Genomic DNA, 57,671 nt, shown 5'->3' with positions numbered 1-57,671 from the left:
GCCACAGTCCCAACAGTCTCGGCTCACCTCGATACGCTCATCCTCTTCTGATGCAAGGACTGCGTCGGACAGCGACGTCGAAAGCGGCCGGTCCGGTCCGACCTCGAGGGTGACTGTAGAGCCGCATGCGGGGCAGTCCATAGGCATCCTGAGGAGCCCTCACCTGTTGAAGATAGTGGACCTACCGCCGTGTCACCCGTGTCGACGACTGCTCGGTGCGTCAGTCCGTGACGATGTGCGCCCCGAGGTCGCGCGTCCAGTATGTCGCGAGCCCGCCGGGACTACAGCGAGCGCACAGTTGCAATGGGCCTTCCAGATGCCCCAATTCGACCCGGAACCGGGTGAGCGCCGCGAGCGTGTCGACGACCAGCCCACAGCCGTCACAGACGACGTGATCGCGCTCGTCGGGATCCGGCTCCATCTGAATCGCGCAGTCGACACAGATCGGGTGAGTGACCCGCTCGTCCTGTCCCCAGGTATGGGCCTCGCCAGTTTCGGTGCCGGGCGGGGCATCGCAAAACGCACAGCCGACGAGGGTCTGCTGCATCACTCGTCCTCCCCGTCGGAGTCGCGGCCGGCCGCCCAGCCACGGTGGAAGACGGCCAGCTGTGTCGTCGAGTCGAACGTGGTGCCGCTCGGCTCATGAACCAGAACATGGTCTTCAGGAACCGGAGTGACGACGGCCGCGTCGACGAGGTCGTTGACCAGTCGCTGGGCCGTCGCGTCGTCGATGTCCGCCGTGTCAACCCGGGCGGCGTCACGGTCCTGGGCGAGCAGTTCTTTCTCGAACTGTTCGTAGTCGCGACTCGTGTCATCGTGCGGATCGGGGCCGGGCATGGTGAGTCACGCAGCGCACGCTGTTGCGCGCTGCACGCCTCCTGGCGCAGATAAACAGTCAGGGCCGACAGTATCAGTCCGGTCGCGGGTCGCGATAGCCGATGACGGCGACGTCGTCGATGAACAGGACGCCCTTCATGAAGTCGAGCTTGGTCAGGCTGTGCTGGTAGAGGTTATGCCGCCCGAGATAGTTCACCGGCACTACCAGACAGCCGAACTCGATCTTCGGCCGCCCGTCCTTCTGGGTGCGGTACCCCTTCTGGAACTTGAGAAGGTCGTCGCTGACGTTCTTCCGCTCGCTCTTCTCGACCTCGATGGCGATGCGGGCGTCGGTGTCGTAGAGGTCGACGCTGTAGTTAAACCCCTGATGCGACCAGAGCTTGCAGTTCGGGTTGTAGCCGCCGGCGGCGTCCCCTTCGTACTCGTACTGCGAGAGGCCGTCGGCGATGGCGGCATCGAACCCGCCGACCTCCGTGTGTTTCGTCGACCCGTCGAAGACGCTTGCTGGGACGGCCTCGACGGCTTCCCGAATCGACGCCAACGAATCATCCGGAAACGTCTCGGACGAGGTTTGGGTGCGGCGCGCGCTCAGTTTGGTGACCTCCTCGACGACGACCATACTCGCACTCGACGAACAGTGCCCCGATAAAACCCGTCGCGACGGCCCTTCGAGCGAACCGGCCGCCAGGATACACTCACTCGAGGGACAGGGCGGTGGGTGGGGGCGAGGGAGTGGATCCAGCCCCAGAGTTAACCAACACTGTGTCGGTATCGGTTCGGAATGTTGGTTAAGTCTAGCCGCTACGGTGTCTGGAGCTCTCGAACTGGCTTCACGACGAAGGTGTCTGGCTCGCTGGCTGCTCTCTCACCTGACCGCTCCGCCGGCGTCGAGGGCGACTGCGTGAGCTGGGTGATGAGTTCGTCGCGAACGGTTCGTCGAGGGACGGTGGTCTCGTGCCAGCCCAGTCGGTCGTCGAAGTGCCGCTTCTGGAACTGCTCGCCGACGTCGTCGGCGGCGACGTACTGCGTCCGCGTCGACCGCCCGACCTGCCGGGAAATGAAGACGGCGCCCACAGCCTCGTGCGTGAGTTCGACGAGGGCACACTCCACAAGGGCGACGACCGACGCGTGATTCCGGTCGGTCGGAACCGCCATCTCGAGGTCCGCCCACGGCGCCTCATCGTCGGGGGTAGTTCCTGCGTGATCTGCTGCTCGTGTCTTCCTGCGTTGTTCCGAAGCCATCGTCTATCGGGGGCACGTGATGCGCCCCGCCACCCCATCGTGGGGGCGACAGACACCACCGAAACGCACCCCGTCAACCTATGCGCTACATCTGATACTTCTGTAGTTCCGCTACCCCTGTGATGGCCCCTCGGCCTGAGAGAGCCGGCGGCCTTCGCACATTGCATATCGCATCTTTCTTTGGACGAAAACCGCGATATGCAAGACAAAATAACGGACTCAAATTGCAGAAGAACCCCGTCGGGCCGATTTGAGAGCGTAGAAAGTACCTCGACATATTCGAGGATCGCTCTGGAAGTCCAAAATTTGCTCGACGGGCGGGTGATGAAGGTAAAATCGGGAGTATCTGAATTGCTTCGGGTCGCTGCTCTATCTGTTCTGGACATCTTGAAGCTCATCAAATCTCCACTTCGACCCGCGAACCACACCCTATTTGCCTGATTCTGGCCGTCTAAGCCGGCTAAAAATTGCCCGACGGGAACTGAGAACGATTCATTTTGGATTGCAGATAACCCCTCGTAAAACCGAGGTATTGGGCTGTTTGCAAGCTCTTAAGCGGGTGAAACTACCCCGCTGAATCCAGAGGAGTGTCGGAAACAATTGGAACCTTAATTCAGCGATCTCCACGCAGTAGCAGCCGTAGTGATCACCTCTAATGCATCTTGACTTCCGTTTGCGTCTCCTTTTTCAAAATCCTCCTCAGTCTGCCCCATCTGGTTGGTAACATGCGCGAAGCAAACCACCGGACGTTCTCGAACGGCCGCGAACGTATACAGTGCTGCAGCTTCCATTTCGACGGCAAGGATTCCTTCTGACCGAGCACGTTCGATTGCGGCCTCCGTTTCCCGGAATGGAGCGTCAGTTGTCCACGTTGCTCCCGTATACACGGGACGAGACACTGTTTCACACGCCTCTTCGACCGAAGTACGAAGCTCGTCATCGAGAGTCGCATAGCGACTCGTCGAACAGTAGTGGTGACTCGTTCCTTCGTCGCGGAGCGCGCGGTCGATGAGAACGAAGTAGGGCGGATCGTCCTTTGGCACAATCTGCCCTGAGGAGGTTACGCTAATGAGAAATTGGCAGCCGGCGGCGAACAGTTGCTCCGCAAGTAGCACAGCGAACGACGCTCCAACGGCGCATCCCACGATGCCGAATTCCTCATCATTTCGTTCGAACCGATAGAGGTCGGTGTGGTAGCCCGGCCACGCTTCATCTTTGTGTGCTTCGTCGGTGGCCGTCAGCTCGCGGACGATATCTCCATCTGGATCGAGGATACAGATGTCCGGGACTGAGCGTTCTGGGAGATCCTTCTGCCGTCGAGCGTTCTCCAGCAGTGCTTCCGGCGAGAATACAGATGATTCGTCGAATTCTTTCGCCTCGAAGAGCGGAGACGAGCCCGGATCGGCCGAGTCAGTCATGTAGTTCGTGTTCACGGAACCCGGGCAAGGATATTGTGGTCACTCAGGCAGGGTCCCGACTACCGCTGAGATTGCAGCTGTCGATGGGTCTGTGCTCTCGAAGACTTGCTCGTCGGAGATGCCCAAGAAGAACTCCTGCTCACCCTCAACGTATTCAAGTATCGTGTCCGCCAACGCCTCAGAGTCCCGGTGAACCATCCGCTGGAAGTAGGATCCTTCTCGCTGGAGATTCGATTGAACGTACTCGGAACGTGTGTTCAACACGAGTGCAACGAGAGTCCCGCTAGGAGCGAGTACGCGAGTCGCTTCCGCAAGGACTGCACCGATATCGGGAATGAATTCGAGTGTCGAGACGGAGACGACAGCATCAACGGACGCAGTTGCGATAGGGAGCGCGGTCGCATCTCCGAGAACGAACGGTGCAGTAACTCGATCCTGTGCTGCCTGGATCATCGCCTCCGAGCGATCCACTCCGATCATTTCGTGATCGGGAAACCGTTCTTCGAGCGAGCCGATGCCGCAGCCAACGTCCAAAATCCGGTCGTCCGTATCGACGTGCCGTTTCACGTATGCGGCCTCGCGGTCCATGACAGCCGTCCCAAACTCGCTCTCACAGAATCGAATGAAGCTCTCGACGTCGCTCATGTCCTCGCCTCTTCGAGAACGCGTCCGAGTTGATCTTTGACGTACTGGACGTCTTCGCTCGTCGTATCACGGCCCAGTGAGAACCGAACCGCGCCGAATGCCAGGTTGGTATCGATGGCCATCTCCATCAGAACCCGCGAGGGGGACCGATCACCGGAGTGGCACGCAGACCCGCTCGACACAGCGATGTCGTGGTCAGCGAATGCCTGAACGAGATCAGCCCCTGACAATTCAGGGAACCCCATCATCGCATAGCCCGGAAGTCGTCGGTCAGGGTGACCGACGAGGGTTGCATCGGTTTCGGTCTGGAGTGTGGCGACTAGTTCATCACGGAGTTCACCCAGTCGTTCTCTCCGTTCCACCATGTCGTCCACAGCGAGTTCAGCAGCTTTCCCCATTCCGACGATCCCTGGGACGTTCTCGGTTCCGCTGCGGAGGCCACGTTCTTGACCGCCGCCGTGAATTATCGGCTCCAGTTCGACGCCGTCACGGACATACAACGCACCCACGCCCTTTGGTCCGTAGAACTTGTGCGCACTGAGGCTCGCCAAGTCGAGTCCGAGCTCATCGACGTCGATTGGAATCTTCCCGGCTGACTGGACCGTGTCCGAATGGAACAGGACATCGTGCTCGTCGGTGATTTCACCGATAGCTTCCAGCGGCTGGATGACCCCAGTTTCGTTGTTGGCGTGCATAACGGAGACGATGGCTGTGTCCGGTTGAATCGCATCGGCGATGTCTGTAGGATCGACACGGCCGTCTCGCCCCGGAGTCACCCGCGTTACGTCGATACCGTGGTCTTCCAGCCAAGTGGCCGTCTCGACCACCGCTGAGTGTTCGATCGTCGTGGTGACGACGTGTTGCCCGTCAGCCGCCTCGACCGCCCCTTTGAGCGCGAGGTTGTCGGCTTCGCTGCCTCCGCCCGTGAACACGATGTTCCGAGCACTCGTGCCGAGGAGATCGGCGACTGCTGTTCGTGCGTTGCGGACCGCGTCAGCCTCGGCAGTCGCATAGACCGCCGATGGATTGCAGTAGTGCTCTTCGAGATACGGCTGCATCGCGGCGATGACCTTCTCGTGTGGTTCCGTCGTCGCGGCGTGGTCCAAGTAGATCATTAGTAGTGGTTAAGACGCAACATCAGTTCTTGAGCGCTTCAATCTAAAACTGAGGCGACTCTCTGCCATAATTCGTTGGCTGGGTTCCCTCTCTGGGAGAATCAGCACCGCGACTCAAGCCATCCTGTAACGGAGTTTCCGTATGAACCTCGAAATTATCCTGAGGACAGTGGTCTACTCGGCTACTCTTGATTTTGTTTCCACGCGTCCAACCCGCCTTCAAGGGCTTTTGCGTCCTCTCCCTGTTCCTGAAGCTGACGTGCTGTTTCGGTCGAAGCGACTCCCGCGTCACAGACCATAACCAATTCCTCATCGCTCGGAAGATCGTCCAGCGCCGCTAATGCCTCTTCGACATCACCCGAGAGAAGAGCCTCTCTAATTGGTCGATTCTCACTTCCGCTAATGTGCTCCTCTTCGTAGTCCGCTTCTGACCGGATATCGACCACACAGACATCCTCATTATTCTCCAACTTTTCTCGAAGCGTTTCGGGGTCAATCGATGTCATCTACGAAATGTAGCCTCTTAAGAGATAAGATGGTGGTGACTTCGGTTAATAGGCGAATGACGGCTGTACTACTCGTCTACCGATTCTACGGTGAACACGAATCGTATGAGGCGTTCTAAGACATCCCCATCGGGTAGCAAATGTTCACCCCGGTGATTTGGGAGACTAGTCGGCAGCGTGTTCGGCCTGTTGCATCTTAGCTACGCCCAGTGGGTCAGCTGTCGATGTCGCAGTGACCAATCGCAAGAACTGGCCCGCGTTTGTGAGGAGTTTGTTCTCGGCCTTCCGAAGGTGTTCTTCGAAGGTCGAACGAGCGACGGCTGTCTGTTCGGCCAGTTCTCGGAGGGAAGTCTTCCGCGGTTGTTCGTAGTAGCCGCGTTCCAGTGCGAATTGGAGTGCCGCTAGCTGTCGGTCAGTGAGGTCCTCGAACAGTTCACTCGCTGGAGCCAGCATGCTGTGGGGGATCTGCGTCTCCGAAATCGAGGTCTTCGAGAGCAGTTCGATCTGCCTGTCGGATCGCAGATCACCGAGTAACTCCCGGATGTCTTCACCATCGAATGCGACTACCGTGTAGTGTTCCCAGCCTTGGCGGTAGATCGTCGGTGACTGATACAGACAGTTGTGCTCCTCAAACCGGTCGATGATGGACTCTTCCAGTGAACAGAGACACGACTGCGTGACGACGTGATACCCGTCTTCGTCCTCCGATTCGTGGAGGACAGTCCCTAACTGACCGATCTCATCGAGTAGCTCGTCAGTCGGCGTTGCCTCAGAGCTAATCTCGAGCACTTGGCAGTCGCTCAACGGCCACTCACGTATCGTCAAATCCGGGTAGCGCTCTGAGATTTCTCGGTACGGACACTCGTGTTTGACCCGTATCGAGGCCTCGTACAGACTCATACGACCAACTTTGGGCTGGTCAGAATTAACGGTGCCGGTCATGTCCGGCAGCGCCTATATGCAAATATACCCTCTATTCAGGAATACCGATGCAGGAGATCACGCCGGAAGAACTCAGCGAACAATTGCGAAATGGTGATGACGAGCCGCTTATCCTCGATATTCGGCACGAAGCGGATTTCGAGGACTGGCATATCCCGGGCAGCATCAACGTCGATGTCTACGACCAATTAACAGACGACCCTGAACAGACCAAGGAAGCCCTCTCAGACCTTCCCCGTGACGAGCGGGTCGTCACTGTCTGTGCCGCTGGTGTCGTCTCTCAAACCGCGACAGAAGTCCTCCAGGAGCTGGACTACGATGCTGTGACGCTCACCGATGGAATGAACGGCTGGAGCCGTGTCCACCGCCACGCGGAGGTGCCCGCTGATATCGATGGCACGCTCATTCAGGTCGCACGCCCGGGAAAGGGCTGCCTCTCGCACGTTCTCGTTTCACACGGTGAAGCAGCCGTCTTCGACCCGTCACACTATCTCGACGAATACGAGACGATCCTCGACGAGTACGACGTCGAACTCGTCGGGGTCTTCGACACGCACGCCCACGCCGACCACGTCTCGGGTGCGGCAGAACTCGCCGACCGGCACGGCGTCCCCTACTATCTCCACTCGAGGGATGCACTCGCCATCGACGCGACGCCAGTCGAGGATGGAGAGACCGTCTCAGTCGGCAGTCTCGACATCGAGGTCATTCACACGCCGGGACACAGCGAGGGGAGCGTCTCATTCGACATCGAGGGCGCCGCCCTAATCACGGGCGATACGCTCTTCCACGAGAGCGTGGGCCGCGTCGAACTCGGTGTCGAAGCGGGAATTGAAGACTCCGACGTAAAGCAGAACGCGGCGACGCTCTACGAGAGCCTCCAGCGATTATTGGACCGTCCAGACGACGCACTGGTCCTGCCAGCACACGACCCTGGCTCGCCCGAACCACCGGTGACCGCGACCCTTGCGGAGGTCAAGGAACGGAACGACGACCTCGGCCGCGACCGAGAGGAGTTCGTCCGCGAACTCGCAGCTGACATCCCGGATCACCCGCCGAACTTCGAGCGCGTCAAGCGGACGAACGTCGGACAAGAATCGGTCCCTGCCGACGAACTGGCCGAGTTGGAACTGGGCCCCAACAACTGCGCTGCTGAATGAACCCATGAGTACGGGAACTGAAATCAAACAAGGAATCCGCGAGCACCTCGGACAGTTCTCACTCCACGTCCTGCTGGTGTTCGCCACCGGCCTGACCATCGGGTCTGAACGGACCGTCGTCCCTGTGCTGGGCGAAGAGGTACTCGGCGTCGAGTCGTTCCTCGTGATCGGCTCGTTCGTCGTCTCGTTCGGGATCGTGAAGTCGATCCTCAATCTCTACGCTGGCAAATGGGGTGAGGAGTACGGCCGCAAGCCAGTACTCGTCGCGGGGTGGGCAACGGCACTCCCCCTGCCGATCATCCTCATCTTCGCTCCGAGTTGGGGCTGGATCACCGTCGGGAACATCTTACTGGGCATCAACCAAGCGTTGACGTGGAGTATGGCGATCAACGCGAAGATCGACCTCGCAGGACCCGAGCAGCGTGGCCTTGCGGTCGGCATCGACGAGTCGTTCGGCTATACTGGCGTTGCCGTCGGGGCATGGCTCACAGGGGTTATTGCCGGTCAGTGGAGCCTCCGGCCCGAGCCGTTCTACTTCCTGGCTGTCGTGGTCGTGCTGGCGTTCCTCATCTCCATCTTCCTGATTAAGGAAACCGTCCAGTACGCCCAAGCCGAAGGTGACGACGACCACCACGACGCGAACCTGCCGTTCAACGAGGTGGTGAAGCGCGCGACCTACGGTGACAAGACGCTGTTCGCTGCGGCGCAAGCTGGCCACATCGAGAACTTCGTGGATACGCTGTTCTGGATTGCCGTCCCGCTATATCTGGTAAGCCAGGGTCTTGGTATCGCGGCTGTCGGTGTCGTCGTCGGTGTCCACAGCGCGATGTACTTCCTCCAGATTGCGACTGGTGGACTTGCTGACCGTATTGGTCGCCGCCCGCCCGTCATCTGGGGGATGTTCCTCGCAGGTGCCGGCGTCCTTGGAATGGTACTCGTCGAAGGGTATCTCGCGTGGGCAGTCTTGGCCGGGATCTCCGGTCTCGGTATGGCGTTGCTGTATCCGAACCTGATGACTGTGCCAAGCGACGCCGCCCACCCGACGTGGCGGTCTGCAGGGATGGGCGTCTACCGGATGTGGCGTGACTCCGGCTATGCCGTCGGAGCCATCCTAATCGGGCTCTCGATGGAGTTCATCAACGCAGAGGCCGCATTCTATATGACAGCACTCCTGATGTTCGTGTCTGGTGCAGTCGTGTACGTCTGGATGGAAGAGACCCACCCTGAGTTCGGGACTCACGAGCCACCTTCACCTGCTCCTGCGGAAGCGGCCTCAACTATCTCTCAAGACTAGTTCGGCAATTCGAACTTTTGTGTTCACTGCCTGTAGCCGCTTTTCGATCTAATTTAGATCAGCTTGGATCAGACGCTCTGCTAAGTATGCGGCCTGTACGTACTCAGCATAACTGTTGGATTATCCCACTAACTAACGATCCAACAAACGCAGGGAAGTCTATGATTCAGAATTGCTCAGCGGGACCAGCTGATTCCTCCTCGACCTGCTCATACATCTCATCCGGGAACGGGAGACTGCCCCAGATCGAGTAGGGGCACTGGTCCTGGCCGATGCAGTAGCGCTGCAGATCGTCATTGTCGCAGTTCATCGGCAACGGCGTGTCGCCGTCGATCGTGTTCGAGAATTCGTAGCGAACCTGGTACTCGGTCTTCTGCTCGTCGTACCACGGCCACCGGGAGAAGACGTCCTTGAGGTCCGCGACGATCTCGTCGAGGCTGCTGTCTTGGTACTGCGGGAGCCACATCACCATCCGCGCGAAGTTGTAGAGATCCTTCCGAACCGGCTTCTTCTCGTGTAGCCGCTCCTCCATATTCGCCATACAGGGGAGTTCGAAGAGGTCCTCGATCTCCCGGACCTCGATCTGTTCGGCGCCGGTTCCGGCTCGTCCGATTCGGTACGTATTGACGCGCCCGTCGCGGTCGATGGTGACGGCCGAGTGGGACTCGTGGTCGGCCAGCGTCTTCGCGAGACTGCTTGGACTCGAGATCCAGTCCGTTACAGAGGATTCCCACTCGTCCTCGGCGTCGTACGCCGTAACCGCTCGGTAGAGCTCCTTCGCCGTGTGGAACTCGCCCGTTTGCGCCACGTCGTCGGGGGCGTCACTCAGGGCCCGCCGGAGGACGCGGATCGTCCGTTCTCCACGGTCCCAGTTCCGCCAGATTCGCTCGTGATGGCCGGTCTCGAGGAAGCGATCGATCCGCTCCGTGATCGCCGATTCGTTCGTTGTCACCCACGTCAGCTGGTCGTCGGAGAGCCCGTCTTCTTGCACCCGCAGGAGCTTCTTGAACGCCCGCTCAGCGTAGTCCCGATACTTGCTGTCGAAATCACCGACCGGGACGTACAGGTTGTTGTCCTTCACTCGCGTCAGTATCTCCCCGCCATCGTCACTCCCCGTCGATGACTCGCCCTCCGCTCGAACGAGACATTTGCGTGACGCCGCCGCCATCGGGATTTCGAGGTACAGGCCATCCCCGAACTCCGGCATCTCCGTGATGCCTGTACAGACCCGACCCGGATGCGGGCCCTCCTCACCTGGCTCCTTGCTGTACAGTACGTCGGCGATGTCCTGTTGGAGCGACCCATCGCCGTGGGCGCGGATGAGGGAGGCGAGATTGTTGACGTACAGCTCCCGGATGTCGTAGAGCACCTGGATGTTCCGGGGCGACGCGTGCTCGAACTTCGGGTGCTCTTTCACACAGATCGCACTCAACGTGGCGAGCACGGCGAGCGTCCCCGGCTCGTCGACAAACGGCTCCTCGGTGGCGTCGGCACGAACCTGCTCTTTGAACGCCGCCGTCCCGAACCGCTCGACGTCGTTCACGAGGTCCTCGGGTTGGTCCTCGCCGTCGACGATGTATCGATTGTAGCCACGTGTAAACAGCTGGTTGATGCGGGTCTCACCGTACTCCAGCGGGAGTGCCGCAACTCGATACGCTATGTCCTCGTCGTCGGTGGGCGTACTCGGACTCATTCGTCGATCACCTCGGGTGTCGCCGACCGAACGTCGAACGCCGGGCTCTCGATTGGTTGAACGATGCTACAGACATCGGCGTGCAGCGAGTAGGGCAGGCGAGCGACACGTCGGCGGTCGGCCGTCACGACGGGATCGATCGGGATGTCGTACGTCTCGAGGAGGAGGTCGTTCAACACCTCGCGGCTCTGCACGTCGTATCGGTGCGCCGGGTCGGTATCCAGCAGGTAGACGTGGACACCCTGCCCGCTGTAGACGACCATCGTTTCCTCGGCGTCGAAATCGTCCTCGAAGATATCGCGCACCTCGAACCCGTACTCGATGGCGCGGTCGACGTCTTCGAAGGCGTACGGATACCCCTCGGGAGCGGCGTCGAGGATACCCGCAGCGTCGAGGAGCGCATCGTCGTCGCGGTCGTCGACGTCTGCCGAGACCATCTCGCCCGCTCGGTCTCGGGCGATCTCTTTCGCGTCGATGTCGACGAGGAGGACCCAGGGTCGTTCCCAGTGATCCAGCGCGTAGTAGACGGCGTCGGGCCGTGGGTCGGGTTGCTCCAGCACCTCCGGATCAGCAAGCGCGAACTCGCTCCGCCCCAGCGGGTCGTTGCGAGCGGGGTGGCGAATGAACTCGACGACGTCCTCGAAGTCGTCGAACTCGGGCGTCGTTCGGTCCCCTGACGCATCTGTTTGCCACGTATCCCGCCGGATGAAGTCCTTGGCCGGCACCTCGTCTTTACGAACCGGGTGGGACTCGCGGAAGGCGACGGCGTACTGTTTCGGGCCGGTCGCCGTGATGAATTCCGGCAGGTCATCCAGATAGCGGGGGAACTCCTCGGCGTAGTAGGCGTAAATCTCCTCGCGGGTCGCCTGTCGCCAGGTCATTGTTCCTCCGGCGGGAGACGGCGCCGTTCATGGCGCAGCTGTCTCCCCCAGTTAGCTGATTGTCGGCCCTCTACGAGTCCTCGCGTTCCAAGCACTTCGCGCCCTCGAGCATCAGCCCCTTCCAAGTGTAACCGCGTTCGTCCTTGAGTTCGCTGAGGCGCTCGTGCTGGTCGTCGCTTACTGTGAACCGGACTTCTTTCCCCATACATACGTGAGTTTACCGTGTTCTTTTTGTGTGTTACGGTACTACTGTTCACCGTCGGATGGCCGCCGAACGAACCGTCACGAAGACGCTTGAGGCGACGACAGTCCCGCCGACGGCACACAAACAGCGTCAGCTTGAGGACACTGTAGCGACGTACCGCGACGCACTCCATACTGCCTTCGAGAGCGGGGCGGACACGCAATCGGCGGTCAACGACATCGTCACCGACTACGACCTTACCTCCTACGCCAAGGACGCGCTCAAACAGTACGTTCCTCAGCTTCGGGAGACCTTCGACGCTGAGGAACTGGATGAGGATCACCCAGTTCGATTCACCAACCGCGGTTTCCGTCTCGATCATTCGCCAAGCCGTGAGTACGAGTTCTGCTGGCGGGTCCCGCAAGCGGGCCGTGGCAACGCCTTTTGGATCCCGTTGCGGATTAATCCCGCACAGGAATCGCTCTGGTTTGACGTGCTCGATGGTGAGGTCTCTGTCGGCGAATTCCGGTTGATCCAAAATCGGAGTACGTGGACCCTCCATGTTTCCGTCGAGTACACCGTCGACGATCCCGAGCCAGACGAAGATCCGACCTTCGTCGGATTCGATATCGGTGAAAGTGCGTTGATCACGGGCTGTGCCCTGCAACGCGAAACGCCGACGAAGCCACTGTTGATCGACGGTGGCCGGGCCCGACACCTCCGCAAGGAGATGTATACTACGCTGCAACGCCTCCAAGAACGTGGTGCCGCCGACTGGCGAATCGAGGAACGATTCGGCTACCACCAGAATGCACTCACGGATATCGTCGAAAAGGCTTCGCGGGAGGCTGTCGAATACGCCCGCCAGTTCGACGACCCAGTAATCGTCCTCGAGGATCTGTCGTACATCCGTGAGAACTTGGATTACGGCGCGTATATGAACCGGCGGCTGCACACGTGGGCCTTCGCTCAGCTGCAAGGTCGAATCGAGGACAAGGCACTCGAGGCAGGGATTCCGGTTGAGCACGTCCGGCCGGACTATACCTCGCAGATTTGCCATGCGTGCGGCCACGTCGGTCGCCGTGACGAACAGGCTGAGTTCCGTTGTACAAACGACGAATGCCACATCACCACGTTCCAAGCCGATATCAACGCCGCGGCGAACATCGCTCGCCGCGTTGATCCGTGGGGTGAGAGCGTTCCTTGGAAATCGGAGCGCGATGACACGCCACGGAATGGGAGCCCCTGTGACAGGGCCGCGGAACGCCGAGAGGCGAGTCGGGAACCCCGACAAATGACTCTCTCGGAGTACGGTTCCGAAACCTCTGAGATCGAATTTTCCCTTGTAGGAAGCTCCGTCCGTTAGGGCGAGTGAGGATGTCACTGGTTGAGTTCTTGATCGAGATTCTTGAACCCTCGAACGGTGGTCAGGCCCGCAGCATCGAAGTCGTCGACGGCGTCTCTGATGGTCGCGAACGACCGTGCCGCCCGCCCGCTGACCCGCTCGTCGATCCGATCCGCGTCGGCAAGGCTCTCCAGGACATCGAGCGTCGTCTCGCGATTGTCGAAGGCCCAAATCGCGTCTGCGTCCACCGCGCTGAGTTTGTCGTAATCCTCGACCGGGGCGTGCCGGTTGTTACTCGCGAGCTCTGCTTCGCCGGCCCAGACGACATCGCCGTCCGCGTCGAAGCCGGCCACGTCCAGTACGGTGCCGTCGTCGGTTTCGTAGTACGGTTCCACGCGAACGACGTCCTCCCGCTGCTGGAGCCAGAGCTCGAGGAGCCGAACGCCAACCTTGTGTGGCGTTTTCTCGCCGAGATCGCCCGCTCCTGGTCCCGCCTTCAATTCTCTCCCGAGGAGGTCTCGACCGTCCGGGAGGACGGTGTAGTACTTGCGCCCCGCCGCGGAGTCCGCTTCCAGGAGGTCCTGTTCCGTGAGCTGCTCCATATGGAGGTCGTCGTATTCGTCCCGAAGCTGGCTCATCCTGTCCAGTAGCGTGTACTCGTCGTCCTCTCGGTTCATCACGTCGAGGACCCGATTCAGGAACCGAACGTCGTCACGGCTGAGCCCGCGTTGTCGGAGTTCGTCATCGGGGACGGGTACGCTGCTTTCCTGGACGGGCGTTGCCCCGTTCTCCGGCTGCGGTGCTTGGTCACCAGCTGGTTCCTCGTCCGTCTCGGTGGCCTGCCCGAACAGGGGGCTCATTGCTGCCTTGTCTGCATCTGGGTCGCTGTCCGTCTCGGACTGGGTGGTCGATATCGATGCGTCCTCGGTCGTCGATTCACTGATGAACGCGGATTGCGTCGGTTCCGTTCCTGAGTCGCCGTCGGCAGCTGAGCCCGTCGTCTCACCCCCCGAACTCCCCCAGCCAGTCTCCTCCGGAGTAGTGTTCGACTCAGTCGGCTCTGTCAGCCCGTACTGGGCCTGTGTCCGTTCGACCATCCGTGGCCGGGACACGGACTCGAAATGGTCTTCCTGGGGGTCTGTGAGCGGCTGGTCGCTTTCTGGATGCCCCGGCGCAATCGGGAGCGGCTTCAGCGAAAACGGCGGCGGCCCAGTCTCGCCGAACGACGGGCTCGGGAGTTGGGCGATCCACTCGCCACTTGGGAGCGTGTTGATTCGGTTGCGGAGTTCGGTGGGGCTGAGGTCCTCGTGGGCGAGCGACTCCGCGAGGTCGCGTTCGATCGAGATGTTGCCAATGAGCTTCGTCTTGATGTTGTTCAGCACCTCGTCGTAGGCCCGCTCGTTCCGGTTCCGCACCTGTTCAGGGAACTGCATCACGAGCCCCATACTCAGCCCGAACGATCGGCCCTGCGGCAGTAGCTGCTCGGAGACGAGCTTCGTCGACGCGACCGGCGCCGCCTCCTCGATGATGAGGTTCGTGAGCTTCTCGTAGTCGGTCTGGCCGTCGCGTCGGCGCACCTGCACGGCGTCCCAGAGGTTGCTCAACAGCAGGAGTGTGATCGCTCGCTGTGCCTCCGGTCGGAGGTCACCGAGGTCGAAGATGATGGTAGCGTCTTCATCGAGGAACTCGCGGAAGTCGAAGCGGTTGTCGACGTACTCGCCGGCGTCGTTCTGCTCGGGGACGTGGCTGAAGATCCGCCGGAGATGCGCGTCCTCTTTGAGCTTGTCGAGGCGGTTCCCGACGGCATCCATCGACACTTGGAACTGGTGGTTGTCCTTCGCGAAGTGGCGCGTCAGTGATTCCTCGATGTTCTGGTTGTCCGCCGAGACCGGGGGAATCGTCTGGTCGCGCTGCATCCGGAGCGCGGCGGCGAAGAGGTCGTCCAGCCCGAACACGTCGCTCCCGTACTCCTCGTCGAACAGCGCCTTGATCAGGTAGCTGAGGATCTCGTTCGCGACGAACGCCTGCCCGTATTGCTCGCGGCCCATAATCATCCGGAGGATGTCGTGGAAGTGGTCGACCTTGTCCTGAATCGCGTCCTCACGGTTGCGACCCGCTTCGAGCGCAGGGCGGATGTCGAAGAACGAGAACGCGGGAATGGTCTCCGGGACGCGGAAGTGGTAGACGTCGTCGAGGCCCCCAAATCGTTCGTAGTGGCAGCGCAGGTAGTTCTCACACATTCCGTCCCCCTTCGGGTCGACGAGGACGACGGGGCCACCAGTCGACTCGCGAAGCGAGAGGGCGTCGTTGATGATGGCCTTCGACTTCCCGCCACCCGTCGACGCGAACCGCCCGTAATGCGTCGGCAACAGGTCCGGCGGGATCCGGATGGGGTCCGGTCGTGGCTCACCGTTTTCGTCGAGTGCGTAGCCGATGGCCATCCCGTCCTGGAACTGCTGGATCAGATCCGGATTGGGCCACGGGAGCGGATTCCGACTCTGCTGTTCGGCTCTGGTTCCCCGCGTCCCCTCAACGGTCAACTGTTCGGAGGAGGGGACGAGGACGAAGTTCGCGAGCTCCGTCCCGCTGAGGACCAGCTCGGGGCGGGTCTTCCCTCGTCCCGTCGTCAACTCGCGATTGAGGAGGCGCTGGAGAGCGGCCCGTGCCTTCTTCTCCTTCGTCTTCTCACGGAAGCCGCTGTCCCGGAGGCGTTGCCCCTCGACCTCGTAGAACGGACCATCAAGCGGGTCGAACACGGGGAGGAGCGAGTCCATCCGGCCATCGAGATCGTCGCGGGTGTCGTCGGTGGGGACGCCGACGGCCCGGATGTTGACCGTGAACGACCGTTTGGCGTTCTTCGCATCGATGTACTCGATCCGCTTCTCGACGGCCTCGCTGAGCTGCCGGTCGTCCTGGTCGCTCCGTTGCTCCTCGACCTCGAGCAACGACCCGACGACCTCCTGGAAGAACGTGTCGCGGCCGTCGACGAGGTCCTCTTTCCGCACCTCCGCGTCGGACTGCCAGCTGGCACGACGTTGGAAGACGACCTGGAACGCGGTCGGCGCTGTCGCCTCCATCAGGTGGTCGATCAGCGACGCCAGCGCCGCGCCGGGTTCGTCGACGGACGAGAGGTCGCCGTCAGTTTCCTCTGCTGTGAACGGCGTCAGCGAGGTCATCCAGTCCTGCTTCCGTGACGCGGAGCCACACCACCGGACACCGAGCGGCGAGACAGCATCCTGTGCCGGGCGAGCCAGAATCGTTCCCGCCGGTGTCATCGTCGGCTTCTCGATGGCCCGTCGCTCTTCCTCGTCGTCTGGAAGTGCATCGGGCGGCGCTAGTTCGAGGGCTGCGTCTCCAACAGTCACGTGATGATCGGGGACGCTCGTGGCTGCTGTACCGCCGTCGACAACGGGGTACGCTTCGGCTGACTCGGAGTCCGCTGATTCCTCGTCGACGATGTCGTACTGTTCTGCCGGGCCAAACTCGTACTGCAGCCGCCCGGCTTCGTAGTGTTCGACGAATTCCTGCGGTGTGAGCTCGACTGGCTGAATGAGCCGGGCGGCGACGTCGACCTCGACGCGCTCGATGTCGAACGTGGCCGGATAGATGGAGCGGAGGCGCTTCTCGAGCGTATCGAGATGGGCATCGGCCCCGTAGAAGAACTCTACCGGGTCGTCCGGGCCATCACTGATCGCGAGGAACTCGAATCGGGGTGGTGTCTCACTGTGGAGTGGGTTCAGCTTCGCCCCGAGGCCCGACGAGCCGGGCGTGGTCAGTTTGTGGAGGCTGTCGAGGACTCGGGGGATGCTCTCCGGGTCAAGCCGCTCGGATGTCGGCGTGACGCGCAGGTACTCAGCCATCGTTGGTGTCCTCCGTTGACCCGCCGTCTGGCTCAGCTTCGACGGCGTCTGATTCCTCGTTCAGTTCGCTCGTTTCGTTCGTTCCGTTCGTTGCTCGGTGTTCGAGCTCTTCCTGGAACTCCTCCAACTCACTGTCGACGGCGTCGTCGCCGGCGCCGGGCAGTGTGGAACGGACCTGTGAGGTTGGGTCGAAGTCGATGACCTGCTTCTCCTTGGGCATCGCTTTGACCTGGATGCCGCGCCACTCGCCGTCGACGCCCACGAGTGCCTCGGAGAAGCCGGCGTCCTCGTTGCCCGGCACGGCGTCCTGGACGAACCGCATCTGCGCGTAGTTCAGCCCGAACTCGTCGGCCCACTCCTCGTCCATCCCGTCGAGGCGGTGGAACTGCTTGACTGCACACTGATCCAGGATCGCCTCGGATTCGGCGTGCTCGAAGAACTCGTCGACGGTCTGCGTGACCAGCCGGATCGAGAGGTCGTGGTGGCGGTGGTGACGGAACACCGTTTCAAGAAACGCCAGACTCGCGGCGTCCTGCATGATGTACCGCGCCTCGTCGATGTAGAACACGACCTCCTTCTCCGAGACTTTCGCCCGCTCGTAGACGAGCGAGATGAGCAACTGCATCGTCAGCGCCGTGCTGCTGTCGACGCTGCCCTCCTGCTGGGCGAGATCGAGGTAGATAACCTTCTCGTCCCGAATGTCGAAGTCGGACTCTTGGCCGAGGTTGGCGTGCCGACCGTCGTCCTCGAAGGGGCGGAGCTGGTCGAGTAGCCACGTCGCGTCTTCCTTGATCTTCCCCGCCTCCTCGTCGGACCGGACGACGAACTCCTCGGGGTCGTCAACCATGTCCTCGAAGACGTCCATCATATCCTGAATCGTCGGGCTCGGGTTGCCGTGCGTCGAGATGTCGTCGGTAATCCCGTTTCGCTTGTACGCCCGCTTGAGCCCGAGTTCGAGTGTCGTCCGGCGGTCGCCCAGCGAGATGCCGCGGAGGGCGAAGAAGTTGGTGAGGAAGCTCATCGCGTCGTCGAGCTTCTCGTTGAACGGGCTCGCGTCCTCGCCCATCGCCCGCTGGACGTGCTCGGGTGTCTCCCGAATCTCCAAGGGGTTCAAGCCGAGCGTCCCGCCGACCGTGATGCGTTTGGCGTCAAGCGCTTCGGCGACCCCCGCCCAGTTGTTCAGCGGCTCGAGGATGATGCCGATCCGGTCCTTGCTCTGCTCGATGGAGCGGATGAAGTTCTGCTTCGAACTGAACGACTTCCCCGACCCCGTGTCGCCGACGGTGAACATCGCGTAGCCGTTGTCCCGCGCGAACGGGTCGATGACGACCGGACTCTGGTTGTCCTTGTGAATCCCGAACTCGACGCCACCCTCCTCGAGGATCGTCGCGTTGTGCGGCGAGGACAGCAAGGCGCCGACGGCGCCGCCGAGCGCAATCGATGTCCGGCCGAATTCGTTGTCGCCGATGGGCGCGGCGGACTGGAGGGCGAGATCCTGCCGACAGATCGCTGTCTTCGGCGTGAGGTTCGCCGGGTCGTCGCGGAGTGCGCTCTTGACCTTCTGGACGGCGTCGCGGAGGTCCTCCTTCTCGTCGGCTCTGACCGTGATGCACATCCCCTGGTCGAAGACGTTCGCGCCGTTCTCGACGGCCTTGTACGTCGCTGCGGCCTCGTTGGCACGTTCCTGCAGGTAGGCACTCCGGACGCTCTGTTCGAGGTCAGCGTCCACCTGGAGGTCGTCAGCGATATCCTGCAGTTCGTTCCGGGCCCGCTCCTGGTTCTTCGGCGTAATGTGGGCTGTCAGATCGAACTGCACGTCCGTCATCTCGAAGAGTTCGGAGAGGTAGCCGTCGTTGGGGTAGTCCGGGTAGTCAGCGATGTACAGCGTCGTCGTCCACTGCTCGCCGACCCGTGCCGCGCGCGTCTCCCACTCGATTGCTGCCGGCGCTGTCACCGTCTTGTGTGACTCGGCAATATCGTCGAGGAGCTGGCGTTCGGCCGCGCCCTGTTCGATGGTCTCCTCGTCGAGCAGATCCGAGAACTCGACCTCTTCCTGGTCGTCTTCGGTGTACCAGTCCCAGAGGAGTTTTCCGCCGATACCGACCAGTACCGCGAGCAGGATGTAGAGGGCCGCCCCTTCAGCTGAGGTCGGATTCATGAGCCACTCTGTGAGCTGGCCGACGGCGCCGCTGCCCATCTGGAGGACGAGGTTACGCATCGTGGGCATCCTCCCGGCGCGAGTGGCCGATGATGGGTTGTTCGCGAACGACGCGCTCGGCTTCGTCGTACTCGTGTTCGCGGCCGTTCCAGAAGTCCATATTCAACACGAAGAGTTCGACCGTGCTGAGCCGCCGAGCGGACCACCCTGAGGCCTGCTGGATGAACTCCGACCGCACGTCGTTGACTCGGCTGTCGAGCTTCTCGAACATCTGTGCGCGGCGCTCGACGTCGGTGAGGTCCTCGCGGCGGGTTACGAACGGGTTGAACAGGAACCCGATGACGGGGAACTGCGTCAGCTTCTCGGCCGGTGTCCCCTCGTCTCGGAAGCGGTCATAGACCTCCAGCGGGGTAACTTGGACGCCGATGTAGTACCGCATCTGCTGGATGCCTCGTTCGCGCATCTCCTTCGGCCGCGTCTCCCGATACTCCTCGAGGAGTTCCCGGAAGATCGGGTTCTCTTTGACGTCCTCGTCGTTCAGGCGGTTTTCGATGTTCTCCGTAATCTGTTCGACCGGGAACGAGCGGGTCGTCGCGTGGAGTTTGAGCTTCGAGTCCAGTTCCTTGTTGGCAAACTCTTCGCCGGCGTCCTGGAGCTGTGCCCAGTCGTCGGACATCGCGAAGTCCATGTTGCCGGGGTCGATCTCGATGAACGCCTCCATCGTGCCGTCGGCGCGCTGGATCGCGCCAGCCCCCGGCCACGCCCGTTCGATGTTCGTGAGGTCCTGCGTCCGCTCGTCGGGCTTGAACGGCGTGTAGTTCGCGAGCCCGCCCTCGTTGCGCTCTGTCTCGTTGGTACTACTGTCGGCCTCCTCCGGGGCACTGAACGTGATCTGGGGGCGCTTGACGTAGCGATAGACGTCTTTCGTCCACGTCCACGCGTTGAGGTGGTCGGGCGAGACGTAGACGATCGCGACGCCGAACCCGAAGCCACCTGCGACGAACGGCAGGGCGAGTGATTCGATGCCGGTGAGGCCGGCGATGAACAGGCCGACGATCGGGAAGGCGATCAGGACGCCGACGTCGCCTTCCTCGATGTTGAGGTAGGGGATGCGACTCTCCTCACCGAACTGGTCCATGATGCGCCGTGCGGCTGCGTCTTCGTCGATGGACATGGATTGTTAGTAACCTCCAGGATCGTTCTCGGTCCGCCGGTAGGACGGCGTCCCGCTGTCTTCGTCACTGTTCGCGCCCCGGGCTGCCGCTTTCTGCGCCACAGCGTGTCCGGCTGCGGCCTTCGGTCCCCACCGGGCTGCCGTCGTCGCGACGCCGGCGCCGCCGATGTAGGCCCCAGCGGCGACACCGCCGATGAGGGCCGCTCCCTTCGTCGCACCACCGAGAACCTTCGCCGTCAGTGGGGTCGCGTACTTGAACGTCTTCCACGTCACATAGAGCGCCACGAGGGGAAGGGAAGCCGCAACGAGATACTTGAGGAACGCTGACCCCGGTGTCAACGCCCCTCCAGAGTAGAGTAGGTCGTATCCTTTGAGGACTATCGCAGCAGGCAGGGGTAGGATGGCTAACGGGACGAACCGTTTGCTGAATCCCATCGCGACATCAGAGAGAACAGGGATATTGCCGTACGCAACGGCGAACGCGATGGGCATCCCGTACAGGTAGACGTAGAGGAGAATCTGCCGGATGTAGAACAGCGCCTCCAGTGCCCACATCGAAATTCCTCCGATAAGAGCAAAGAGGAGACCAAGACCGGGATTGGTAATCGACCCCGTTATGAACTGCAGCATAGCAGAGGCTAGCGAGGACAGCTCCGGCATTAGGGCGATCGTGAACCCATCAATAAGGTAGAGGGCGAGCGCCCCAATCCAGTACCAGGTAATAATCAGGAAGGCTCCGACCCAGGCAGTCTTCTTGGTCTTCCGAGCCTCGTATGCACTCCCGATATTGAAGATGCGGATGGTGTGTCGTCCCTGAACGCTCATCACAAGTAGCAGCAGAGAAATCAACATAATCTCGCCGCCGATGAGCCCTTCCTGGATTGCTGGCCAAGGGGCGTTACTTGGTTCTCCGAAAATGAAGGCCCCGTCGGTCTGGGGAGTTGGAGTGCCAAACATCTCTTCGGTCAGCGTCTGATACCCCGACCGAAGCCCGTCTATGAACAGACCGATGAACCAATCGACGACGTCTTTGAAGCCCTCGAGAACGACGTCTATCAGGTCCACCATCGTTAGGCCTCCGTGATTGAAACCTCGCAGTCACTCATCTCCGTGGATCCGGAGTACTGTACATCGAAGGATTTCGATACCTGGTCGCCGCCAACCTGGGTTCGGACTGTGACGGTGAACTGGCCGCTGTTCCCGTCCGGGGAGCATCCCATTCCCTCCTCAGATTCAGAACCAAACGGGAACGAACTACTGAACAGGTCGGTAGTTTCTCCCGGCGAGATCACCACCTGCTCGGTTTCATACATCCCGCTACCTCGGGGATCTTCGACAGGGTTTGGAACATCACCGGAAAAAATTAACTCAACAATCGCTTCTGGTCCGCTTCCGGTGTTTTCGACGGTGACGTACGCTTCCCCGTTCTTTAGCCGATCCGTCTCGGTGTCTCCGTAGACTTCGTCCCACGGCTTCTCAGGATTATTCCGATAAAGACCGACCTCTTGAATTCCAATTTCCGGCTGAATCACTGAGGAACTCTCAGCTAGCGGTTCTTCACCGCTGAGGGCCACGACAGTATACTCTCCAGGCTCGTAGGAAGTCCCGATCTCGAAAGAGACCTGCTGTGACCCAGCAGCGGTTTCTCGCTGACCGAACAGTTCCCCATTCGGCTGGACGAGATTGATCTGGTCGACTTCCTCCTCTGAGGAGTATTCAACGACGAGTTCTGTCCCCTCTACAGTGACTTCCTGGATGACTCCTCCTTCATCAGACGGTGTTGAGTTCCCGCCACCCGGGGAATCGCCGTTGTTGAGGCATCCGGCCACGCTCGCGAGAGCGGCGCCGGCGACTGTTCGGAGGGCGGTCCGTCTACTGAGGTGGGGATTGTCCTGAGTCATGGTTTCTGTCCGAAGATGTCTTCTGGGCCGAGCATCCGCAGGAGGCGCTTCCCAGCGTAGAACATCACGAAGAACGGCAGGAGCTGCCAGCCGACCTCAAACACCAGCGCAAACCAGCCGTCGATCGTCCCGAGTGGGTGCCAGCGGGCCGTCGCGGTATCGCTCACGTACGCCGGGTCGTGACCGAGCCACGAGCCCGGATGGTACCGAGCCGTGTAGATGCCCGGTTCGTCGATGGTCACGATCGCCACACCGGAGGCGTTGGTCTCGACGCGCTGATCCGCGACCGTGATGTACCCGTTTCGGGTGGTGCCGCCGATCGGATACTGACGGCTATCGTCGAGCGCGATCGGCGCACCAGTTTGATTGTCCCGTAGTTCGACCCTGAGCGTCGCTTGCGACTGATTCTGTTGGATGACCTCGACAGTGAGATTACTGCGGCGGAGCTGCCGCTCGGAGCCGGCGTCCGGCTCGGCGATTGACGCATTCACGCCCCGGACGATGCCCGCAACGTGCAGTGCCTCTCGATCGACGTTCTCGGCTCGAACGGCGACGCCGTACGTCGTCGTGTACGACTGGTTGACGATGTCGATATTGATGTTCTCACCGATGGTGCCGACTGGCGACGGGCGGTCAGTCCCCCAAGTCTCGATGAGCTCCGGCCCGTCTCGAACCGGCTCGGCACGCGGCCCGATCCGCGAGGGATAGGCGTGGACGTACACCGGAATCGCGTCTGACTCGACGGTGGCGCTATCCGTGCGATTCGACCGGACGAGCGTGTCCCAGTTGGTGTTCCGAGCGGTGTAGAACCGCCAGATGCCACGGACCCGTGCCTCACCGTCCTCCGTGAGCGTGTACCCCTGCCACGGCCGCGACTGGAAGATGGCCACGCCGGCATCGCCGTTCGGATACTCGGCGTAGTAGGGGTACGCCGAGAGGTCATAGATCTCGACGGCGATCGAATCGGAGACGTTCCGTGTTTCCGTCCGATAGGTGACGTCGACGTCGGTCCGGTCTCCCATATCGGTCCTGACGGTCTTCTTCAGCCGGACGCTAATCTCCGCTTCCAGCGTGAGATTCGCACTCCAGTCGTCCTCGATCTGGTAGTCGAGGGCAGGCGTATGGGCCCCGTCACGCTCGGCGATGGTCTCGCCGTCCTTCTTCAACCGGACTTCTTCGATCTCGTGCTCCGTGAGCGACCACGAGATAGTCGTGTTGCCGGAGGAACTCCCGTTGGGCACACGAACGCGGTAATCAACGAACCCGCGCATCGTCCCATTCGGTGCGATGTACAGTGGGGTTTCACCGGACTCGAGGTGGCCACGAGTAGAGGGCTGGACCGCGAAGATCGTCGCGTGGGCATCCTCGATGAAGACGCCGTCCTCGAGGTCCGCGTGCGGTGGATGTACAGATGTATCTGGGCCGCCGGCGTCGAGGTCCTCGAAGTCGTTCCGCGTCCACGTCGCCGCAGTCGCTGGCGGCCGTTTGAACGTAATGTCCGTCCCGTTGGCGACCTGATGGACGGCGGAGCGGTCCTCGCCGTACCGCTGGCGGTACTCCTCTTGCGTGATGTAGTTGTCCGCATCACGTGACCACAGTGTCGCCGACTCGTTTTCCGTGAGCCCGTTCCCCTCCGTACCCGGTCGCGGCGGGTCAGCGGCGACGATACCCGTGACTAGGCTCGTCGCGAGCAAGCCGGCCATGAGCACGGAGAGCTCTCGATGGTTCATAGGGCTCGCAACGGGGACTGCGGGGTGGTTACCAGGGAACGAGGTCGACGCACTGCGCCAGCGGGAGGCCCATCATCGACCCGGCGACAGTGTACAGCGGGCCGAGCACGACGAGGACGACCGCGGACTTCATCGCCGAGCGCTTGTGGCGCTTGAGGCCCTTCTTCTGCTCGGGATTGAGGGTGAACATCTCGATGAGGGAGTCAGCCTGCCAGACGATGGCGAGGCCGACGATCCCCAGCGCCGTTGTCAGCTGGAAGAACCCCTCAATCATGCCCGGGAGATTGTCTGCGCTACAGACCGCGTTACTCTGGGCGGCGACCGGCTGGACAGCGAACAGGCTCAGGAGGACGACGGTGAGCGCTGCCTGCCGAGGGATCTTCCCGGTCAGCGGTGACTGGTTTTCGACGCTACGCTCAGGGTCGGAGGGAGTCTGGTCCTGTGACATAGCGGGTTAATCGTCAGTGGCGTCTCCAGCCGTGGGCTGGTTCTGCTGCTCTTCGACGAGCGACTGGAGGTCGTCGAAGCGATTGGTGTCCTCTGCGATCTCTTCGAGCGTGTAGCCCTGCTCGCGGGCCCGTTCGAGGAGGTCGCGGAGTTCATCGGGGTCGACACCCCGGACTTCCATTTCCTCGCGGAGGGCGCGGCGATAGAGGGCGGAGGCGTTGATGTGGTCGTTCCACATCAGGTACAGGTCATCGATGTCCTCGATGGTGACTGACCTCGTAATCATATATGCGGGTATGGGTATGCACCGGCTGAGTCCCGGTACATATTGGCGCGATAGCTGGATGATGCCTAAATGCTTTCTGGCAAGCAATAACTGCAAATTTGTTGAGTAAATTATAACCAAATTACTTGTTGCCCTCATAGAAAAGACTTAACCAACACCTGCCGAGTGCGGTGGGGGCTCTGTTGGTTAAGACCGAGAATCAGCTCGCTTACTCGAGCTCCACAACTTCGCCGTTCCCCTCGTCGAGGATTTCTCGCACTTCGGCCAGGAGTTCCTCACCTTCCTCGTGGAGTGCAGTACCTTCATCGAGGTCGCACTCGTCCGCGTCGAGCTGTTCAATGATCTCCTCGACGCGACTCAGTCGATCGTGGATTTCGGAGTCGTTTGCCACGGTTAGATCACCCCCAGCCAAAGTCCGGTGATGACCAGCAACAGCAACAGCAGCACAGCGATCGCGACCTTGTAGTAAATCGATGGGAGGCCCTCGTGTGCGGTCGCTTCATCGACTGCTTCGGCGAGCTCCTGTTCGTGTACGTGGTCCTGCTGGAAGGTCTCGTACGCGGCGTCGAGCTGTTGCTCCAGCGGCTCGATCTCACTCGCAAGGAACTCTTGGCGGGAATTCACGATATACTCGCCGGCGGCGGTCGGCGTGATCGTCGCGACGTCCGCCACCTGATCTGCGATGAGCCGGTCATCGGTGTGTCCAATCGCGGTGACCACCGGGGTATTCGCGGTGAAGATCGCCTCCGCAACCCGCTCGGTGTTGAAGGCTTGGAGGTTCGAATCGCTCCCACCGCCCCGCCCGACGATGATGGCGTCGACGTCCTCCGAGCGGTCGAGATGGTGGATGCCGTTCGCGATGGACGTCGGCGCGTTCGATCCCTGGACGGTTGCGTCCTTCACCAGGATGTCGACGGTGGGGTCCTGTCCGTGGATCGCGTTCTGGATGTCGTACCGGGCGTCTCCTCGAAGGGACGTGACGACGCCGACCCGCTCCGGGAACGCCGGCGGGCGCTGTTTCTGCTCGTCGTCGAACCAGCCACGCTCTTCGAGTTCGCTTCGCAGTCGCTCGACGGCAGCCGCCTGGTCGCCGTCGCCGACGACGATCACCTCCCACGGTTTGAGGTCGATTTTCCCACCTTCGACCCAGTAGTCGATATCGCCCTCGAGGATGACTTCGGTCCCGTCCTCGAGGTCGGCGTCCATCTCCCGGTAACGGTTCGCCCAGATCATACAGGGGAGCTCGGCCTCGCCGTCGGTGAGCGTGAAGTAGAGCGCCGTACTGTTCTTGTGGAGGTCAGTGACCTCTCCGATACAGCGGACGCCGTTGAGGGCAGGCGTGTCCTGGACGACCGACGCGATCCGGTCGTTCAGCTGGGACACGCTAAGGACCTCTCTCGCATCGGGTTCGACTGCCTGCCGTTCGGTATCCGGTGCGTCCGCCATCTCCGTTTCCTAACTTCTGAACAGGAACCTCAAAAAGCTACGTTCGAGTGCCGGGGTTAGCTGCGTTACGCAGGCCTACAGGTCGCGGGGCTGGACCGTCTTCCGGTCGTTGGCCTCAGCACGCTCTGCGGCGTCGTCGAGCAGTTCGGCGACCTCTTCGTTGAGGGCGTCGTAGAAATCTGCCGAGACGTTGTGGTCCGAGAGTGCATCCTTCACGGCTGCTTTGACGATCAGGTCAGACATTCCATCGCGGACTTCTCTTGTCCACCATATAAAGGTTCGAAGTTCTCACGCCGGGTTCTCACCTCGTCGTATCGAATAATGGCCTTTGAGCACCAGAGAGAACATATGCCACCCCTCAAAAATAGGGAACGGACGGATGCACGATCTAACTGGGTTCCAGCGGGACATCTTGTACGTAACCACCGGGCTCGAGGAACCACATGGCCTCGCAATCAAGGACGAACTCGACGACTATTACGAGCAGGAGATCAATCATGGCCGCCTATATCCGAATCTCGACGATCTCGTCAACAAAGGACTGCTGGAGAAGGGTGAACTCGACAAGCGGACGAACGTGTACACGGTCACGCAACGCGGATTGCGGGAAATCGAGGCGCGACGTGAGTGGGAAAGTCAGTATTTAGAAGACGTGAACGCACCCACTCCGTCGTAGAATCATTATAAAAACGGGACTGCTTTATCCACTTCCCACGAATACACATTAAGATGGCTCGGCTCGTCTTCTATCACCACCCACAGGCCGAGAATTTCTCACTCAAATATAGCTCGGCATCGGTGGCAGAAATCCTGTCTCAGCGAGAGCAATCCGACGAGTCGACAAAGCTCATCGGGTACCCCTTTGAAACACCGGTCTATGTGCTCTACGAAGGCGATTCAGAGATCGAATCTGCCCAAGACATCGACTTCGATCAGGAATGGCTGAGCGACCGTATTCGTGACCTCCCCCGTGCTGGGCAGGTTGTCGCATTCCGATTAGTAGAGTTGCTCGAAGCCGCGGTCGATGTTCGAGATGAGGATGAGTTCCGGCTCTACAAGGAGTTCGAACCGCAAAAGATCCAGCAGGCACTCGATCACGTCTCCTGGGGAGCACCACTTCCGACCGTCGCTGGAGAGGTGATGTCGAATTTGATTCTCCGACATTCCCTCCCGAATGCGAATCATCGAACTGGCATCGCGATGCTGCAGTTCTGTATTGAAAGTGTGGCCCCGGATTTTGAGATGCCACGAACACACGTCGACGACGATACTTGGCGAGAGTGGGTCAATCCCTACATCGTAGATTCCAAGCGGCTCATCACGGTCCGGCGGAACAACCTCCGTTTCAAGCAACTCGAAGACTTGGACGTCGACCTCGTCGAACGGAAAGACGGGATCCAAATCCGATTAGCCGAGTTCGAGCTGGATATGCACTGGCGAGAAGCCCTCTCAGAGTACGCTGAGCAGCACGAATCCCACTGTACGGACTTCGCCCAGGCAGTTCTCAAACGAGCAGAACAGGACGATCTGCTTGACCGTCAAGGACCAACGAAACAAGAGTTCATCACGTATCTGGAGAACGGACTGGTCGAACGGGACTTCAGAGAAATGTTCTGATCAGTCGCGAAGCTCGGCGACCGACTGTCCGACCTCGCGAACGTGTTCACTTCGCTCGAGGTCGAGTTCCTCGGCGAGGTAGTCAACCGTCTCTTCGAGGCTCATATCGGAAAGAAGTCCGTCAAGCGGTATAAACCTAGTGCTGAGCGTGAGCACAAGATGGTGCGACGGTGGGTGAGAGTAGCAGCATTAAGCTGCGTCTTAGCTCGCGTCTGGAACCTCCATACGGAGGTCCATATCTTCACCCGTCGCGAGATCCACATAGTCACCGAGACCAATGGATTCTATCTTACCACAACTGTCTTTACACCGAATACAGCGTTCGTCGTTCGCAGTCATCCACTGCATCTCGCCCGTGCTCGGTCGGTAGATTTGGCGGCCAGCGAATGTCGAGGTCGATGTTCCAACGACTAGCGCCTGAAACCGCTCCATCATCAGCGACGCTACTAGCCCGTTTGTCGTGACTACACTCGGGTCACGCAGTTCGTCACTACCATCTCCAGAAGTAGGTTCGTCGTTCGTCACGTACAGTCCGCCGTTGTCGGCACGGTCTCTCGGATGCTTACGGTCGTGGACGACACCAGCGCTTCGGTCGCCCTCCTTCCACGTATTAAGACAGTGGAGACACGCCAGCCCAGGGCCAGCTGTCGCGACCGCCGATCGAGCTGATGAACTCAGTTCGTCAGCATCCTCGTCGACGGCAAGGTACGTCCCACCCGTAACAACTGGGATGAGATGGGCGTACGCGATGCGGTCGACGACCTTCCGCACCCAATGCGGGTCTGCCGCGTTCAGAATGACATCACAGTCCAACACGTCACCAAGGGCTGCATAAGCGTCGTTAGTGGACTCGACGATGCTGCCTTGGATGGCGCGGGCTTCGAATCCTGGCGCGGTCGCCGCTTCCTCTGCGAGATTCCGAGCAACTTCGGCCTTCAGTGCGTGTTCGCGAGCGTCTTCTCGCGTGGCACCGTAAGCGCGGTTCAGGTTCGCTTCTTTCAGATGATCGAAGTCAACGAATACAGCGCCGCCAACGCCGAGACGAGCGACCTGCTCGGCAAGCAGCGATCCGACACCTCCGCATCCAATGATGGCCACACGGATGCCGCTGAGACGCTTTTGACCACGATCTCCCCAGAGTTCGACTGTACTATCTTGGGCGACGGTACCCTCAGTCAGTCCCGGCCCCTCCGGCCCCTGCGCAGAGAATGCGGTCGCGAGCTTCTTGAGGTAGGGGCCGTCCCGGAATTGCTGGCTCGGTGCCATTCCGAGGACGCGCACGGCGGTCGCTTCAGTTCGGATTGGGGGACCCTCCTCGTTGTACTCGTAGGCGCGAAAACTCCACTCCGGCTCGTCGGTCTCCCGACGCGGACGAGACGCAATGATTCCGGCAGCATACGGTCGATCCTTCCCTAAACGGCCAGCGTCGGACTGGAGCCGCTTTGGGTCCGCGTCTAGGTCCGGTCTCGACGGGTACGCGCTCCAGCCCGGATGGGAGTGGAAATACGCGATGCCGCGTCGCGGGTCGTGCTCGATGCTGTCTTTCGCCCGTGCTCGGTATGCTGGACTGAACTTCAGGCCCCCATCAAGGTAGACATCGTCGGAGCTGTTGGGAGGCACGATGTTCTCAACGATATATGTAACACGGGAGGTGCCGGAACTGCGCGTGATGTGGGCGATTACGCCCTGCTCATAGTCTCCAGGTTGGTGCTCTGAACCGGGCGGTGAGTGAGAGCTGTGATCTGGTCGTAGATGTCCGTACAGCGCATCTTTCACGTCTTTAGTCATCGCGACTTGGAACTCGTCGGCGTCGCTGACTGGGTAAATGGAGGGGAGCGCTTCCTCTCGACCAGTCATGCGCCACCTCGCGAGTCACCAAGACGGAGGAGATGTTCGACGAGCCCGTGAGCGTTCGCAAGGTCTCGTGCGGAGTCAGGCTGCCGGTTCATATTCGACCACCGCCAACTGAACGCGATAGCGGAGTCTTCGTCTGCGACTTTTGTTGCCATCTCGACCTTATCGCCGTGGTTCCCGTCTGGATCAGTGAAGGTGTTCCGAGATGGGATCTGACCAGGTTGGTTACCGTCGATGGTGACCGCCGGTACCATCATCACCCAATGAGGGTCACTATTGGCGAATTGCTGGTCAACGAGGATATAGAGTTCAGCGGTTGGATCATCCCACCGCTCATTGTATTCGTGGAGGTCGTACTCACCAAGCCAGATGAGCGCTTCATTACCATTCGTGTCGACGACGGTGGCCTGCTCGCGCTCACGCTTGAGTGCGTACATAGCACCCTGAAAGGTGCTGTCCAGTGTCTCGTCGGGGACGGTTTCCGGCGGCGTCGGACGCGATTCAAAGTTACCCCCGTGCCCGTCGCCGTCAGCCGCCCCCCGATGATCATCGCCAGTGGTCATTCTACGAGTTCCCGTCAGTACGGGGTTCGGCCTCGAACCGTTCGATGCCGGGACCGCCCAGCGGTACTTCATCGTCGCCGCTGTACGTGTTCTCAGTCCCCTTCTCCACCAGGACGTCATCGGTGTCTTCACCGAAGCGACCGAGGATGTCCTCAGCCGTGGGAGACTCTTTGTCGAAAAACTCTACGGGAGCGGTGCCGACCTTCACTCCGTATCGGTCGCGAGCGTCTGCGGCACGGTCCTCGACGTTTTCGACTATGTCATCGAGATCCTCGGCTCGTGCGATGACGTCACGGTCGGCCCCGGCGATGTTCAGCGTTTCTTGCAGGCTCTGAACGTCGTCCTGCGCAGTCTGGACATCGGCTTCGAAGCCGTCGGGCAAGTTGCCGTCGGCGGCGTCGGCGTGTTCGACGCCGTCCTCCAGAGTTTCGACGTCTTCCTCGACGGTTTCGAGAAGTTCGAGGGCGTCGACCGGCACATCGTCTTCGAGACCCTCGATGGTGTCCTGAGCCGTCTGGATGGTGTCTGCGAGTGTTGCTTGTGCGTTGCTGTGCTCCTCTGCGGAATCGGCGGGTGAATTGCGTTCACTCATGTTTGCGTGTCGTCGCGCTTGACCCGGCGACGTGGGGCCGACCGAAATGGTACATTCGCCGCTGTGAACAGATCTGTGAACGGGCCGAGACCGCGTGGTCACTCGGTACCCGTCAGGGATCCGCTCGGCGGGCGAACATCCGTGGAGGTCACTGCCGGATTCCCCGGCTCTCTCGTCGGTCTTGGTGGGTTCCCGCCGTCCCACTGCCGCAGAATTGCGGTGATCGGGGGGATGCCTACGTAGCGGTGGGTAACCAGCCCAGGAATGTGTAGCCGACCCCCACTGAAAAGGGTTTTGCTGAGTGGAACTATACTCGCCCCTTTCTCGTATCAGGCATATATGAACCGTGGGGTGGGGGTTTTCGAACTGGCAATTTCCACTTTCACTCCGCTGGGAATAGCTTTTTAAATAGGGATATTCATCCATATAGAGCTGTCAACCGCGAGTCGAAAACCAGCGCCTTAGCTGCTGAACGTTGCGGTTTGGTGGGTAGCAATAGAGCCCCCACCGCTACGTAGGCAAGCATCCATATGGCATAGGTGCTAATAAGACTGTCGGCCGCCCCTACGCAGTCTTGCGATTTCCACTCGAAAGCATAGGGGGTTCGCTATACTTAAACGGTATTTTCCAGCGAAAGTGAGCCGATAAACACTGCTTTAGTCCCCCGGTTTGTGAGCAGTGAGTAGGAGAAGTTGACATCAAACTGATTCCGCTGAAAATTCGATCTGATCTCCTACCTCTTCAAGAGCCTCGGTAGCAATATCCCCTAACTCGCCAGCTTCAATATGCGAGTAGCGCTCTCGGACCATCTCTTCGGAGTTATCGAGATACCGGGCCGCCACCGTGTATCCAAACGCGCGGACAAGTACCTCCCCCATCCCCCGTCGACCACCATGGGGCGCGAGATAGTCATGTTTCGGATGGTCGATGTCGATCTCTGCGGTCTCCGATAGCCGTTGGAGAATCGACCGTGCGCCGTCCGTCGTGATCGACGGCGGCCGAATGTCCTCATCGAGCGCCAGCAGCAGGTCGCGAGCGTACTCTGCACGGTGTTCAGTGATTGCTTCTGGGCGTTCCCCTCGTTCGGCTAGCTCTTCCTCGACGAGCCCTGCGAGCGTCCGTTGGTCGAACGTCGGAAACACGGGCCAGCGCTCCGTCGGTGGGTCCATCAGCTGACGATAGCTTCGCAGCGGCGAGATCACCGGGTCGGGGAGACTCGCGGCGTCCCACTGCTGTTTCTTCCGGTAGACGTCCATACTGCCGTCGTCGAGGGAGAGGTCCTCCCAGCGGACGCCGCGCCGGCGTGGGTCGTTGGGATCTCGGAGGAGTTCCCCAACGCGGACAGCTGTGTACGCCAAGACGAACACCAGCGCCCGGTCACGAGCCGCCTTCAGCGCCGCGTAGCGTGCTCGCTGCTTGTCGAGGAGGTCAGTATCCTCCGGGAGTGTCGTGTACGCCTCGACAGCGTCGCGGGCCCGTTCGTCGACGTGGCGGGTGAGAGCGTGGCGCTGTTCAGACGTCCAGGCCTGCTGGTCGCCGGGCTTGCGGCCGTCGTCCTCCGGCAGCGGCGCCATCGCACTCGCCCGCTGCGCGTAGTGCGCCTCGAGATTTCCCTCGTTGACGCACCACCCGCACCACGCAGAGATATAGCGGTAATAGGTTTGTACCGTATTTTGCTTGAGTCCCCGATCCCCACCGAGATGCCGGGCGTACTCCCGGAACACGCGTTCGTCGAGATCGTCGAAGGTCGGCTCGCGGTCGACGTCATCGGGGACGATCCCGGTCCAGTCGTCGGTGCCTCGGTCGCCGGCGGCCCACTCGGCGAACCGCTCGAGCTCGCGTGCCGCGTTACGTCGATAGTTCCCGCCGTCGCCACCGCGGCCCTTCCCCTTATCCTGGAGGTAGCGCTCGAAGCTATCCTCGAGCGGCGTCGAAAGCGCTCGGTCAGGCATCCACCGGCCCTCCACCGTCCTGCGGGCCCGGTCTCGGTGCCTCTACCCCGGGGGAAGCGCCGTCGTGAGGCGGTTGCAGCATTCGTGCTTCACCGACGGCGGCGGGGTACTTCAAAGTGGTCGTGATTACGGGGATAATCAGGACCACTTTCCGTATTCGAACCTTCGGGAGATTTCGCGAGTCTAGAGCCTCTTACCGTCGGAATTCCGCACTACAGGAATTTGTATATCGTATATCGCTATACAAAATCTCGGGCCTCGCTCTGCGCAGAGTTTCGGAGTTTGGGATCTGATGCGTGGCTTATTTTCACGCATACTGCGGATGGACGGGCTTGCGTCCGGTGATTAGTAAACAGCCACGCAGTATGTCACTCAGAAAAGTTTTCTTGCTGATATAAAATGAGAACCGCATGACAGCTCCCTTTTCACACTATCTTCGGACGAACAGAAGGCACGCATCAAATCCATCCTCCGAGGTTGTGCTCTGCGCGAGGTCATTAGTCGCCGAGTTCCGAGAGCCGAGCCTGGATTTCCTCAGCATCCGCATCAGAGAGCGCCTCAACACCGAACTGGACGAGTAGCGGGTAGAAGTGACGGTTCTTCTTGAACTCGTCCTGCCCCGCCTTGCGGAGCTTCAGTTGGGACTCGAGGTAGGTATCCTCCATCTCGTCGAGGACATCGTCGGGAATGTAGATCGTCCGCCCATTCCATTCGTCCTTGATGTTCGTCTTCGTTTTGCTCGTTTCGTTCGTTTCACTCGTTGAAGTCGATTCGGTCGTTTCGGTCGATGAACTGGTTTCCACCGTTTCACTCACCTCACTCGTTTCGCTGGATTCGACCTCCTCGTCCTCCTCTTCGTAGTTGCCCTCGATGCCGGAAGCATCGCCCCAGCCGTCGGTCATGCTTCCACCTCCTCAGGTGCGGTCTTCTCAAACGTCTCGTCGAACAGGTCGGCAATTTCATTGAACAGGTCGCGTGCATCCTCGACGCGCTGGTTCTCCTTGCCGAAGCCGAAGACGGACACACCCTCGCCAATCGACTGAGAGAGGTCGGTCCGCTTCGGGATCTCGAACACTGGGAGGGAGTACGCCGACTTGATCTCCTCGATGGTATCGCGGTGCTCAGCGTTCTGCTCGACACGGTTACAGACGATGGCGAGCCGGTTGATGTCTCCGTACGCCTGTTCGAGAGAGCTCAGCTGCTTTGCGAAAATCTGGAGGCTGTTGGCGTTGAGCTTCTCAGGAATGACGGGGATGACGACGTTGCCGGTCGCGACGAGGGCGTTGTCGGTGAGGACGTTCAGGGATGGCGGCGTGTCGACAATGATGTAGTCGTAGTCCTTGTCGAGCTCGTCGAGAGTCATCTCCAACCGCTCGCGACTCTTCGGCGCCTCAAGCAGCGTCTGGATGTTCTTGTTGTTCGCGAGTTTCTCGCTGGCGGGAAGGATGTCGAATTCCTCGTGCTCGACGATGATGTCGTTCACCGACTCCATCTGGTCGAAGTCGAGGACATCGAACAGCGTCGTACGGTCGGTATCGTAGTACAGATCGTTGTAGCCAAGCGAGCAGGTGAGCCCGCCGTGGTAGTCGATATCGACCAAGAGGACGTCGTGACCTCGGGCGGCAAGTGCGCCGCCAGTATGAATGACGTCGGTTGTCTTCCCCGCGCCTCCCTTCTGATTCGCCACCGTGATTCGTGCGGTGTTGGTGTCGGTCATTATCTTCGTTTCTCTCGTTGTGTTCGTTTCGTTCGTTTTTCTCGTTTAGTTCGGTGCGTTCGGTGAGGGTGTTTCACTCGGTGAGAGGATTACTACGATGTTAAAACCAACTGTTCGTTTCGCTCGTTGAACTAATTGCGTTCATTTCTATCACTCAATTCGTTCCGTTCGTTTTGTTCGTTTCTACTACAAGCCAACCAGAGACAAACCAGTTCGTTTGGAGAATCCAATTCATCAACCTCGTTTACTTCATTCCCTTCATTCCATTCGTTTTGTTCGTTCCTTTCGTTTCGGCAAAGGAGGTCGTACCTTCTGTGTGGATGGCGAAGCTGGATAGGATAGTCAGCTGAGAAGGCTTCGACAGGTACTCGCAAAACCGACTTCTCAGAGGGGGTTAAAGCGATCGGACGGACAGACGTTTCTCAAACTCTTGGTCCGTCTTCTCTCGAATTTCGTGGCGTACCTCATCTTGGTCAGATTCAATCCCGAACTCGTCCTCAAACGAATCGAACCCAAGCGTCGACAGAATATTGCCTTGTTGAACGCAAGACAGCGTCGGGGTAGGGTCGATTGTTTGTAGTCTCACGCCGTCAGAAGCGCGTACGTGGAGTCAGAAGATGCAATCGCTGTCACTCACGGCGGTTGCCGAAGGGTCAAAACTATGGTATCTTACTTCGTTGTGTCGGTGACGACGGCGATGCCTCTCCCGGATACGTCCGGAGAAAGGGAGCAGGCGGCGAGCTCTAACTCGCCGCCTGCGTCAGGTTATGGATGATGCATTTCCGAGTCAGCTCCCGGAACTGGCCTAATGATCAAGGAAACTTCTGAAGGTCGAGGAACTTCTGACACCAGTCTTTTGCAAAACTGATTCGCTGTGTTACTTAATCGAACACGTCCTTGACGAGTTCGTGGAACTCGTCTTCGTCCTTGACGATGATCGGTGCCATGGTCCACTTGAGATATTTCCAGACCTGCTCGATAGGATTGAGATGCGGCGATCCTGACGGAAGGAAGATGAGATCGATCCCAAGTTGATGCGCACGCTTGCGCGTGTATTCACAGACGTGTGAGCCGTGCTTGTCCAAGACGAGCAGAATCCGCTTGCCGGGATTCTGCTCGCGTACCGCTTCTAACACCTCGCAAATCCGCTCTTTCTCCTCGGTTTCTTTCCAGCGAACCGTACTCTCCCCGTTCAGTGCGTAGAATCCAACCGCCGAGTCCTCCGTCTTGACTAGCGGCCGTTCCACGTGTGGATCGTCTACGTACCAGACACGGCGAGAATTATCGTACGGCTGTGGCTGTGACGCATCGAAAAACCCCAGAACAGTTCCGCCATCCGTACAGACATCGTCGTCAATAACCCACCCTTCTTCGTCATCTCCTTCCTCTCTATTGTGAGCGCCGTCATCCTCGTCGAGCGCGTCGTCGACGCGCTCGTCGAGAATCTCTTCTGGATTCTCCGGTCGATGTGGACGCTTCGGACGGGGTTTTGCGTAGGACAAGCCCAGCTCACGGAGAAATTTCCCGAGGTAATCCGGATGATACTCGACATCGAACTCCTCTTTGAGGAGATGCTGAATCTCCTGTGATTTCCACGGCTGGCCGTCTCGAAGCATCTCCACCAGCTCTTCTTGTTCGTCCTCGTCGAGTTTCGGGGGCCGACCGCCCCCGAAACTCGGCATCAATCCCTCAAGCCCACCTTCGTTCCAAGCGTCCGCCCAGCGCCTCCCGGTCGCTGCCGACCGTCCCTCACGGTCGGCAGCTTCCGCAACCGAATCGCCGTAATAGAGGTTCTTCAGAAACCCGAGCCGCTCTTTTCGGCGATCATCTGTGGCTTCACGAAGGAGTTCGTCGATTTTCTCCTCTGGGAGATGATGCTTGATCTCTTTTCGACGCTCTCCGCTCATCGCTTTGTGATCGAACGTGACCGACAAAGGTTTTCTCGCTCATTAAGCGCGGAGCAGGCGGCGGAGCTCCCGCATCCGGTACTCTTGTTCCCACCGGCAGAACGAACTGTAGTGCGGTGCCTCGTCAAGATCAAATACGGCGAGGATATGCGGCATCTCGTTGAGGTAGTCCTCGGATTCACGAAGGCTCTTCTCCAGTTCGACGCGGAACAGGATCAACGCGATTTGCACCCACTCGGCGTACCCGTCCGCGCCGTCCGGCGCGGCGGGTACGTCGGGCTCGTCAACGTGCTGTTTGGCAAGGTTTCGACACATCCAGGCAAGCCGTCTGAGCGACGCCATATCGCCAGACAGCGTCCATTTCCCGGTTAGCTTGGCGGAATCTACCTGTAAAAGTGTCTGAGACTGGTCTCAACCGGCGGCAAAACAAGGCAAGCTGAGGCCTTCAGGAGGCGATCCAGTGCTTAACCGAACACCAATGGTCAGTATTCAGAAGCTGCGGTGATCACTCTCGCCGTGCGAGCGCGTTCGTGGTTCTGTGAGTTCCGAGAAATCGCTCTGATGTGTGTCGTCTATAACATCAAGCGAGCTGTGAAACAGTGAATTCCACCGCCGTATGGCGATTCAACACAGCCGTTGACAGCCATCCCGCAGGCTATATACCGGGCTTTCGTCACACTCTCGTTGGGGTGTCGAGATATCTTAACGATTGAATTCGTAACGGCGCCGGCGGGGACGCTAGCGCAACTCGCCAGGCGTATCGAATCGGACGGGAGCATTGAGCTGGATAACGCATTCTACGTCGAGGATGGGGTGTGGCTCGAATCACTCACGATCGCGTCGACTGAACCGTTTGACTATGAGGCCGCGGCGGACAGTATTTCGGGGATTTCCTTGCTCTACACGCAGGAGCTCCCGACGACATCAGGTGGGACTAATGTCCAGCGAGGAATGGCATTTGTCAACGAGCCGTTCCCATTCCTCCTTGGTCTCGTTCTCCGGCAGAACGCTGTACCCAACCGAATTATCTGGAAGAACGGCGCAGTCCACGGTACTGTTACTGTCGAGGTGTGGGAGGACTTCCGGAATATGGCCGACGAAATTGAGGAGAAGTTCGGGACGTTCGAGGTCAGGAGTGTTGTCCAAACTGACGAGCCGGGTGAACCATTGGACAGCGGTCGTATTGCTGATGTACTCATCTCTAAGCTATCGGACGAAATGCTCGGTGTTCTTGAGGCGGCGTATACGATGGGATACTTCGAGGTTCCGCGAGAACAGTCCGCGAAGGCTATCGCAGACGAGCTTGGCATTCAGCAGTCGACGTTTAGTGAGCGTATCCGGACCGCGGAGAATACGCTCCTCGAGATTGTCTTCGGAGCTCGAGAATAATGTAGATCTATGTACAACTACACCCGCATCATTTAAAGAATGATGATGTTCACACCGGTTCGGCGCTATTACTATTGAATCATACCCATATTGTAGAGACGTCATGGTCGATAATGACAGTAGTGGCGAACGGAAGCACTCTCGCCGACGCTACCTGCAGGCGACTGCAGCGGGTGTCGCGGGGATAACGACGCTGGCGGGCTGCAATAGCTCCAGCTCGAGTCAGACGGCGACCTCCAGTGCGGGGGACCGCGAAGCGCAAGTTCCCTCAGGGACGCCCGCGAAGGTCGAGACGAAATACTGGCACGACTGGCCGACTATCGACGCGGACTCACCACCGATGGAGTATACGGCCAGCGCTGGTGCAGGATTGGATCCGATAACCCTCGAGTTCTCGAGCGAGGACGACCCCTGGATGCGGGAGCACGCGTTCATGATCCAGCGTGCATTCCGGAATCTCGGCGTCCCGACAACGCTCAACGACCGACCGCTGAATCAGCTCTACGCCCAGAGCTGGACGACGAAGGGACTCGAAGCGACCGTCTCGATGAGTACACATGGTCCGGACCCACAGCGTGGCGTTGACCCGAACCCGCTGGCGATGCGGCGGTACAAGAGCAACCCGTCGAACTACGACAACTACTGGCACCCGAAGCTGAACGAACTGCTCGCGGAGCAGCGGACGACGACCGGCAATCGGGAGAAGCGTGCCAACCTCGTTGACGAGGCGCTGAAGATCTTCGCTGAGGACGTCGGTGGCATCATCTCCATCTTCCCCGACGTCATCACCGCCGTGAACACGAAGAAGTGGAACGGCTACGTCATAACGCCCGGGAACGGCCCGACCGGCGACTCCTTTCAGTGGACCGAGGTCAATCTCCAGCCGACCGGCGACGAAACGTCGTTCGTCAAGGGGACGACGATTTCGATGAACTCCCTGAACCTCCCGTGGTCATCGGGTGGCGCGGAGGAGAAACGCCTCAAATATATCTACGACAGCCTCTTCGACGCGTCTCCGGACCTCAAAATCATCCCGGGACTCGCCACGAGTGCGTCGTTCGTCGACGATACGACCGTCGAGATGACGCTTCGCGAGGGCGTCAAGTGGCACGACGGCGAGCGCTTCACCGCCGAGGACGTGAAGTTCAGTGCCGACTTCTACAAACAGCACTCCTCGACGAGTCAGACACCGTTCTACACGCCTATCGAGTCCGTCGAGACGCTCGGGGAACACAAGGTCCGTTTCAACCTGAAATGGCCCGACGCCTCGTTCCTGACGCAGCGTGTCGTCCGGAGCGTCATCATTCCCAAACACCGCTGGAAGGACGTCGATAATCCGTCCAAGCATAATCCGAAGAATCCGATCGGTACGGGTCCCTTCCAGTTCGGAAGTTGGTCGCCCGGAACGGAGTTCGTCGTCAGCCGAAGCGACGACCACTGGATGTGGTCTAGCGAATGGCGCGAGCAGTATCTCGGACCAGCCGCTCAGTCCGGGACTGGGATTGAGCAGGTGGTCTGGGCGAACGTCGGGAACGTCGACGCACTTATCGGTGCGCTCCAGAACGGCAAGCTCGACGCCGTCGCGGGGAAGCTCTCGAACGCACAGGCCAAACGAGCGTCCCGAACGGGCAACGTCGAGAAGAAGGTCGCCGACAACTTCGCGCCACTCGACGTGAAGCTCATGTGGTCGTCGCCACTCATCCGCGACAAGGAATTCCGCGTCGCAGTCGCGAAGTCCGTCGACAAGGAGGGGTTCGTCGAGCAGGTCCTACAGGGGCGTGCAACCGTTCCACAGGGTGAGAACTTCCTCTCACAGCTCACCGGATGGTCCTCGAAGAACACCTACGACTACAAGTACGACGTCAAGCAGGCCAAGTCGATCCTGAAGGAGGCAGGTTACACCTGGGACTCGAACGGCAACCTCCAGTTCCCCAACGGTGAGGCGTGGGCCGCGTACGTGGAGCGGATCCAGAACGGTAACTGCCACAAACGACGGACGGAACTCGGCCAACCGAGCTTCGCCTGAATCCGGGCCGGGCCCCCGGCCGGTTCTCAGGGAGGGGCGTGACAGCGACGACAACCACCGACAAAACACATTCAACACAAATTTTATGAGATCAGACTACCGATACGTACCGAGACACGGCCGTCCACACCGCCGTGAGGCGCACGCGACACGGATGGTCGTCGCGCGATACGACGCGACTCCAAGACGAGGTGATGGCTGGTGAGTCAGTTCCAGCGCTTCCTCGCAAAGCGACTCACCGTCGCGGCGATGCTTACGCTAGTCGCCGTGTCGGTCATCTTCTTCACGCTTCGGCTGCTTCCCGGCAGTCCGTTCACGACTCTCATCGCATCGGGCAACCTCTCCGACGCGCAGGTGAAGGAGATTATGGCCCTCTACGGCCTCAACCAGCCGATGTGGAAGCAGTACCTCATCTACCTCCAGAATCTATTGACGTTCCAGTTCGGCTACTCTATCCGGCAAAGCCGGCCGGTGTGGTCGATACTCGCACCGAAGCTAGCGAACACGCTCATCCTCCTCATACCCGCGCTAGTCACGACTGCTGTCGTGAGCACTCTGCTCGGGATGTACGCCGGCTGGAACCGTGGCTCGAGCTTCGAGAAGGGGAGCATCATCACGACGACGTTCCTCCGCTCGACGCCCGTGTTCATCACGGCGCTCCTGATCATCATCGTCTTCTCGTACAACCTCGGCATCTTCCCCCCCTTCGGCATGCGGAGTATCACCGCGACACCGACCGGGCTCTTGGATACCTACCTCTCAGTCGACTTCCTCTACCACTACATTCTGCCCTTCGGCGTGGCGGTGCTGTACTACAGTGGGGACTTCCTGTTGCTCTCGCGCAACGGCGTCGTCGAAAAGAAAGGCTCCGAGTTCCTGAAGCTGCACCGCGCGAAGGGGCTTTCGGAGAACGAACAACTCCTCCAAGCGGGTCGCAACTCGATGCTGCCCGTGATGACGTACTTCGCACTCCGTCTCGGGATGATCTTTCAGGGACTCATCCTCCTAGAAGTCGTGTTCGCGTGGCCGGGAATCGGGCGCGAGCTCGTTATCGCCATTCAACAGCAGGACTTCCCAGTCGTCCAGGCGGCCGTCTTCATCATGGCACTTGCAGTCATCATCATGAATCTCGTCGCAGACGTAATGTACGCCTACTTTGACCCGACCGTCTCCTCAGGAGGTGAGGCCTGATGTCTGTTGACTTCGGCTTCAGTCGCCCCTCCGGATCGTGGCTCCGCACGAAGGCCACACAGGCGGTTGGACAGATACAGTTCCTTTCGAAGGACCGGCCGGCGTTCGCCGGGATGACGATCATCGGCGCGTTCGTCTTCCTCGGTGTGTTCGGACCCTATCTCGCACCCCACGACCCGATCCGATACACCGTGCAGACGGCAAACGGCGCCATTATGCGCCTCCACGCACCGACGGCAGCCGCACCATTCGGCACGACGGCGTACGGGAAGGACGTGTTGAGCCAGTTCCTCGCCGGCGCGCGGCCGACACTCATCGTCGGGCTATTCGGTGGGCTCGGAACTGGAATCATCGGATTCCTCGTCGGCCTCGTCAGCGGCTACTTCGGCGGCTGGGTTGACGAGATCCTGATGCGGTTTACTGACCTCACGTTCTCGCTGCCGTTTATGCCGATGGCGCTACTCCTCCTGACGTTCATCTCACCGAACATCTGGATCATCACCGTGGTCATCGTCGCGTTCCTCTGGAAGATGCCGGCTCGCGTCGTCCGCTCGGAGGTGTTGACCGTCCGCGAGCGGACGTTCGTAAAATCCGCAAAGGCCAGCGGCGCTAGTGACTTCCGGACGATGTTCTTCCACGTCGCACCTAACGTCCTACCCATCGGCTTCCTCTATACGGCTTACGGCGTCGCGTGGTCCATCGCAGCGCAGGCGAGCCTCGCCTTCCTCGGATTTGGCGACCCGACAACGACAAGCTGGGGGCGGATGCTCCGGCAGGTGTTCGCCTCCGGCAGTATCCGTGTCGCGTGGTGGTGGGTCATCCCGCCAGCAATCGGTATCGCCGCGGTGACAACATCGGTGTTCCTCATCGGCCGCGCCTACGAGGAAGTCATCAACCCCGAAATCAACACAGAACAATGAGTCTACTCGAAGTCGACAACCTCACGGTCACGTACGGTACAGAAGAGGGACGCGTCCACGCAGTCAACGGAATCTCCTTCAACATCGACGAGGGCATAAACTACGGACTCGCCGGCGAGAGCGGCTCCGGCAAGTCGACGGCCGCCGAGGCGATCCTCGGGCTACTTCCTGACAACGGCCACGTCGACACCGGCGAAGTCCGGTTCAAGGGCGAAGATCTACTTAAACTCTCCGAGAAGGAGCCCCGCGACGTTCTCTGGGAGGACATCGCCTACATCCCCCAGAGTGCGATGGACGCACTTGATCCAGTCCTCTCTTGCGAGAAGCAGATTCGACAGGCGATCCAATCCCATCGAAACGTCTCAAAGAAGAAGGCTCGTGATCGTATCCGCGAGCTGTTCGAGATGGTTGGCCTTGACCCGAACCGCATCGACGAATACCCCCACGAATTCTCTGGGGGGATGCGCCAGCGGGTCACCATCGCAATGGCGCTCGCGCTTGAACCCGACCTCATTATCGCCGACGAGCCGACGACCGGGCTGGACGTCATCGTTCAGGACAAGATCATCGATAAAATCCTCGAAATCCAGGATCGTATCGATAGTTCGCTGCTGCTCATAACCCACGAAATCGGCGTCATCGCCGAGACGTGCGACGAGCTCTCGCTGCTGTACGGAGGGAAGGTGATGGAGCAGGGAAGCGTCGATAACGTCCTCACCAACCCGACGAACCCGTACACGATGGGGCTGAAGAACTCCTTCCCCGAAGTGGACGAGCTCAGCGATGATCCAGTCTCGATCCCGGGTTCGCCGCCCGACCTGAGCGCTCCGCCGACGTCGTGTGTGTTCACCGACCGTTGCCCCTTCGCCACTGAGGAGTGTGAGCAGTCACACCCACCGCTTACTGACTTGCCAAATCGCAATCACCGGTCAGCATGCCACCACGTCAATCAAGCAGCGCAGATGCGTTCGCAGTCTCAAGACCCCGAAACGTGGGGTATCGATCCGGTTGAAGACGAGGAGGAGGCCGATAGCACAGAAGAGATTCTCCGTGTCGACGACTTACAGAAGTGGTACTCCACGAGTCAACCGCTCCTCGATCGCCTTCGGGGTGAAGAACCACAGCAGGTAAAGGCCGTCGACGGCGTCTCCTTCTCACTCCACGAGTCCGAGGTTCTCGGCATCGCCGGCGAGAGCGGGTGTGGGAAGTCGACGCTCGGCGAGACTATTTCACTCCTCGAAGACCCGACTGGAGGCACCATCACGTTCGACGGGAAATCCATCGAGGAGTACAAACAGGGCGGGATGAAGGAGTTCCGACGGAAGGCTCAGATAATCTTCCAAGATCCCTTCGACTCGTTGAACCCGCGCCAAACCGTTCAGCGGCTCATCACCGAGCCACTAGAGATTCACGACCTTGCGGAAGGAAGCCGTGAAGAGAAAGTCGCGGAGACCCTAGAGCGAGTCGGGCTGACGCCCGCAGAACAGTTCCTCGACGAATACCCCCACGAACTGTCAGGCGGTCAGCGTCAGCGTGTCGCCATCGCGCGTGCACTCGTCCTTGATCCGGAATTCCTCGTCTGTGACGAACCAGCGTCGATGCTCGACGTCTCGCTGAAAGTCAACCTCCTCAACCTACTGCGGGACCTTGCCGACGAGGATGGAATCGGTATCATCTACATCTCTCACGACCTCGCGAGTCTCTCGCAGGTATCCGATCGACTGGCCATCATGTACCTCGGGCGCATCATCGAAATCGGGGAGACCGAACGGGTGGTGTCGAGTCCGAGACACCCTTACACGTCGGCACTCCTCTCAGCATCACCCGAGAAGGACCCGACTGAGGACCGCCAACGGGTGCTACTCGACGGTGAACCGCCCGACCCGGTGAACCTACCGAGCGGGTGTGCGTTCGCCCCACGCTGCCCAAAGGCAGTAGACGAATGTCGAGAAGCCGAACCACCTCTCGACGAAGCAGGTGACGACACGCACTCCGCCGCGTGTTACTTCCCTGTTGACGAGGAAGACGCCGGAACGGAGGCAAACGGAACGACACCACCGTCGAGCACGTCGGCCGACGACTGAGCCGGCCGTCGTACTACTCATATGTTGCTGTCCAGCCCGCAACCACCCGAGGTCGAGAGCACGCCACGATGACCAGCCGAGCATCCACCACCGTCGCTAGCGGCCGCGAGAGATACCATGACTAAGGGCGGGATCGCTGGCGGCTTGAGCTACATCACCTCGGTACGACGACTTAGCGGCGTCATCGCTGCTATCACCGCCATCTGCTGGGGAGTGGTCGTCGAGTCATCGATATTCACCGACGCCGTCCAGAACGTGTTCGCCATCTTCGCGTTCACGCTTATCCTCTGGCTCACGAAGGCCGTTCCGTACGTCGTCTCGTCCACATTTACCGTCGTGTTGCTGGTCGTGCTTGGTGGCGCCCCATCGTTTCGCGTGGCGGCATCCGGGTTTGCCTCTTCGCTCGTCTTCTTCTTGCTCCTCGTCTTTCTCCTCGGCATCGCCATCGACAAGGTCAACCTTGACCGTTGGTTCGCATCCCGGCTTCTCGCAGACGGTTCCCAGTCACCACGGCCGATCCACTCGGTGGCCATCCACGTCTTCGCGCTGGCATTCGTTATGCCATCAGCTGTCGCCCGCGCGACGACGTTCGTTCCCATCATTGAGGAGATGGCGGCATCCTTCGGTCTTGAGGAGGGGAGCGACTTCGAGCGTGCAGCGTTTCTCGTTCTCGGGCACGTCAACACTATCGCCTCGATGGCGCTGATGACTGCCGGGGGGATGGCGCTTGTCACGTCCGAGATTATTCGAACGACCGTCACGCCGATGGGGTGGGCCGAGTGGGCGGTCTACATGGTCCCACCAGTCGTGGTGTTGTATGGCCTCACCGCAGGGGCCGCAAGTCGACTCTATGGACCGTCGTCAAGGGAGCACCTGGAGGTTGATGGGGGAGTGAGTCCAGACACCGGGACGCTCCGAACGCTTGACCCCGAGCAACGGCTCGTCGCCGTGACGATGGTCGGAGCGGTCAGCCTGTGGATCATCGGTTCGTTCCATGGTATTCCAGCGATCGTACCAGCAGCACTCGCCGTCGCCGTTCTCACATTCCCCGGCGTCGACATCTTAACCGCTGATGAGATGCTAGACGTCAGCTGGGGGATTCTGTTCGTCGTCGGTGCGATGTTCTCCTTGCTGAATCGGATGGAGTCGGTGGACGCACTCCAGTTTCTCGTTCAATCGATTGGAGGAGCGATCCCGTTCTACGCGCTCACGTCGTGGCAGAGCATCGGTGTCCTGCTCCTGCTGGCGGCTTGCATTCGCGCGGTCTTCTCAACCGGGTCGGCCGCCATCCTCGTCATCCTCCCGATCGTTCTCCGTCTCGGGGCAGGGCTCGGAATTGACCAACTCTCACTCGCCTTCGGCGTCCTCCTCGTGGTGGGCTCAACGACGGTTTTTCCGTTCAACACGACGGCCGTTCTCGTGACGAAAGAACAGGGGCCGCTCACGACACACGACGTAGTCTGCTTCGGACTCGTGACAATGGTCTGCTCGATATTTGTCGTCGCGCTCTCGTGGGTCGCATACTGGCCCTGGATTAAATCACTATTCTAGTGCCGCTTCAAGCTTGAACTGCTAGATTTATCTACTCAGAGCACCTCTAGGTAGTATTCAGACGTGTTCTGAAGTCCATCATGCCGCGAACCCAGAAGTACGTTGTCGATCTGTCCGCTGACGAACGCGCCGAACTCGAAGCGATGCTCTCCGCTGGAACGTACAAAACGCGTGTTCTCACGCGTGTACGTTGTCTCTTGCATGCGGATGACGGCTTGACCGACGAGCAGGTCGGTCAAGCCGTCGGCTGTCATCCCGGAACGGTTGGTCGCCTCCGCAAGCGGTACGCTGAGGACGGCCTTGCGGCGATTAATCGCCGCGAGGCCGACCGCGTCTACGAGCGCAAACTTGACGGACGAGCTGAGGCTCACCTCATCGCATTAGCGTGCAGCGAGCCGCCAGAAGGACATTCTCGCTGGTCGCTTCATCTCCTCGCCGACCAACTCGTTGCTCTCAACGAGATCGACGTTGAGTCGATCTCTCACGAAACCGTGCGACAGGTGCTAAAAAAACACGGCTGCACCCTCACCGATCAGAAGAATGGGTGATCAAACCCGAACACAACGCTGCTTTCGTCCACCGAATGGAGGACGTTCTCGATCTCTACCACGAACCGTACGACCCAACGCGTCCTGTCATCTGCTTCGACGAGAGCAACAAGGAGTTACACAAGCACGTCCGCGACCCGCTCCCGGCCCGTCCGGGAGCGGTCGCTCGGTACGATTACACGTACAAACGCAACGGAACGCGGAATCTCTTTATAATGAGCGAACCGCTCACCGGGTGGCGACACGTCGAGGTAACGAAACGCCGTCGGAAACGTGAGTTCGTCCAGCAAATGCAGACGCTCGTCGATGAGCACTACCCGGATGCCGACTGCATCCGGGTGGTGCTCGATAATCTCAGCGCCCACAAAGCCTACGCATTCTACGAGTTTCTTCCTCCAGCAGAAGCGCATCGTCTCCTTGGAAAGCTAGAGTTCCACTTCACGCCCAAGCACGGCAGTTGGCTCAACATGGCCGAGATTGAGTTCAGCGCACTCGCCACAGAATGTCTCAACCGACGGATTCCCGACGCAGCGACCCTCCGTGCGGAGGTCGCTGCGTGGGAACGCACTCGCAACGAGAACGAATCCACCATTGACTGGCAGTTCACCACCGACGATGCCCGCATCAAACTCCGCCAACTATATCCAACAAATCACGCTTGAAGCGGCACTAGACGATCTCTGGGATCAGCTGGAATCCATCGAGGACAACCAACAGATCGAGATTGCGATCGTGGGACTACTGGCAAACATGTATAGAGACGATGGTCAGTCACAGAAGTTCCTAGAGGCATTTGACGAGTCATATGCATCACTAGCGCCGATCTTCAAGCTTCCAATGCGGGTAGCGATACAGCGCGCGTGGGACAACGGCTGCGATATTTTCGAATGGGAGGACGCGAACGACCAGCAAGTCGAGCGCGACCTCTTCCTGGAGATAGCTGAGACAATGGAACGGGCGTTCGACAAAACGCAGGTGGAGGTGTAACTATGCCCCGAGGAATGGACGAGCGATTTGAGGACCCATCAGAGGAAGCAGAAGACGAAGAAGTCGCGGACGACGACAACGAGACGGCAGAGGCGACGTCGGAAACAGAGAGACAAGACCGCGAACCTGCAGCCGCCACAGAAGAGCAATCAGGTCAGGAGAAGGGTGCTGGCTCGGCGGATACTAAGTCTCCCACTGAGGAGGCAACAGAAACGGATGATGAACCATTGAACATCCGCGAGGACTGGGACTCAGCCACAATATACGTTGAACCGGAACAGAGCGAGGATATCGAGGTCACATTCACGCGGCTGAAGAAACAGTTGAAGCGAGAGGACGTCACGCTCGAGAAGAACAAGCACTTCTACCGGGGGATTTTCGAAGTGGCGTTCGGCGAGCACCGCGAAGAGACGAAGGAAAAGATCCGCGAACTAGCAAAAGAAGACGGTGATCAATGAATCACTGAGTCTTGGATTCAACGAAAGGAGATCAACGTTGTGGCCCCTGAACTACAGGAGTGAAAGTTACTGTCTGGTTCAGCACCTCCTCAGCTGGATTTCCTCCGTTGAGAGCTTGGTTCGGTCGTTCCTGGTTGTAGTTTTGACGGGAGGGCGAAGGAGCCGGACTCGTACAACAAGGCGTATCGACCCTACCTTTTATTTAAGTGGGGAAAGACCGCACAGGCTACAGGTTTAGAGTTTCAGTGAGTGGCTCAGGGTCCCCAAAGCAGACGATCGAAGAATTATGTCGCACTGAACATCAAGACCTCCTCGGTGCATTAACGAACGAAAGCCGATGGAGCAAGGAGGCGGATCTTGGCGTCGGCAATCAAGTCGTCGCCTCCACGCACGAGAGTCGGACGGTTTTGGAACTCATCCAGAATGCGCGGGACGCGATTCGCGACGGATCCGACGATGACGGACGAGTGGCTGTTATCGTCGGCCCAGAATCCTTACTCATCGCGAACACTGGTCGGCCGTTTGAACTCGACGATGATGATGTGTTCGAGGCGGTCACTGGACTCGGCCGATCGGAGAAACTCGACAACAGCGACTCGATCGGTGAGAAAGGGGTTGGTCTCAAATCGTTACTCCAGCTGAGTGAGCGGTTTTCCGTCCATTCGGTCGTCGATGACGATCAGCTCTCGGCACAGTTCTCTCGCTATCGCGCGGGCCAGATGCTGTTAGCAGGGTACGACCATTACCTCAAGACAAATCTCAGAAATGAACTCGATGTCGAGAGTTCCGTCATCGAGTCGTATCAGTCTATTCTCGACGAAATCCTAGATGAAGAAGCATGGTCGAGACTCCCATCAACGCCGGATATCGACACCATCGCTGAGCGGGAGTCGACCGAGGAGCAGGCGCCGCCAGCGCCAAGCGAGTTCCTCACCGATTTGCCTCGACTCTCTTTATTCCGGTACCCATTCCTCATCAGTACCGACCGCGAGGAGTCAGATGCAACAGGCCGGCTCGTTGACGCCCTCCTCAAGACAGGTCAATCCTCTTCATCAACCGCAACGCCGGACAATAAATGGCTCGAGGACCATGCCGACACTTACCAGACGGTCGTCCGGCTTGATTATGATGACCCGGAATGGACCGGGTTGCTCGATTCTGTTCAAAGCGCACTCGCCGAAAGTGGTCGCGATATCGTCGACGCCTTTGAGACTAACCGGCGAAGCGCAAACGTTGGCGGACTGTCCAGCGACAAGACACCCCAAGCGCAATTCTGGGATGAGTGTACCGACCTTTCTGCGTCAACGCTAGTCCTCCTTGGGGAACTCGACGAAATCGATTTCCTCAAACTCGAGGGCGATGACACCGAGGAAACCGGTTCGCTTGAGATTAGTGACCGCCGGGAAGTGACTATCGAGACCGACAGTACCCACCAGTCGTCCATCGGCGATGATCCCGAACTCTCCCGAATTCCGCATACAGTCACAGAGGAAACGACCACTACTGCCGGCACAACCACCCATAAGCGAGAGTTCCTTCGATACTCACAGACACTGACCCCAGAGGTCCATCAGTGGTTGACGGATGAGGACCGCGACATCGACGCCGAATCGGCAACGATAGATATCCTGCTGGAACAGCCGCGCCCCGAGGCAGCCGATTGGGAACCAACGCCAGAACCTCTCCACCTTTACTACCCGATTTCGGATGCTTCGACGCCGTTCCCGTTCGTAATTCATGCTCCCTTCGAGGTGAGTTTCGATCGCCAACATCTCGCGACTGCTGAAAAAAACCAGACGCTCCTCAAGGAGCTCCCGACGCTCATCGCGACCGTAAGCGAAGACCTCATCCAAAGCAACGAGGCAACTCACGCTCCACCGTCGGGATATCGATCGTGGATGCCGTGGCTTGTTGCCCCCGTCGACGTCGCCGAGACTGACGCCGGGACATCGCTCGCAAATGGAATCGCTGACACCCTCAGTCGACTCCAAGACACCGCGATCGTCCCGACTGACTCCCAGGAACCGTTGCAGCCGACGGCGACACTGCTCGACCCGACGCGGTTGGAAGCCTTCGAGGCATTGCGTGGGCGGGATGCCGCGCCGCCGATCCCTGCTACAGAGGTCATCGCGAATGGGAAAGCGTGGAAAGCCGACCTCCCCGAATCGGGGCCGAGTGACCAATCCCAGTTCAACGGGTTCCTTTCCCAGATCGGGTTGACCACGATTATCGAGACGATTGCAGCAGATGCATCGGAAGATGACCTCGTGACGGTCCTCTGTGACTTCTGGAAACGAGCCAGTACAACCACACCGGATGGTGGGTTCGATGCGTGGCATGTGACTGTCGAGCAGCCAACCCACGCAGAGCTGTACTTCGAGGCCATAGCGGAGGCGCTAGCCGGCCACGGCGCAGATGCGGATGACGACGATGAAAACGATGCAGAAGTCGATGCAGCGACCCGCCTCGGTAGACATGGTGTCCCCCTATTGCCGGCAGAGAAACACAAGGAAGGCACATCGACGACTGAGTCGGAGGAGGCAACCGTAACCAGATTAGTTCGCGCGAGGCCTAGCGAGGGGCAATCCGATGATGGATCCCGCCAACGGAGTGAACGCATCGTCTTCCGCCGCCAGGAGCCCGGTGAGTCACAACAATCCATGGCGGAACTCCCCACTCCACCCCAACAATTACCGGTCTATATCATTCCGTATCAAAACGAGTGGGTCGGCCCGCTCAAGCGGCATAACCGACGCTGGGGAACCCGAGAGCTGGAAGGGCAAGCAGCTTTCTATCGCCGTGTCGGCGCCGAAGCGGGTGGGTTCTCGGGCGACGAAAATGGCGACCCAGACGTCGTCGGCTACCTAGCCGATCTATACAAGCAATCCACAGCCGGACAAACTGCCGAGTGGGTGACCCCCCAGCCGTTCCACAACAAGCAGTTCGACGACGTCGAGGAAGTCTTCGCGTATGATACACTCACCGGTACCCCAACGGACTACGATGCGTTTCTCGAGCGACGATACGTGCAGACGATCCCGCTTCCGACCGACGACGGCAACCAACTCCCAGCCGAGCGACTGGTGTTCGGCCCCGAATGGGCGGAGAGATTCAGCGCCGTTGCGGATTCGCTCGCAAGTGAAAATGGCGTCGAGTATCCATTTTCCGGGACTGATGATGGTGAGGCCGAGCCGGCCGCGAAGTTCCGGCGATGGGCCGCAGCAATCGAGTGCCGCCAAGACTTCGAACCCACGGACACCCCAACCCTCGCGCCGCCCAGTGACGAGCAGTGGGAGGCCATCCATGCACAGATGGACCTCTCAGAGGCAGAACGCAAGCGGTGGGAACTCTACTTCTTGTTGCATCTGGGCGTCCAGGTCGGCCCCCACATCGATTGGGGATGGCTCTTCCCTGGCCGAGGCACCGACGACCGTCGTACGGGCGCGCTATCACTCTCGGAAGTGCAGTCCCTCGCGGATGCCGATCCCGAGTTCGAAGCCAATCCACCGATTTCCCCACCCGAAGACCTGCTGGAGCGGTACCAAACGATTAGTTGGCGCTCAGAACACCATCCAGCGTTCAGTGCCGGCCACTCGGGTAGCTGTCAAAAAGATTGGTTAGACTGCGATATTGAGGAGTGGGAGTACAACAAGGACTTGGCGATCCCAACGTGGTGGCATCTCACGGAACTCAATCCAGACGCTGACCGGGGTCATCGGGAGGCAGTTCGGGATGCGACGGCGCTTATCTGGCCAGAACTCACGGCGACCATCACAGACACTGCTTGGTACTGTGACGGTACGCATTACAGTCACCAACCGAATACACACGACGCCACGATTCCAGCGCTCGGGGTCGTCCAACTACAGGATGCGGCACTCTGGCCGGTCACGGAACCAGATACAGATGACGATCCTGCGGAACCGCCCGGTGGGTTGATGCCAGAGGACCTTCACACAGCAAGGCCACTGATCACCGCCGATGAGCAACGCGGTGCGGCCAGCTATCTGCCACGACTCGATCTCGACGAAATTATCGCAAGCATCGAGTCGCGGTTCGATTCGGATGGAGAACTGCCGAACGTCGACATTGCATCGCTGCCGACAATGCTTGGTGCACGGCCGCTTGATGGACTAACCCCGGCCCAAGCGGCCGATCGACTCAACGAGTTCTTAACCAGCCGTGCGGTTGCCGATACACATCGCACATACGACCATCAAGCGCTTTCGGCGATGGAATCCACATGGGATTCCCAGTCGAATACAGTGCCCACCTATGGATTGTTACGGCGGCTCACGGCGACCTCGCAAGTCAGTCGAAAACTCACTGATGAGGAACCCAAGCGCCAGTGGATTCGTCGAGATATCTGGCATACTGGCGTTCGACTCCCGGTCCGATGGGCCGACGACTCGCTCATCCTCCACGTTGAGGAGGACGTCCCACAAGTCGAGGAGCCTGAGCTACGAATCTACACGCAGCAAATCCCACAGCATGCACGCGAGCAGTTCGCCAATGACGAGTCCATTGCGATCGTCGAACGGCCCAGTCGAGAGGCACGAGCCATTGCATACCTGCTCGGGGGTGCCCCCGATGGGCCAATACCTCCGTTTGGAATTCAAACAGAGACGGAACAACCGGACCTCGGAGTTCCCGAAGACGAGTCCGAGCCAACAGCGCAAGAACAAGATGCGATAGAGGATCTCAAATCCACACTGAAGCCCCGGATAATCTATCTGCTAGCCGCATACGATGCAGATGTATCTGAGCCCGACCATAGATCGGTCTACAACCAGCTTAATGCGATCATCAACAATCCAATCGGGATTATCGAGAACCCAGAAGGTACGAGTTCGAGACGATCAACGCAGTGGTCACCGCCAACCACTGCTGAGGAAAAGCCTAATCAGATCGCTATCTATCGGAGCGCAATCGACGAGCACAGTGACGATTCGACAGAGATCCCGCTATACCTCGTAGCAGATGGCCTTGCCCAAGTTATCGACCAATATTCGCTTAGGGATGTCTTCGAGAACATCCTCATCAAGCCAGATTACGCACTTGATTACGATTACGCCGAACAGAAAGAGAATGTCCGCAAAGAACTCTCTGAGCTCCGAGAACAGCGATTCAAGCTGGTTCAAGCGGCACTAAGAACACTGCTTTCGAACATCGACGAGACGGCAAGCCCACCGGAGTTGCATATCGATCCGGACGACGATGTCGAACCCACGTTGGAGAAAATGGCGAATGCACCGAACGAGACGGAGGACACTGTCGTCAATGCGTGGGTGGAGGCATTCACGACTGCGGGGCTTGCCGAACCGGTCACCCGGCATTGTATTGCGGCCGCAGCGACGGAGGAGTTCTACGCACGACTCCAATATATTGCTACAGCACTCCAGAACGCCTCAGAGCTTCATCGCGATGACTTAAGAGGCCACCAAGTTTGGGATGAACTCGATTCGTGGCCGACCGACAGCGACGTCGAGTCCCTCCGAAAGTACCTCACTGCCGTCGCCAAAATTGACGCCTTCTGGGCGACGTACACCAATAGCGAATCAGATGCAGAAACCGCCTTCGCCCTAGCCGTCGAAACAGCTGCCAACCCAACAGCGCCACCGGCGCCACTGACACCAGTCATAGAGGGCATTCCCGCCGGCGACCGCGTGGCGACAACGCTCAGGGACCGCTTGCTGATCGAACTCCCAAAACAAAGTGACGGGCCTATTCCCGAATCCATTATAACGACCGTCGCCGAGTGGCACGCAACCCGCCACGAAACGTTCGCCGCCTCACTCAGTGAGGACGATGACACCGATAAGCTCCTCAGGGCGTTCACGACGGCACTCGAGAACCCCACCGAGTCGCTCGCGACTGTTACTGACGCACTGAACGGGTATCGTGAGGACACTGGTGGCGGCGGTGGACCTACAAGCCACGCCAAGCGACGAGAGCTCACCATGCAGTGGGTGTCAGCGTCGGATGCCGAGCTGGATGATGCGGTTAACTCATCACTCACACTAGAAGATGCACCTGACGATGGGGGCGCTCCCAGTATTGGATCGACTTCATCTAGTACCCCGACATCAAATGCAGAGATTGCTGATGACCGAGGGCGTGAAGCCGAACTGCTGTGTCTGGCGCGTACGTGGAACCAGTTCCGGACGCAAGACCAATCGACACGAGAGCGAATCATCGAGGAACTCACTCGATGGCGGAGCGCCGATATCTGGCGAATGAAACCGGTTGAAGACATCGCAGATATCGATACAGATGAGCCAGCAATTGAGGGCGAACGGCCGGAAGTGGTCCTTCGGCAGGTGACAATCCCCGATGAATCACCGTATCGGACTGCATTCCGCCTGTTGTTCGACGTCTCTGACGAGCGTGGGCCCGGATTCGATTATATCGACCCTTTCGCCGGCATGGACGAAGAAGCGAACTCGGGCTGGCGTCCCGAACATATGAGACGGGTCGAAGTCAAGGCCGTTACACCAGACCGAGCGACCAATGGCCGCGTCAAATTGACCGGAAACGAGTTCCGGATGGCCCGCCGGCGAGGTCCCGATCCATTGGCAGGTAAGTTGCCGAAGAAAGTCCGTGAATCAACAGACCGCTACCTCCTCCGTTTAGTGAGTCTCCCGCGTGCGTGGCGCAGTAAGGATGACAGTACGAATGGCATCACGGTTAGAGACATTCAGGACTTCATTGACTACGGGAAATTTGAAGAGGATGATGAACCCCTCTGGGAGAAGCTGCGGGGTGGAGAGTTCTACGTGAGCTTTGGATCTGGCGACTGACATACCCCTCATAAATTCCGTGACTTATCTGCGATCCAACCCCTCCCCCACACCACTACACGTCCAGCGCTATCGATAGAGTTCCTTTCTCAGTTCCCATTTACTCAATAGAAATCGTGTCTCCAAGCCGCTAGAGGGTTCACGCAGAACACACAGAACGTGGCGGTGCTGAAGCGGGCTCGCGACCAGGACCTCGCCATCCACCCGGGACAGGACATCGAGTACGTGGTCGTCGACGACGAGAAGAGTTCTCGAGAGCGGGTCGCATTGGCTCACGAAGAGACGGAGTCGTACGATGCGTCGTACTACGAGACGCAACTCGTCAGAGCTGTCGAGAGTGTTCTGTCACCGCTTGGGTGGGATCGCACGGAGATACAACAAGAACTCGCAGGGGTACGTGAGCCAGAGCTAACCGATTTCCAGTGACCGGGCAACGAATGGTTCAATAGAGAATCACGGTCGCACTCCCTCCCCCCGTCATCGATGTGTAAAACCATGAGAGGGGGGAGGGGGGTGACGAGAACAGAATGGCGAAAACCGGCGATGAGGGCATTAACACGAAGGAGAGCGTCTCAGCGACGCAATCTATATTCTCGTAAGCAATGCATATTGTCTGACGAAGTTTTATATGCAGTGCGTTACAACTGCAACCGTACTACATTTAGATGTGAAGGTTAGGAGAAGCGATACTTCGACTAACCGAACAATCACGCTTCTCGACCTCCTACACGATCTCTCTTGTTTTCAACCGTCTCGTGGCGTCAAGCACGACTTTCGTAATTTATTCTACGTGAGTTCCCCCTTCCCCCCTGCTGTTTACACATCGATGACGGGGGGTGGGGGTCACGAGACTCCGTGTCTTGATCTCGTTTCCAGTGGGTTAGAAAGATCTGATGCGGAAGTGGCTGCTCCGCGTTCGCTGACTCACCGCCACCAGTTCAGGACTCTCTCGACTTCTCCCCCGCTACAATCTCGACTTTACACATCGAAGACGGGGGGTGTGTTCTCCACCGGGTGCTCGCCAGGATTCTTACTCCTCGTGAAATTCTTTCAGCTGAGCATTCACGACTGAACTGAGGAGTTCTTCCTGCTGGGCTATTCCTTCCAGGCGTGTATCATCGACGATCCGAGTCATCATCGCTTCAGGATCACCCGTGAATGTGAACTCCATATACATCCCGCCGCCTCGTCCGCGGCTTTTCCGGGATGTTGAAATCAACCCGTATGTCGAGAGTTCTTTGACATATTTGACGTACGTTTCACGAGTCATCTGGTCCGCATCGAGTTCGTTCGTGACCCACTGATAAACTTTGAATCCAACCGGGCTTGGGACGGAACTACCCGTCCGACTCGAGTGATACGCAACGGCTGCGGTTGCGTACAGTGAAATCTTCTTTTGTGTCGTAAGCCCCTCAACGAGCTTCAGCGACCGGTCTTTGTCAATCTCCTCCTGAGATTCTCGGACGTGGTCCTCCGTGACCACTTCATCTCCCCGTTCGTCTGCGAGGTCACCGGCACCGCGGAACAGGTCGATCGCCTTCCGTGCGTCACCGTGACTTTGTGCAGCGAACGCCGCCACGAGCGGAATCACGTCGTCCTCGAGTGCATCTTGACGGAACGCATCGCGTCGATTTTCGAGAATTTCGCGCAGCTGGTTTGCGTCGTAGTCAGGGAAGTAGACGTCACGTGGATTGAATGAACTCTCGGCACGCCCGTCGATGTCTTCCATAAATTTTGGATCGTTCGTCAGTGCTGCGACGGACACGCGGCCTTCGATTTCGTTCGTGTTACTCGCCCGCGAGAGCTGATAGAGGAGTTTCGAGTATGCGGGTTCGTCGTTTTCGCGCCGGCCGACTAAGAGGTCGATCTCGTCGAGAATGAAAATGACCGAATCGTAGTGCTCGTTGATGAGTTCGTACAGACGTCGGTACTTGCGCTTCGTCGATACGCCGGTCTCTGGAACACCGACTTCCCTCCCAACGTCCTGGGCGACAGTTTGGACGAGTTCGTAGACGGCCTGATCGAGCGTATTGATTGGCTGGCAGTTGATATCGACAACGCCGAACCGTTCGCCTTTGGATTGACAGAGCTCGATGATCTGTTGCGTGACGGCCCCGATGATGAGTGACTTACCTGTTCCTGCGGGACCGTACAGCAGCATATTCGGCGGCCGATTTCCCTGGAGAGTCGGTTTCAGAAACGAGACGACGGACTCGAGCTGGTCGTCACGGCCGACGATTCGCTCCTCGTCGATAATCGTGTCAGGCTCGACGAGATCCCGGTTGACGAAAACCGATGCCTCCCCCTCATCATCGAGCATATCACGGATCGACCGCTGAGCGCTCTCTTCAGTCGATCCCTGATTGTGGCTTGAGTCTCCGGCAGCATCCTCACGGGCGGATTCTAACTGCTGTCCATCCGATGTAGAACTAGTTTCTTCATCAAGGGTGGATTGATCCGCCCCTTCTTGATCACTACCGGCCATATGCCTGCTGTACACCGGAGCATTAAAAAGATTAACCCCCGTCGATGTTTATTCGCCCGTTGTATCCAATATTTCCCGCGAATTCAGCTGTTTCACGGCTCGTCAGTAAGAACCATCACCGAAGTACATCTGGTGGAAGACCCCCCGTCATCGATGTGTAACGTAGAATCGGCGGCCCTCATGTGAATTTGTGTATCTGTGATTGGACTTAGTTGTTCCACCCCCCATCATCGAAGTGCAAGCCGCGCGTCTGACACCCCCCGTCATCGAAGTGTAAACGCAGGGTCGACCATCCCCCCATCATCGAAGTGAAAATCGGTCCAGTCTCCGGCTCTCTTGATGTTCACCGTTCGAATTTCATTTTACACACGGGGTGTTCCCGCTCGACTTGTTACTCAATTCATCTCTTACACGGAGTCCAGTACGTCTGTGTCATCCCACGAGGCCATACTCAATATACAAAACCAGCCTAATATCTCTCTATCGTCGGAATACGGCACATTTACACTTTGCACACGGGGTGTGTGATGAGAACCTATCAGTGGATACACTCGTGATCAGGGGTGTGGTCTGTCTCAAATAGAAAACCCATGCTTCAACTGTGGAACCCTGTTCGACTGTTCGTGCCTAAAAACGGCTCTATCGACTATTAACGGCTTAATCTAATCTCAAATTCTTTCTTTCTCCTCCGCTGTTGGGTAAGCGATTGTTGGTGAAGTCATAGAGCGGTTTCGAGGATGATTTTGAGTGCTTCTTCGCCGGGTTT

Annotated in this window: 44 protein-coding genes and 6 pseudogenes (1 of these 50 running past the window's edge); 17 read left to right on the top strand and 33 right to left on the bottom strand. The window is 59.1% G+C overall.

Annotation, left to right across the window (positions count from 1 at the left end; translation table 11 throughout):
• The 10 genes from ACQUQ0_RS13315 to ACQUQ0_RS13270 all read right to left on the bottom strand — a co-directional run.
• Positions 1 to 141, bottom strand: the 5' end (the start) of a protein-coding gene (locus ACQUQ0_RS13315) for a hypothetical protein (RefSeq protein WP_435185730.1). The gene continues 210 nt to the left of window position 1, outside the view; the window shows 141 of its 351 coding nt (coding positions 1-141); it begins with the start codon at positions 139 to 141; its stop codon lies beyond the left edge, outside the window.
• 79 nt (positions 142 to 220) lie between these two features.
• A complete protein-coding gene (locus ACQUQ0_RS13310; RefSeq protein ID WP_435185728.1) occupies positions 221 to 547 on the bottom strand; it encodes a DUF7558 family protein in 327 nt (108 codons plus the stop codon).
• Positions 547 to 837, bottom strand: coding sequence for a hypothetical protein (locus ACQUQ0_RS13305; protein WP_435185726.1), 291 nt, complete (start codon positions 835 to 837; stop codon positions 547 to 549). Before ACQUQ0_RS13305 ends, ACQUQ0_RS13310 begins: the two co-directional genes overlap by 1 nt.
• 73 nt (positions 838 to 910) lie before the next feature.
• Positions 911 to 1,456, bottom strand: a complete 546-nt coding sequence (locus tag ACQUQ0_RS13300) for a hypothetical protein (RefSeq protein WP_435185724.1) — start codon at positions 1,454 to 1,456, stop codon at positions 911 to 913.
• 182 nt (positions 1,457 to 1,638) lie between these two features.
• The gene (locus ACQUQ0_RS13295; protein WP_435185723.1) at positions 1,639 to 2,079 is read right to left on the bottom strand and encodes a hypothetical protein; all 441 of its coding nucleotides are present in this window, start codon (positions 2,077 to 2,079) and stop codon (positions 1,639 to 1,641) included.
• Positions 2,080 to 2,687: 608 nt separating this feature from the next.
• Complete coding sequence (locus tag ACQUQ0_RS13290) at positions 2,688 to 3,497, bottom strand: nucleoside phosphorylase (RefSeq protein WP_435185721.1); 810 nt, start codon at positions 3,495 to 3,497, stop codon at positions 2,688 to 2,690.
• 39 nt (positions 3,498 to 3,536) lie between these two features.
• Complete coding sequence (locus ACQUQ0_RS13285) at positions 3,537 to 4,142, bottom strand: class I SAM-dependent methyltransferase (protein WP_435185719.1); 606 nt, start codon at positions 4,140 to 4,142, stop codon at positions 3,537 to 3,539.
• Complete coding sequence (locus ACQUQ0_RS13280) at positions 4,139 to 5,257, bottom strand: cysteine desulfurase family protein (protein WP_435185717.1); 1,119 nt, start codon at positions 5,255 to 5,257, stop codon at positions 4,139 to 4,141. Before ACQUQ0_RS13280 ends, ACQUQ0_RS13285 begins: the two co-directional genes overlap by 4 nt.
• Positions 5,258 to 5,439: 182 nt before the next feature.
• Positions 5,440 to 5,763 carry a rhodanese-like domain-containing protein gene (locus ACQUQ0_RS13275; protein ID WP_435185715.1) on the bottom strand — a complete coding sequence of 108 codons (324 nt, stop codon included), beginning with the start codon at positions 5,761 to 5,763 and terminating at the stop codon, positions 5,440 to 5,442.
• 165 nt (positions 5,764 to 5,928) lie between these two features.
• Positions 5,929 to 6,663 carry a helix-turn-helix domain-containing protein gene (locus tag ACQUQ0_RS13270; RefSeq protein WP_435185713.1) on the bottom strand — a complete coding sequence of 245 codons (735 nt, stop codon included), beginning with the start codon at positions 6,661 to 6,663 and terminating at the stop codon, positions 5,929 to 5,931.
• An 89-nt stretch (positions 6,664 to 6,752) separates the two neighbouring features.
• On the opposite strand from ACQUQ0_RS13270, the gene ACQUQ0_RS13265 reads away from it, so the two are divergent.
• A complete protein-coding gene (locus ACQUQ0_RS13265; RefSeq protein ID WP_435185711.1) occupies positions 6,753 to 7,865 on the top strand; it encodes an MBL fold metallo-hydrolase in 1,113 nt (370 codons plus the stop codon).
• 4 nt (positions 7,866 to 7,869) lie between these two features.
• Positions 7,870 to 9,159: an MFS transporter gene (locus tag ACQUQ0_RS13260; protein WP_435185709.1), complete on the top strand. Its 1,290-nt coding sequence runs from the start codon at positions 7,870 to 7,872 to the stop codon at positions 9,157 to 9,159.
• A gap of 166 nt (positions 9,160 to 9,325) precedes the next feature.
• Here the strand turns inward: ACQUQ0_RS13260 and ACQUQ0_RS13255 are convergent, their stop codons facing one another.
• The 3 genes from ACQUQ0_RS13255 to ACQUQ0_RS13245 all read right to left on the bottom strand — a co-directional run bounded on the left by ACQUQ0_RS13255 (position 9,326) and on the right by ACQUQ0_RS13245 (position 11,938).
• Positions 9,326 to 10,852, bottom strand: coding sequence for a primase-associated protein (locus tag ACQUQ0_RS13255; protein WP_435185707.1), 1,527 nt, complete (start codon positions 10,850 to 10,852; stop codon positions 9,326 to 9,328).
• On the bottom strand, positions 10,849 to 11,733 hold the full coding sequence (locus ACQUQ0_RS13250) for a DNA primase (RefSeq protein WP_435185705.1): 885 nt from the start codon (positions 11,731 to 11,733) through the stop codon (positions 10,849 to 10,851). The genes ACQUQ0_RS13255 and ACQUQ0_RS13250 overlap by 4 nt, the downstream gene beginning before the upstream one ends.
• A gap of 70 nt (positions 11,734 to 11,803) precedes the next feature.
• On the bottom strand, positions 11,804 to 11,938 hold the full coding sequence (locus ACQUQ0_RS13245; protein ID WP_310902033.1) for a hypothetical protein: 135 nt from the start codon (positions 11,936 to 11,938) through the stop codon (positions 11,804 to 11,806).
• Between the two features lie 58 nt (positions 11,939 to 11,996).
• Between ACQUQ0_RS13245 and ACQUQ0_RS13240 the strand changes: the two genes are divergently transcribed.
• Positions 11,997 to 13,283, top strand: coding sequence for an RNA-guided endonuclease TnpB family protein (locus ACQUQ0_RS13240; protein ID WP_435185703.1), 1,287 nt, complete (start codon positions 11,997 to 11,999; stop codon positions 13,281 to 13,283).
• 14 nt (positions 13,284 to 13,297) lie between these two features.
• Here ACQUQ0_RS13240 and ACQUQ0_RS13235 read toward each other — a convergent pair whose 3' ends face one another.
• The 11 genes from ACQUQ0_RS13235 to ACQUQ0_RS13185 all read right to left on the bottom strand — a co-directional run bounded on the left by ACQUQ0_RS13235 (position 13,298) and on the right by ACQUQ0_RS13185 (position 26,507).
• Complete coding sequence (locus ACQUQ0_RS13235) at positions 13,298 to 17,122, bottom strand: ATP-binding protein (protein WP_435185701.1); 3,825 nt, start codon at positions 17,120 to 17,122, stop codon at positions 13,298 to 13,300.
• Entirely contained in the window at positions 17,115 to 19,349 is a 2,235-nt protein-coding gene (locus ACQUQ0_RS13230; RefSeq protein WP_435185699.1) for a VirB4 family type IV secretion system protein, read from the bottom strand. Before ACQUQ0_RS13230 ends, ACQUQ0_RS13235 begins: the two co-directional genes overlap by 8 nt.
• Complete coding sequence (locus ACQUQ0_RS13225) at positions 19,333 to 20,454, bottom strand: hypothetical protein (RefSeq protein WP_435185697.1); 1,122 nt, start codon at positions 20,452 to 20,454, stop codon at positions 19,333 to 19,335. The genes ACQUQ0_RS13230 and ACQUQ0_RS13225 overlap by 17 nt, the downstream gene beginning before the upstream one ends.
• 6 nt (positions 20,455 to 20,460) lie before the next feature.
• A complete protein-coding gene (locus tag ACQUQ0_RS13220; protein WP_435185694.1) occupies positions 20,461 to 21,522 on the bottom strand; it encodes a hypothetical protein in 1,062 nt (353 codons plus the stop codon).
• 2 nt (positions 21,523 to 21,524) lie between these two features.
• Positions 21,525 to 22,355, bottom strand: coding sequence for a hypothetical protein (locus tag ACQUQ0_RS13215; protein WP_435185692.1), 831 nt, complete (start codon positions 22,353 to 22,355; stop codon positions 21,525 to 21,527).
• Positions 22,352 to 24,085, bottom strand: coding sequence for a hypothetical protein (locus tag ACQUQ0_RS13210; protein WP_435185690.1), 1,734 nt, complete (start codon positions 24,083 to 24,085; stop codon positions 22,352 to 22,354). The genes ACQUQ0_RS13215 and ACQUQ0_RS13210 overlap by 4 nt, the downstream gene beginning before the upstream one ends.
• Positions 24,086 to 24,113: 28 nt before the next feature.
• Positions 24,114 to 24,533 (bottom strand): hypothetical protein, encoded by a 420-nt coding sequence (locus ACQUQ0_RS13205; RefSeq protein ID WP_310902024.1) that lies wholly within the window; start codon positions 24,531 to 24,533, stop codon positions 24,114 to 24,116.
• Positions 24,534 to 24,539: 6 nt separating this feature from the next.
• Entirely contained in the window at positions 24,540 to 24,818 is a 279-nt protein-coding gene (locus ACQUQ0_RS13200; RefSeq protein WP_008364407.1) for a hypothetical protein, read from the bottom strand.
• A gap of 208 nt (positions 24,819 to 25,026) precedes the next feature.
• On the bottom strand, positions 25,027 to 25,209 hold the full coding sequence (gene xseB, locus ACQUQ0_RS13195) for an exodeoxyribonuclease VII small subunit (protein WP_255153100.1): 183 nt from the start codon (positions 25,207 to 25,209) through the stop codon (positions 25,027 to 25,029).
• A 2-nt stretch (positions 25,210 to 25,211) separates the two neighbouring features.
• Positions 25,212 to 26,264 (bottom strand): exodeoxyribonuclease VII large subunit, encoded by a 1,053-nt coding sequence (xseA, locus tag ACQUQ0_RS13190; RefSeq protein WP_435185688.1) that lies wholly within the window; start codon positions 26,262 to 26,264, stop codon positions 25,212 to 25,214.
• A 75-nt stretch (positions 26,265 to 26,339) separates the two neighbouring features.
• Positions 26,340 to 26,507, bottom strand: coding sequence for a DNA-binding protein (locus ACQUQ0_RS13185; protein WP_004048632.1), 168 nt, complete (start codon positions 26,505 to 26,507; stop codon positions 26,340 to 26,342).
• A gap of 136 nt (positions 26,508 to 26,643) precedes the next feature.
• Between ACQUQ0_RS13185 and ACQUQ0_RS13180 the strand changes: the two genes are divergently transcribed.
• A complete protein-coding gene (locus ACQUQ0_RS13180) occupies positions 26,644 to 26,940 on the top strand; it encodes a PadR family transcriptional regulator (RefSeq protein WP_006183479.1) in 297 nt (98 codons plus the stop codon).
• A 53-nt stretch (positions 26,941 to 26,993) separates the two neighbouring features.
• Entirely contained in the window at positions 26,994 to 27,881 is an 888-nt protein-coding gene (locus ACQUQ0_RS13175; RefSeq protein ID WP_435185687.1) for a hypothetical protein, read from the top strand.
• A gap of 201 nt (positions 27,882 to 28,082) precedes the next feature.
• Here the strand turns inward: ACQUQ0_RS13175 and ACQUQ0_RS13170 are convergent, their stop codons facing one another.
• From ACQUQ0_RS13170 to ACQUQ0_RS13135, 8 genes and pseudogenes are all read right to left on the bottom strand, one after another.
• Positions 28,083 to 29,738 (bottom strand): ThiF family adenylyltransferase, encoded by a 1,656-nt coding sequence (locus ACQUQ0_RS13170; RefSeq protein ID WP_435185685.1) that lies wholly within the window; start codon positions 29,736 to 29,738, stop codon positions 28,083 to 28,085.
• Entirely contained in the window at positions 29,735 to 30,298 is a 564-nt protein-coding gene (locus ACQUQ0_RS13165; RefSeq protein ID WP_435185684.1) for a hypothetical protein, read from the bottom strand. The genes ACQUQ0_RS13170 and ACQUQ0_RS13165 overlap by 4 nt, the downstream gene beginning before the upstream one ends.
• A 1-nt stretch (position 30,299) precedes the next feature.
• Positions 30,300 to 30,890 carry a hypothetical protein gene (locus ACQUQ0_RS13160; RefSeq protein ID WP_435185682.1) on the bottom strand — a complete coding sequence of 197 codons (591 nt, stop codon included), beginning with the start codon at positions 30,888 to 30,890 and terminating at the stop codon, positions 30,300 to 30,302.
• A 698-nt stretch (positions 30,891 to 31,588) separates the two neighbouring features.
• Positions 31,589 to 32,842, bottom strand: coding sequence for a phage integrase SAM-like domain-containing protein (locus ACQUQ0_RS13155; RefSeq protein ID WP_435185680.1), 1,254 nt, complete (start codon positions 32,840 to 32,842; stop codon positions 31,589 to 31,591).
• Between the two features lie 497 nt (positions 32,843 to 33,339).
• Complete coding sequence (locus tag ACQUQ0_RS13150; RefSeq protein ID WP_435185678.1) at positions 33,340 to 33,744, bottom strand: hypothetical protein; 405 nt, start codon at positions 33,742 to 33,744, stop codon at positions 33,340 to 33,342.
• Positions 33,741 to 34,559: a ParA family protein gene (locus ACQUQ0_RS13145; protein WP_095637937.1), complete on the bottom strand. Its 819-nt coding sequence runs from the start codon at positions 34,557 to 34,559 to the stop codon at positions 33,741 to 33,743. The genes ACQUQ0_RS13150 and ACQUQ0_RS13145 overlap by 4 nt, the downstream gene beginning before the upstream one ends.
• Before the next feature lie 812 nt (positions 34,560 to 35,371).
• Positions 35,372 to 36,466 (bottom strand): annotated as a pseudogene (locus ACQUQ0_RS13140) (IS630 family transposase).
• A 45-nt stretch (positions 36,467 to 36,511) separates the two neighbouring features.
• A pseudogene (locus ACQUQ0_RS13135) lies at positions 36,512 to 36,808 on the bottom strand (IS5/IS1182 family transposase); the annotation flags it as partial.
• A gap of 171 nt (positions 36,809 to 36,979) precedes the next feature.
• Between ACQUQ0_RS13135 and ACQUQ0_RS13130 the strand changes: the two are divergent.
• From ACQUQ0_RS13130 to ACQUQ0_RS13075, 12 genes and pseudogenes are all read left to right on the top strand, one after another.
• Positions 36,980 to 37,069 (top strand): annotated as a pseudogene (locus tag ACQUQ0_RS13130) (IS5/IS1182 family transposase); the annotation flags it as partial.
• 105 nt (positions 37,070 to 37,174) lie between these two features.
• Positions 37,175 to 37,855 carry a helix-turn-helix domain-containing protein gene (locus tag ACQUQ0_RS13125; protein WP_435185877.1) on the top strand — a complete coding sequence of 227 codons (681 nt, stop codon included), beginning with the start codon at positions 37,175 to 37,177 and terminating at the stop codon, positions 37,853 to 37,855.
• A gap of 103 nt (positions 37,856 to 37,958) precedes the next feature.
• On the top strand, positions 37,959 to 39,881 hold the full coding sequence (locus ACQUQ0_RS13120) for an ABC transporter substrate-binding protein (RefSeq protein WP_435185676.1): 1,923 nt from the start codon (positions 37,959 to 37,961) through the stop codon (positions 39,879 to 39,881).
• Positions 39,882 to 40,082: 201 nt separating this feature from the next.
• On the top strand, positions 40,083 to 41,072 hold the full coding sequence (locus ACQUQ0_RS13115; protein ID WP_435185674.1) for an ABC transporter permease: 990 nt from the start codon (positions 40,083 to 40,085) through the stop codon (positions 41,070 to 41,072).
• On the top strand, positions 41,072 to 41,992 hold the full coding sequence (locus tag ACQUQ0_RS13110) for an ABC transporter permease (RefSeq protein WP_435185673.1): 921 nt from the start codon (positions 41,072 to 41,074) through the stop codon (positions 41,990 to 41,992). The genes ACQUQ0_RS13115 and ACQUQ0_RS13110 overlap by 1 nt, the downstream gene beginning before the upstream one ends.
• Positions 41,989 to 44,076, top strand: a complete 2,088-nt coding sequence (locus ACQUQ0_RS13105; RefSeq protein WP_435185671.1) for a dipeptide ABC transporter ATP-binding protein — start codon at positions 41,989 to 41,991, stop codon at positions 44,074 to 44,076. The genes ACQUQ0_RS13110 and ACQUQ0_RS13105 overlap by 4 nt, the downstream gene beginning before the upstream one ends.
• Positions 44,077 to 44,193: 117 nt before the next feature.
• A complete protein-coding gene (locus ACQUQ0_RS13100) occupies positions 44,194 to 45,627 on the top strand; it encodes an SLC13 family permease (protein WP_435185669.1) in 1,434 nt (477 codons plus the stop codon).
• Between the two features lie 80 nt (positions 45,628 to 45,707).
• Positions 45,708 to 46,837, top strand: a pseudogene (locus tag ACQUQ0_RS13095) (IS630 family transposase).
• Positions 46,824 to 47,162 (top strand): annotated as a pseudogene (locus ACQUQ0_RS13090) (ParA family protein); the annotation flags it as partial. The pseudogenes ACQUQ0_RS13095 and ACQUQ0_RS13090, both read left to right, overlap by 14 nt.
• A gap of 14 nt (positions 47,163 to 47,176) precedes the next feature.
• The gene (locus ACQUQ0_RS13085; protein ID WP_435185875.1) at positions 47,177 to 47,620 is read left to right on the top strand and encodes a hypothetical protein; all 444 of its coding nucleotides are present in this window, start codon (positions 47,177 to 47,179) and stop codon (positions 47,618 to 47,620) included.
• A gap of 407 nt (positions 47,621 to 48,027) precedes the next feature.
• Entirely contained in the window at positions 48,028 to 54,420 is a 6,393-nt protein-coding gene (locus ACQUQ0_RS13080) for a sacsin N-terminal ATP-binding-like domain-containing protein (RefSeq protein WP_435185667.1), read from the top strand.
• 100 nt (positions 54,421 to 54,520) lie between these two features.
• A pseudogene (locus ACQUQ0_RS13075) lies at positions 54,521 to 54,846 on the top strand (type B DNA-directed DNA polymerase); the annotation flags it as partial.
• Between the two features lie 604 nt (positions 54,847 to 55,450).
• Here ACQUQ0_RS13075 and ACQUQ0_RS13070 read toward each other — a convergent pair.
• Positions 55,451 to 56,905, bottom strand: a complete 1,455-nt coding sequence (locus ACQUQ0_RS13070) for an orc1/cdc6 family replication initiation protein (RefSeq protein WP_435185666.1) — start codon at positions 56,903 to 56,905, stop codon at positions 55,451 to 55,453.
• Positions 56,906 to 57,671 lie beyond the last annotated feature (766 nt).

Origin of the sequence: Halobellus sp. EA9, assembly GCF_051195055.1 — an archaeon.
GTDB lineage: Archaea > Halobacteriota > Halobacteria > Halobacteriales > Haloferacaceae > Haloquadratum > Haloquadratum rubicundus.
The sequence above is the reverse complement of the archived record's forward strand: the minus strand, read 5'-3'. Positions and strand labels throughout refer to the sequence as shown.

Coding starts and splice junctions, on each gene's coding strand:
- ACQUQ0_RS13235 (WP_435185701.1), bottom strand. CDS start 17,122: ATGGCTGAGTACCTGCGCGTCACGCCGACATCCGAGCGGCTTGACCCG.
- ACQUQ0_RS13265 (WP_435185711.1), top strand. CDS start 6,753: ATGCAGGAGATCACGCCGGAAGAACTCAGCGAACAATTGCGAAATGGT.
- ACQUQ0_RS13300 (WP_435185724.1), bottom strand. CDS start 1,456: ATGGTCGTCGTCGAGGAGGTCACCAAACTGAGCGCGCGCCGCACCCAA.
- ACQUQ0_RS13270 (WP_435185713.1), bottom strand. CDS start 6,663: ATGAGTCTGTACGAGGCCTCGATACGGGTCAAACACGAGTGTCCGTAC.
- ACQUQ0_RS13145 (WP_095637937.1), bottom strand. CDS start 34,559: ATGACCGACACCAACACCGCACGAATCACGGTGGCGAATCAGAAGGGA.
- ACQUQ0_RS13120 (WP_435185676.1), top strand. CDS start 37,959: ATGGTCGATAATGACAGTAGTGGCGAACGGAAGCACTCTCGCCGACGC.
- ACQUQ0_RS13210 (WP_435185690.1), bottom strand. CDS start 24,085: ATGAACCATCGAGAGCTCTCCGTGCTCATGGCCGGCTTGCTCGCGACG.
- ACQUQ0_RS13285 (WP_435185719.1), bottom strand. CDS start 4,142: ATGAGCGACGTCGAGAGCTTCATTCGATTCTGTGAGAGCGAGTTTGGG.
- ACQUQ0_RS13295 (WP_435185723.1), bottom strand. CDS start 2,079: ATGGCTTCGGAACAACGCAGGAAGACACGAGCAGCAGATCACGCAGGA.
- ACQUQ0_RS13110 (WP_435185673.1), top strand. CDS start 41,072: ATGTCTGTTGACTTCGGCTTCAGTCGCCCCTCCGGATCGTGGCTCCGC.
- ACQUQ0_RS13150 (WP_435185678.1), bottom strand. CDS start 33,744: ATGACCGACGGCTGGGGCGATGCTTCCGGCATCGAGGGCAACTACGAA.
- ACQUQ0_RS13180 (WP_006183479.1), top strand. CDS start 26,644: ATGCACGATCTAACTGGGTTCCAGCGGGACATCTTGTACGTAACCACC.
- ACQUQ0_RS13305 (WP_435185726.1), bottom strand. CDS start 837: ATGCCCGGCCCCGATCCGCACGATGACACGAGTCGCGACTACGAACAG.
- ACQUQ0_RS13290 (WP_435185721.1), bottom strand. CDS start 3,497: ATGACTGACTCGGCCGATCCGGGCTCGTCTCCGCTCTTCGAGGCGAAA.
- ACQUQ0_RS13280 (WP_435185717.1), bottom strand. CDS start 5,257: ATGATCTACTTGGACCACGCCGCGACGACGGAACCACACGAGAAGGTC.
- ACQUQ0_RS13105 (WP_435185671.1), top strand. CDS start 41,989: ATGAGTCTACTCGAAGTCGACAACCTCACGGTCACGTACGGTACAGAA.
- ACQUQ0_RS13170 (WP_435185685.1), bottom strand. CDS start 29,738: ATGACTGGTCGAGAGGAAGCGCTCCCCTCCATTTACCCAGTCAGCGAC.
- ACQUQ0_RS13185 (WP_004048632.1), bottom strand. CDS start 26,507: ATGTCTGACCTGATCGTCAAAGCAGCCGTGAAGGATGCACTCTCGGAC.
- ACQUQ0_RS13100 (WP_435185669.1), top strand. CDS start 44,194: ATGACTAAGGGCGGGATCGCTGGCGGCTTGAGCTACATCACCTCGGTA.
- ACQUQ0_RS13240 (WP_435185703.1), top strand. CDS start 11,997: ATGGCCGCCGAACGAACCGTCACGAAGACGCTTGAGGCGACGACAGTC.
- ACQUQ0_RS13200 (WP_008364407.1), bottom strand. CDS start 24,818: ATGATTACGAGGTCAGTCACCATCGAGGACATCGATGACCTGTACCTG.
- ACQUQ0_RS13165 (WP_435185684.1), bottom strand. CDS start 30,298: ATGACCACTGGCGATGATCATCGGGGGGCGGCTGACGGCGACGGGCAC.
- ACQUQ0_RS13155 (WP_435185680.1), bottom strand. CDS start 32,842: ATGCCTGACCGAGCGCTTTCGACGCCGCTCGAGGATAGCTTCGAGCGC.
- ACQUQ0_RS13085 (WP_435185875.1), top strand. CDS start 47,177: ATGGACGAGCGATTTGAGGACCCATCAGAGGAAGCAGAAGACGAAGAA.
- ACQUQ0_RS13230 (WP_435185699.1), bottom strand. CDS start 19,349: ATGCCCACGATGCGTAACCTCGTCCTCCAGATGGGCAGCGGCGCCGTC.
- ACQUQ0_RS13260 (WP_435185709.1), top strand. CDS start 7,870: ATGAGTACGGGAACTGAAATCAAACAAGGAATCCGCGAGCACCTCGGA.
- ACQUQ0_RS13310 (WP_435185728.1), bottom strand. CDS start 547: ATGCAGCAGACCCTCGTCGGCTGTGCGTTTTGCGATGCCCCGCCCGGC.
- ACQUQ0_RS13220 (WP_435185694.1), bottom strand. CDS start 21,522: ATGGTGGACCTGATAGACGTCGTTCTCGAGGGCTTCAAAGACGTCGTC.
- ACQUQ0_RS13175 (WP_435185687.1), top strand. CDS start 26,994: ATGGCTCGGCTCGTCTTCTATCACCACCCACAGGCCGAGAATTTCTCA.
- ACQUQ0_RS13255 (WP_435185707.1), bottom strand. CDS start 10,852: ATGAGTCCGAGTACGCCCACCGACGACGAGGACATAGCGTATCGAGTT.
- ACQUQ0_RS13160 (WP_435185682.1), bottom strand. CDS start 30,890: ATGAGTGAACGCAATTCACCCGCCGATTCCGCAGAGGAGCACAGCAAC.
- ACQUQ0_RS13215 (WP_435185692.1), bottom strand. CDS start 22,355: ATGACTCAGGACAATCCCCACCTCAGTAGACGGACCGCCCTCCGAACA.
- ACQUQ0_RS13205 (WP_310902024.1), bottom strand. CDS start 24,533: ATGTCACAGGACCAGACTCCCTCCGACCCTGAGCGTAGCGTCGAAAAC.
- ACQUQ0_RS13070 (WP_435185666.1), bottom strand. CDS start 56,905: ATGGCCGGTAGTGATCAAGAAGGGGCGGATCAATCCACCCTTGATGAA.
- xseA (WP_435185688.1), bottom strand. CDS start 26,264: ATGGCGGACGCACCGGATACCGAACGGCAGGCAGTCGAACCCGATGCG.
- ACQUQ0_RS13245 (WP_310902033.1), bottom strand. CDS start 11,938: ATGGGGAAAGAAGTCCGGTTCACAGTAAGCGACGACCAGCACGAGCGC.
- ACQUQ0_RS13225 (WP_435185697.1), bottom strand. CDS start 20,454: ATGTCCATCGACGAAGACGCAGCCGCACGGCGCATCATGGACCAGTTC.
- ACQUQ0_RS13250 (WP_435185705.1), bottom strand. CDS start 11,733: ATGACCTGGCGACAGGCGACCCGCGAGGAGATTTACGCCTACTACGCC.
- ACQUQ0_RS13275 (WP_435185715.1), bottom strand. CDS start 5,763: ATGACATCGATTGACCCCGAAACGCTTCGAGAAAAGTTGGAGAATAAT.